Annotated in this window: 46 protein-coding genes and 1 pseudogene (1 of these 47 running past the window's edge); 28 read left to right on the top strand and 19 right to left on the bottom strand. The window is 73.7% G+C overall.

The window, feature by feature from the left end; all coding sequences use genetic code 11:
* The 3 genes and pseudogenes from ACWEJ6_RS26655 to ACWEJ6_RS26665 all read right to left on the bottom strand — a co-directional run.
* Positions 1-752 (bottom strand): annotated as a pseudogene (locus tag ACWEJ6_RS26655) (IS5 family transposase); the annotation flags it as partial.
* A gap of 27 nt (positions 753-779) precedes the next feature.
* Positions 780-1,775, bottom strand: a complete 996-nt coding sequence (locus tag ACWEJ6_RS26660) for a coiled-coil domain-containing protein (protein WP_452427040.1) — start codon at positions 1,773-1,775, stop codon at positions 780-782.
* Between the two features lie 111 nt (positions 1,776-1,886).
* The gene (locus ACWEJ6_RS26665; RefSeq protein ID WP_452427042.1) at positions 1,887-3,602 is read right to left on the bottom strand and encodes a protein kinase domain-containing protein; all 1,716 of its coding nucleotides are present in this window, start codon (positions 3,600-3,602) and stop codon (positions 1,887-1,889) included.
* 136 nt (positions 3,603-3,738) lie between these two features.
* On the opposite strand from ACWEJ6_RS26665, the gene ACWEJ6_RS26670 reads away from it, so the two are divergent.
* Positions 3,739-4,377 carry a GNAT family N-acetyltransferase gene (locus tag ACWEJ6_RS26670; RefSeq protein WP_452427044.1) on the top strand — a complete coding sequence of 213 codons (639 nt, stop codon included), beginning with the start codon at positions 3,739-3,741 and terminating at the stop codon, positions 4,375-4,377.
* Between the two features lie 383 nt (positions 4,378-4,760).
* Here the strand turns inward: ACWEJ6_RS26670 and ACWEJ6_RS26675 are convergent, their stop codons facing one another.
* From ACWEJ6_RS26675 to ACWEJ6_RS26690, 4 genes are all read right to left on the bottom strand, one after another.
* Positions 4,761-5,825, bottom strand: coding sequence for an NAD(P)-binding domain-containing protein (locus ACWEJ6_RS26675; protein WP_452427046.1), 1,065 nt, complete (start codon positions 5,823-5,825; stop codon positions 4,761-4,763).
* Between the two features lie 223 nt (positions 5,826-6,048).
* A complete protein-coding gene (locus ACWEJ6_RS26680) occupies positions 6,049-7,017 on the bottom strand; it encodes a phosphotransferase enzyme family protein (RefSeq protein WP_452427048.1) in 969 nt (322 codons plus the stop codon).
* Between the two features lie 70 nt (positions 7,018-7,087).
* Positions 7,088-7,864 carry a hypothetical protein gene (locus ACWEJ6_RS26685; RefSeq protein ID WP_452427050.1) on the bottom strand — a complete coding sequence of 259 codons (777 nt, stop codon included), beginning with the start codon at positions 7,862-7,864 and terminating at the stop codon, positions 7,088-7,090.
* A gap of 2 nt (positions 7,865-7,866) precedes the next feature.
* On the bottom strand, positions 7,867-8,634 hold the full coding sequence (locus tag ACWEJ6_RS26690) for a bestrophin-like domain (protein WP_358286355.1): 768 nt from the start codon (positions 8,632-8,634) through the stop codon (positions 7,867-7,869).
* 269 nt (positions 8,635-8,903) lie between these two features.
* On the opposite strand from ACWEJ6_RS26690, the gene ACWEJ6_RS26695 reads away from it, so the two are divergent.
* Positions 8,904-9,254 (top strand): hypothetical protein, encoded by a 351-nt coding sequence (locus ACWEJ6_RS26695; RefSeq protein WP_358286353.1) that lies wholly within the window; start codon positions 8,904-8,906, stop codon positions 9,252-9,254.
* 349 nt (positions 9,255-9,603) lie between these two features.
* On the opposite strand, the gene ACWEJ6_RS26700 is transcribed toward ACWEJ6_RS26695, so the two are convergent.
* Positions 9,604-10,155, bottom strand: coding sequence for an Lrp/AsnC family transcriptional regulator (locus tag ACWEJ6_RS26700; RefSeq protein ID WP_352351036.1), 552 nt, complete (start codon positions 10,153-10,155; stop codon positions 9,604-9,606).
* On the opposite strand from ACWEJ6_RS26700, the gene ACWEJ6_RS26705 reads away from it, so the two are divergent.
* The 10 genes from ACWEJ6_RS26705 to menC all read left to right on the top strand — a co-directional run bounded on the left by ACWEJ6_RS26705 (position 10,156) and on the right by menC (position 20,187).
* Positions 10,156-10,284, top strand: coding sequence for a hypothetical protein (locus tag ACWEJ6_RS26705; RefSeq protein ID WP_352351038.1), 129 nt, complete (start codon positions 10,156-10,158; stop codon positions 10,282-10,284).
* Positions 10,285-10,347: 63 nt separating this feature from the next.
* Positions 10,348-11,928, top strand: coding sequence for an ABC transporter substrate-binding protein (locus ACWEJ6_RS26710; RefSeq protein ID WP_452427054.1), 1,581 nt, complete (start codon positions 10,348-10,350; stop codon positions 11,926-11,928).
* Positions 11,929-11,940: 12 nt separating this feature from the next.
* On the top strand, positions 11,941-13,059 hold the full coding sequence (locus ACWEJ6_RS26715) for an ABC transporter permease (protein WP_397156409.1): 1,119 nt from the start codon (positions 11,941-11,943) through the stop codon (positions 13,057-13,059).
* Positions 13,056-13,916 (top strand): ABC transporter permease, encoded by an 861-nt coding sequence (locus tag ACWEJ6_RS26720; protein WP_352328927.1) that lies wholly within the window; start codon positions 13,056-13,058, stop codon positions 13,914-13,916. The genes ACWEJ6_RS26715 and ACWEJ6_RS26720 overlap by 4 nt, the downstream gene beginning before the upstream one ends.
* The gene (locus ACWEJ6_RS26725) at positions 13,913-14,737 is read left to right on the top strand and encodes an ABC transporter ATP-binding protein (RefSeq protein ID WP_452427057.1); all 825 of its coding nucleotides are present in this window, start codon (positions 13,913-13,915) and stop codon (positions 14,735-14,737) included. Before ACWEJ6_RS26720 ends, ACWEJ6_RS26725 begins: the two co-directional genes overlap by 4 nt.
* Complete coding sequence (locus ACWEJ6_RS26730; protein WP_397156405.1) at positions 14,737-15,639, top strand: ABC transporter ATP-binding protein; 903 nt, start codon at positions 14,737-14,739, stop codon at positions 15,637-15,639. The genes ACWEJ6_RS26725 and ACWEJ6_RS26730 overlap by 1 nt, the downstream gene beginning before the upstream one ends.
* A complete protein-coding gene (locus ACWEJ6_RS26735) occupies positions 15,636-16,706 on the top strand; it encodes a M24 family metallopeptidase (protein ID WP_452427059.1) in 1,071 nt (356 codons plus the stop codon). Before ACWEJ6_RS26730 ends, ACWEJ6_RS26735 begins: the two co-directional genes overlap by 4 nt.
* 46 nt (positions 16,707-16,752) lie before the next feature.
* The gene (locus ACWEJ6_RS26740) at positions 16,753-18,330 is read left to right on the top strand and encodes a Na+/H+ antiporter (RefSeq protein WP_452427061.1); all 1,578 of its coding nucleotides are present in this window, start codon (positions 16,753-16,755) and stop codon (positions 18,328-18,330) included.
* A gap of 70 nt (positions 18,331-18,400) precedes the next feature.
* Positions 18,401-18,955: an acyclic terpene utilization AtuA family protein gene (locus ACWEJ6_RS26745; RefSeq protein WP_357976614.1), complete on the top strand. Its 555-nt coding sequence runs from the start codon at positions 18,401-18,403 to the stop codon at positions 18,953-18,955.
* A gap of 131 nt (positions 18,956-19,086) precedes the next feature.
* Positions 19,087-20,187 (top strand): o-succinylbenzoate synthase, encoded by a 1,101-nt coding sequence (gene menC / locus ACWEJ6_RS26750; protein ID WP_452427063.1) that lies wholly within the window; start codon positions 19,087-19,089, stop codon positions 20,185-20,187.
* A gap of 62 nt (positions 20,188-20,249) precedes the next feature.
* Here menC and ACWEJ6_RS26755 read toward each other — a convergent pair whose 3' ends face one another.
* The 4 genes from ACWEJ6_RS26755 to ACWEJ6_RS26770 form a co-directional block, all read right to left on the bottom strand.
* Complete coding sequence (locus tag ACWEJ6_RS26755; protein WP_452427065.1) at positions 20,250-23,042, bottom strand: glycoside hydrolase family 2 TIM barrel-domain containing protein; 2,793 nt, start codon at positions 23,040-23,042, stop codon at positions 20,250-20,252.
* A gap of 109 nt (positions 23,043-23,151) precedes the next feature.
* Positions 23,152-24,414 (bottom strand): M20 metallopeptidase family protein, encoded by a 1,263-nt coding sequence (locus tag ACWEJ6_RS26760; protein ID WP_452427067.1) that lies wholly within the window; start codon positions 24,412-24,414, stop codon positions 23,152-23,154.
* Positions 24,411-25,595 carry an amidohydrolase family protein gene (locus ACWEJ6_RS26765; RefSeq protein WP_452427069.1) on the bottom strand — a complete coding sequence of 395 codons (1,185 nt, stop codon included), beginning with the start codon at positions 25,593-25,595 and terminating at the stop codon, positions 24,411-24,413. Before ACWEJ6_RS26765 ends, ACWEJ6_RS26760 begins: the two co-directional genes overlap by 4 nt.
* A 62-nt stretch (positions 25,596-25,657) precedes the next feature.
* Positions 25,658-26,746 carry an alpha/beta hydrolase gene (locus ACWEJ6_RS26770; RefSeq protein ID WP_452427071.1) on the bottom strand — a complete coding sequence of 363 codons (1,089 nt, stop codon included), beginning with the start codon at positions 26,744-26,746 and terminating at the stop codon, positions 25,658-25,660.
* 78 nt (positions 26,747-26,824) lie between these two features.
* On the opposite strand from ACWEJ6_RS26770, the gene ACWEJ6_RS26775 reads away from it, so the two are divergent.
* Positions 26,825-28,549: a phosphatidylglycerol lysyltransferase domain-containing protein gene (locus ACWEJ6_RS26775; protein WP_452427073.1), complete on the top strand. Its 1,725-nt coding sequence runs from the start codon at positions 26,825-26,827 to the stop codon at positions 28,547-28,549.
* A gap of 10 nt (positions 28,550-28,559) precedes the next feature.
* On the opposite strand, the gene ACWEJ6_RS26780 is transcribed toward ACWEJ6_RS26775, so the two are convergent.
* Positions 28,560-29,168: a hypothetical protein gene (locus ACWEJ6_RS26780; RefSeq protein WP_387669403.1), complete on the bottom strand. Its 609-nt coding sequence runs from the start codon at positions 29,166-29,168 to the stop codon at positions 28,560-28,562.
* Positions 29,169-29,384: 216 nt separating this feature from the next.
* On the opposite strand from ACWEJ6_RS26780, the gene ACWEJ6_RS26785 reads away from it, so the two are divergent.
* From ACWEJ6_RS26785 to ACWEJ6_RS26805, 5 genes are all read left to right on the top strand, one after another.
* Complete coding sequence (locus ACWEJ6_RS26785) at positions 29,385-29,984, top strand: hypothetical protein (protein ID WP_452427076.1); 600 nt, start codon at positions 29,385-29,387, stop codon at positions 29,982-29,984.
* Positions 29,985-30,119: 135 nt separating this feature from the next.
* Positions 30,120-31,214, top strand: a complete 1,095-nt coding sequence (locus tag ACWEJ6_RS26790; protein WP_452427078.1) for an ABC transporter substrate-binding protein — start codon at positions 30,120-30,122, stop codon at positions 31,212-31,214.
* Positions 31,207-32,319 (top strand): FecCD family ABC transporter permease, encoded by a 1,113-nt coding sequence (locus ACWEJ6_RS26795; protein ID WP_449923888.1) that lies wholly within the window; start codon positions 31,207-31,209, stop codon positions 32,317-32,319. The genes ACWEJ6_RS26790 and ACWEJ6_RS26795 overlap by 8 nt, the downstream gene beginning before the upstream one ends.
* A complete protein-coding gene (locus ACWEJ6_RS26800; RefSeq protein WP_357976647.1) occupies positions 32,309-33,094 on the top strand; it encodes an ABC transporter ATP-binding protein in 786 nt (261 codons plus the stop codon). Before ACWEJ6_RS26795 ends, ACWEJ6_RS26800 begins: the two co-directional genes overlap by 11 nt.
* A gap of 130 nt (positions 33,095-33,224) precedes the next feature.
* Complete coding sequence (locus tag ACWEJ6_RS26805; protein WP_452427081.1) at positions 33,225-34,910, top strand: HAL/PAL/TAL family ammonia-lyase; 1,686 nt, start codon at positions 33,225-33,227, stop codon at positions 34,908-34,910.
* Positions 34,911-34,956: 46 nt separating this feature from the next.
* Here ACWEJ6_RS26805 and ACWEJ6_RS26810 read toward each other — a convergent pair whose 3' ends face one another.
* On the bottom strand, positions 34,957-35,880 hold the full coding sequence (locus ACWEJ6_RS26810; protein ID WP_452427083.1) for a TNT domain-containing protein: 924 nt from the start codon (positions 35,878-35,880) through the stop codon (positions 34,957-34,959).
* Positions 35,881-36,178: 298 nt separating this feature from the next.
* Positions 36,179-37,381: a PucR family transcriptional regulator gene (locus ACWEJ6_RS26815; protein ID WP_452427085.1), complete on the bottom strand. Its 1,203-nt coding sequence runs from the start codon at positions 37,379-37,381 to the stop codon at positions 36,179-36,181.
* A 188-nt stretch (positions 37,382-37,569) separates the two neighbouring features.
* Between ACWEJ6_RS26815 and ACWEJ6_RS26820 the strand changes: the two genes are divergently transcribed.
* From ACWEJ6_RS26820 to ACWEJ6_RS26840, 5 genes are read left to right on the top strand one after another with little or no spacing between them, the layout of a single operon-like run.
* Positions 37,570-38,346, top strand: coding sequence for an ABC transporter ATP-binding protein (locus tag ACWEJ6_RS26820; RefSeq protein ID WP_452427087.1), 777 nt, complete (start codon positions 37,570-37,572; stop codon positions 38,344-38,346).
* 23 nt (positions 38,347-38,369) lie between these two features.
* Complete coding sequence (locus ACWEJ6_RS26825) at positions 38,370-39,140, top strand: ABC transporter ATP-binding protein (protein ID WP_452427089.1); 771 nt, start codon at positions 38,370-38,372, stop codon at positions 39,138-39,140.
* The gene (locus tag ACWEJ6_RS26830; RefSeq protein ID WP_358286314.1) at positions 39,137-40,027 is read left to right on the top strand and encodes a branched-chain amino acid ABC transporter permease; all 891 of its coding nucleotides are present in this window, start codon (positions 39,137-39,139) and stop codon (positions 40,025-40,027) included. Before ACWEJ6_RS26825 ends, ACWEJ6_RS26830 begins: the two co-directional genes overlap by 4 nt.
* Entirely contained in the window at positions 40,020-41,123 is a 1,104-nt protein-coding gene (locus tag ACWEJ6_RS26835; protein ID WP_452427092.1) for a branched-chain amino acid ABC transporter permease, read from the top strand. Before ACWEJ6_RS26830 ends, ACWEJ6_RS26835 begins: the two co-directional genes overlap by 8 nt.
* On the top strand, positions 41,113-42,390 hold the full coding sequence (locus tag ACWEJ6_RS26840; protein WP_387669418.1) for an ABC transporter substrate-binding protein: 1,278 nt from the start codon (positions 41,113-41,115) through the stop codon (positions 42,388-42,390). The genes ACWEJ6_RS26835 and ACWEJ6_RS26840 overlap by 11 nt, the downstream gene beginning before the upstream one ends.
* A gap of 49 nt (positions 42,391-42,439) precedes the next feature.
* Here ACWEJ6_RS26840 and ACWEJ6_RS26845 read toward each other — a convergent pair whose 3' ends face one another.
* From ACWEJ6_RS26845 to ACWEJ6_RS26855, 3 genes are all read right to left on the bottom strand, one after another.
* Positions 42,440-43,534, bottom strand: a complete 1,095-nt coding sequence (locus ACWEJ6_RS26845; RefSeq protein ID WP_452427094.1) for a glycosyltransferase family 4 protein — start codon at positions 43,532-43,534, stop codon at positions 42,440-42,442.
* A gap of 30 nt (positions 43,535-43,564) precedes the next feature.
* Entirely contained in the window at positions 43,565-45,742 is a 2,178-nt protein-coding gene (locus ACWEJ6_RS26850) for an amylo-alpha-1,6-glucosidase (RefSeq protein WP_452427096.1), read from the bottom strand.
* Between the two features lie 186 nt (positions 45,743-45,928).
* Positions 45,929-49,336: a phosphodiester glycosidase family protein gene (locus ACWEJ6_RS26855; RefSeq protein WP_452427098.1), complete on the bottom strand. Its 3,408-nt coding sequence runs from the start codon at positions 49,334-49,336 to the stop codon at positions 45,929-45,931.
* A gap of 105 nt (positions 49,337-49,441) precedes the next feature.
* Between ACWEJ6_RS26855 and ACWEJ6_RS26860 the strand changes: the two genes are divergently transcribed.
* Positions 49,442-50,635, top strand: coding sequence for a cytochrome P450 (locus tag ACWEJ6_RS26860; RefSeq protein ID WP_452427100.1), 1,194 nt, complete (start codon positions 49,442-49,444; stop codon positions 50,633-50,635).
* On the opposite strand, the gene ACWEJ6_RS26865 is transcribed toward ACWEJ6_RS26860, so the two are convergent.
* Entirely contained in the window at positions 50,595-52,844 is a 2,250-nt protein-coding gene (locus ACWEJ6_RS26865; RefSeq protein ID WP_452427102.1) for a hypothetical protein, read from the bottom strand. The two genes, ACWEJ6_RS26860 and ACWEJ6_RS26865, sit on opposite strands and share 41 nt — an antisense overlap.
* A 176-nt stretch (positions 52,845-53,020) precedes the next feature.
* Between ACWEJ6_RS26865 and ACWEJ6_RS26870 the strand changes: the two genes are divergently transcribed.
* From ACWEJ6_RS26870 to ACWEJ6_RS26885, 4 genes are all read left to right on the top strand, one after another.
* Positions 53,021-53,596, top strand: a complete 576-nt coding sequence (locus ACWEJ6_RS26870; protein ID WP_452427104.1) for a DUF2690 domain-containing protein — start codon at positions 53,021-53,023, stop codon at positions 53,594-53,596.
* Between the two features lie 69 nt (positions 53,597-53,665).
* A complete protein-coding gene (pulA, locus tag ACWEJ6_RS26875) occupies positions 53,666-56,236 on the top strand; it encodes a pullulanase-type alpha-1,6-glucosidase (protein WP_452427106.1) in 2,571 nt (856 codons plus the stop codon).
* A gap of 156 nt (positions 56,237-56,392) precedes the next feature.
* Complete coding sequence (locus tag ACWEJ6_RS26880; RefSeq protein WP_452427108.1) at positions 56,393-57,103, top strand: hypothetical protein; 711 nt, start codon at positions 56,393-56,395, stop codon at positions 57,101-57,103.
* A 200-nt stretch (positions 57,104-57,303) separates the two neighbouring features.
* A protein-coding gene (locus ACWEJ6_RS26885) for a VIT1/CCC1 transporter family protein (protein ID WP_358010508.1) crosses the window boundary here: on the top strand, positions 57,304-57,671 show its 5' portion. It continues 355 nt past the right edge of the window; 368 of the gene's 723 nt are visible here — the first part of the coding sequence; it begins with the start codon at positions 57,304-57,306; its stop codon lies off the right edge, out of view.

Consider the following 57,671-nt stretch of genomic DNA (forward strand, 5'->3'; position numbering starts at 1 on the left):
AGGCGGGAGGCCGGCCGCCGCGCGATCCACGTTTGCGGCGATGAGCCGCCTGATCCTTCTTTTCGGGGATGGTGCATCTGATGCCGCGCCGGCGCAGGGGAGCGATTGCCGCGGGAGGATTAGGCCTTGTCGGCGCGGACTCGATCGGGGCGAGTACGGGGACGACCACCGCCCGGACGCGGCACCCGGATCCCCTCCAGCACCGGCCTGAACTGCGGTGAGTCGCCCCGCTGACCAGCCGTGACCACCAACGACAGCGGCTTTTGCCCCTGCTCCACGGCCAGGTGCGTCTTGGTGGTCACACCGCCACGCGATCGGCCCAGCCCATGATCGTCCGGTTCCGTACGAGTCCCGCCGGGTGGTTCCTTCTGCGCATCGCCATCTTTTCGCGCACCGGCGGCATGCTGGTGCGCGCGGACGATGGTGGAATCCACTGACACATCCCAGGTGATCAGCCCTTCGGCATCGGCTCGTGCCTGTAACGCGACAAGGATCCGCGCCCAGACTCCCTCCCGCTGCCAACGGCGAAACAACCCGTACACCGTCTGCCACGGCCCATACCGCTCGGGCACATCCCGCCATGGCGCGCCAGTCCTGATTCGCCACCGGATCCCGTCGATGAGCTGCCGCTTCGCCCAGACCGGCGGACGGCCCGGCTTCCTGCCCACCGGCAACAGCGGCTCCAGCACCGCCCATTGCCCGGCGGTCAAATCACCCCGACCCACACAAAGATCATCTCGGAAGTGAACCACCCAGGTGATCCACTTCTGAAACAGGCCCTAGTAGACCGAGATGTGCGGATGGTCGAAGTGGTTGGCCGTCGTGCCGCCGCGGTTGGACATCGTCCGCCAGGTGCCCGTCCTGGCGTGCCAGATGCGCTGGCGGTAGATGATGTACATGATCCCCAGGCGCCGGGAGTTCTTGATGGCCCAGTCCGCGATCTCGTAGCCGCGCTTGACCTCGGCCGCCGACGGCATCGCGCCGCCGTGGCTGAGCATGAAGTCGCAGGCGCGGCCGAGCGGGTGCTCGCCGCCGTCCTGGATCGTCCGGTAGCAGCCGATCCCGAACGGCACCGTGAACCGTTCCTTGATCAGCGTCTTGACCAGGCGCATGCGGGGCGTGATGTTCTCGGAGCCGTCCGGGAGCTGCGGCACCCACGTGCCGTCCGGGCGGCGCACACCCGGGGCCGCGTAGAGCCTGTCGATCCGGTCCCTGATCTTCTCGATCAGCTTCTCGGCCTTCTTCTTGCGCCCCTCCAGGGCGGCCACCGCGGTGCCGAGCTCCTCGGCGCGGGCGGCGGCCTCCTGCTCGGCCTTGCGGCGCTCGTCCCTGACCTTGGCGTAGCCGCGCAGCCGGGCGTCCTGGACGTCGATGAGGTGGCGGCTCAGGGCCAGGCGGCTCAGCAGCGCGTCCGGGTTCTGGCTGCCGGTGAACAGGGCGATCTGGTTGGGTTCGCCGCCGATGTACTGGGCCACGGCCAGCGTCCTGAGCTGGAGGGACTCCCGGTCGTAGACCTCCTGGGCGGCGGCCAGCCGCTCGCGCGCGCTCTTCTCGGTCTTCTCGGCCTGCTGCTGGGCGCGGCGGCTGTTGTAGTACTCCTCGATGAGCCGGTCCGACTCCTTGCTCAGCGCGGCCAGCTCCTTCTTGAGCTGCTTCACCGAGGGTTTGGGGGCCGCGCGCCCGGCTGAGGCGTTGCCCGTCGTCAGCGTCAGCCCGACGAGTACGGCGACCACGGCCCGCGCCACGTGGCCCACGGCGGAGGAGGCGACCGCCACTGTCCTCCTTAGCCTGAGCCGCAGGGCAGGTTCCGGTCAGGAGCTAATCAGAGTCCGGGACGCCCTCTTTCCGACGCTGATAGTAGGGGATCAAGCATCATTCCCCGCAACTCATGACTTTTCCTGACTGCGTGATCTTCGTGCGCGTCTGACCGCGATGCGGCCTCCGAGCAGGGCCGATCCCGGCACCACGAGCATGCCGAGCAGGCTGGAGCCCAACCCGACGTCGAGGTCGGCGTCCAGCAACCCGCCCCCGCCCCCGCCGAGCAGCGAGCCGCCGAGCGACAACCCGACCGAGACGGACAGAAGCGGTTCGTGGCTCTTGGCGGGCGGCTTCGCGGAGGGCTCCGGGGCGGGGGCGCTCGTGGCGGGCGGCTTGGGAACCGGGCCACCGGTGGCGGACTGCCGGGTGGACGTCGGCGACGACCGCGTGGGCGGCCCCGAAGCCGGCTCCGAAGGCGCCCCGGACTTCGGCGGCTCGGACTTCGGCGGTCCCGACTCCGACGGCCCGCTGGTCGGCCTCGGCGGCCGGCTGTTCGGGGCCCTCGTGGCGGGCGGCGCGGACGACGCGGGCCCCGCGGTCGGCACGCCGGGCACAGTCGGCATGGCCGGCACAGTCGGCTGCCCGCTGGCCCCGGCGGTGGCCGTCACAGGCGGCGAGACCGTCCCTGACCCGCTCGGCACGGGCAGCTCCGGATCCGGTGAGACGGGCGGCGTCACGAACGAGCTCTCCGCGGACTCCGGCGGCATCGCGATGCCGCTGTCCGGCGAGGGCGAGCCGCTCCAGATCACGAACGTCGAGGCCACCGCCGCCGCCGTCGCCAGCACCAGTCCGCCGGTCACCCCCAGCTTGGCCGGCGGCCCCAGCGAACTGCGCACCACGCTGGTGCCCGTCGCGACGCCGTGCTCCGCACCGCTCCTCCCGATGATCCCTTCGCCGAGTCCCTCGCCCATCCCCCCGCCGGTCCCGGCCGACGGCAGCAGCGCGGCGAACGGCATCGCCAGCACGGCCAGGCCCGACCGCCCGCGCAGCTCCCATCCCGCGCCGTACGTCCCGCGCGCCACCTCCTCCAGCTCGGCCAGGAACGCCTCGGCCGAGGCGGGCCGGTGAGCGGGGTCCTTGGCCAGGCCGTGTTCGACGAGCCCGCGCAGGCGTCCGTCCACGTGCTCCAGCGGGGGCGGCATGTGCTGGTGCTGGAAGGCCAGGGCGGCCAGGTTCGCGGCGGTGAACGGGCGGCGGCCGGTGAGGCATTCGTAGAACACCAGGGCGGCGGCGTACACGTCGCAGGCCGGGCCGGCCGGAGCGTCCTCCCACTGCTCGGGGGACATGTAGGCGGGGGTGCCGGCCAGGGCGCCGGTCTCGCCGAACCGGGCCGCGACGCCGAAGTCGACCAGCTTGCTGTCGCCGTCCGGGGTGACGATGACGTTCTCGGGCTTGAAGTCGCGGTGGGCCACCCCGCGCCGGTGCGCCTCGGCGAGGCCGAGCAGGGCCCCCTTCAGCAGGGTGAGCGCGGCCTCCACGCCGGTGCCGCCCTCGGCGGCGATCAGGCGGCGCAGCGTGACGCCGTCGACCAGCTCCATCACGATCGCGGACGTGCCCCCGGCCTCGACGTAGTCCAGCAGGCGGGCGGTGTGGGGGCTGTCGATCTCGCCGATGACCCCGGCCTCGGCGCGGAACCGGGCGGCGAACTCGCCGTCCGCGCGCAGGGCCTCGGACAGGTGCTTGATCGCGACCGGTAAGCCGTCGGAGTCGCGGACGGCGAGCACGACGCGGCCGGTTCCTCCGTGACCGAGTTCCCGGATCTCCGTGTAACCGGGAACAGCCATGTCGGGCCCTCCTGACCGGATAAAGATCCTTATGTCAGGACGCTAGCCGAAGGTAACACGCCGTGTCGAGCCCCTTCGCAAGAGTAACCGACCCCCTGTCGCAATCGGTATTTTTCCTACTTCCTATAGTAGGTCCGTGGCTCTCACCGATCATCTGCGCGAATGGCTCGGGGCCTGGCCGCCCACGGGAAACCTCGACGTCACGGGCTCGCCGCTGCGTACGCTGCCCGCCTGGGACGGCCGCGTGCACCCGGCCGTCGGCGTCGGCACCCCGGAGGGGGCGATGTTGTCGGTGCCGCCCGAGCACGTCGCCCGGGTGCGCGCCGCGCGGACGCTCCGGGAGATCCCCGAGCTGATCGGATATGGGGATCGCGGCTGGTTCGACGCCGTCTTCCGGTGGACCACCGAACCCGCGCCCCTGCCCGACGCCGGCGAGTGGGTCCCGGCGACGGACGACGCCGTCCCCGGGTGGCTGCGCGTGTTCGGCGGCGAGGTGCTGGTGGCCGTGGACCCCGAGACCGGCCAGCACCTGGCCGGGGTGGGCATCAAACGGCACGACCGGTTCGGCCGGGAGCTGTCGGTGGTGACCGCGCCAGAGGCCCGCGGGCGCGGCCTGGCCAGACGGCTGGTGGCGCAGGCGGCGCGGCGGGTGCTGGACGAGGGGGCGGTGCCGACGTACATGCACGCGGTCAGCAACACCGCCTCGGCCGCCGTCGCCAAAGCGGCGGGCTTCCCCGACCTCGGCTGGACCGCCTTTGGCGTCGCCGAGAACTGACCCCCGTGCCAAGCCGCGCACGAAGTAAGGGCAAAGCCACCCAAGGCCAGGCGGCCCGAAGCACCGGACACGAGATCAAGCCCTGGCACGCGGCCAGGCGGCCAGGACCACCGGGCGCGGAGCCAGGCGGCCCGAAGCGTCGGACACGAAGTCGGGCCGCGGGAAGGGCCGATCGTGGGTCAGGCCGCGGGAAGGGCCGATCGTGGGTCGGGCCGCGGGAAGGGCCGATCGTGGGTCAGGCCGCGGGAAGGGCCGATCGTGGGTCGGGCCGCGGGAAGGGCCGGCCGTGGGAAGGGCCAGGCGGCCCGAGGCGCCAGACACGAGGTCAGGCTGCGGGTTGGGCCTGGCGCGCGGTCAGGCTGCGGGTTGGGCCTCGCGCGGGGTCAGGCGGCTGGGATGGCCGGGCGTGGGGTCAGGAGGGTGCGGATGTTGCGGGCGGCGGTGCGGCCCGCGCGGTTGGCGCCGACCGTGCTGGCCGAGGGCCCGTAACCGACGAGTTGCAGCCGCGGCTCCCGGACGACCCGCGTCCCGTCCACCTTGATGCCACCGCCCGGCTCCCGCAGGCGCAGCGGCGCGAGGTGATCGAGCGCCGACCGGAAGCCGGTGGCCCACACGACGACGTCCGCCGCGGTCCGCCGCCCGTCCGCCCACTCCACGCCGTACGGGGTGAGGCGGCGGAACATCGGCAGCCGCTCCAGCGCCCCCTTCGCCATCGCCTCCCGCACGACGACGCTGTAGCCGAGCCCGGTGACGCTGACCACGCTCTGCGGCGGCAACCCGTCCCGCACCCGCGCCTCCACCAGGGCGACGGCCTCGCGCCGGGCGTCCTCGCCGAAGTCGTCGTCCCTGAAGACGGGCGGACGCCGGGTGACCCAGACGGTGCCGGCGGCGACCCCGGCCACCTCCGACAACACGTGCATCGCCGAGGCCCCACCCCCGACCACGACCACCCGCCGACCGGCGAACGCCGCCGGCCCGCGATAGCCCGCGTAGTGCAGCTGCTCGCCCAGGAAGTCGCCGGCTCCCGGGTAGTACGGCCAGTACGGACGCGTCCAGGTGCCGGTCGCGTTGACCACGGCCTTGGCCGCCCACTCCCCCGCGTCCGCCGCCACGACCAGCCGCCCGTCCTCCCCCTCCCGGACGGCCGTCACCTTGACCGGCCGCAGGACCTCAAGCCCCACGCGCCGCTCGTAGTCGCCGTAGTACTCCGGGACGACCTCCGCCGCGGGCCGGTCACCGGCCGCCGCCACCCCGTCCGGCACGCCGGGCAGGTCGAAGATGCCGTGCACCTTGTCCATGGTCAGCGACGGCGACCGGTGCCGCCACGCGCCCCCGGGCCCCGCGGCCGCGTCGAGCACGATCGTCCCGATGCCGAACCGTCGCAGGAAGTACGCGCTGGACAGCCCCGCCTGCCCGGCCCCGATCACCAAAACCTCGGTCGTCTCCACGGTCGAGTGCAACCCCGCACACCCGCCCGCTCTTCCCACCGGCCGTCCCTGCGGCGACGCCCGGCCCGTCCCGCAACGGCGCCGAGCCATTCGTGCGGCGACACCTGCCCGGTCCCGCAGCGGCGCCGGCCCGTTCCTGCACACGCCCGGCCCGTTCCTGCGGTGGCCCCCGGTCGGTCCGGTGACGGCGCCCGAGCGGATTTGGCAGCGGCGCCCGGCCGGATCAGGCGGGGGGCGGCTCTGTCAGCGCCGTGGCGAACAGAGCGCGGTGGCGCAGGACGTGCTCGCGGTCGGCGCCGTACAACAGGTCGTCGCCGCGGGCGATGTGCGCGGCGAAGGCCCGGTCCCCCGCCGCCGCGCGGTCGCGCATGTGCCGTACGAGGTGCGCCAGCCGGTCGGCGACGGTGACGGGCAGCGCCGGACGGTCACCTTCGGCCAGGCCGTAGGCGTCGGCGAACAACCGCAGCCTGCGTGCCTGCTCCCCCACCGGATCGGCCCCGTCGTGGCGCGGATCGCTCAGCGGGACGAACCGGTAGGCGGCGTAGGCGACGTCCCACACGCGCGGCCCCGGATGGGCGGTGTCGAAGTCGATCAAAGCCACCGGCCGCCCGTCGCGGAACACGCAGTTGTACGGCGCGACGTCCCCATGGCAGATGACCTCGGCGGGTTCGCGCGTCGGGAGGTACCAGGCGGCCCCGGCGGCGGGCCGGAAACCCTCGGTGGCGTCGTGGTAGCGGCGCAGCAGCCGGGCGACGTCGCCGAGGGCCTGGTCGGAGCGGGCGTAGTCGGGCAACGGATGACCGGGCACCTCGCCGGGGACGAAGTCGAGCACCTCCCGGCCCTGGACGTCGATCCCGTGCCCGGCAGGCGCGCCCGTGAAGCCGCGGGCGGCCAGGTGGGCGAGCAGGGCGTGCACGGCCGGCGTCCACGGGCCGGTCGGGCGGCGCACCGTGGCGCCGACCCGCACCACCTCGTTGACACCGCCCCCGGTCAGTAGCTCCTCAGCACACCCGCCCCCGCTGAGCAGCCCTTCGTCAGGGCCGCCACCGGTCACCCGCTCCCAACCACCGCCGCCACCGGCGAGCACCCCCTCGTCAGGGCCGCCACCGGTCAGCAGTTCCCGGTCACCGCCGCCGGTCAGCGACTCGCCGTCACAACAACCGGTCAGCAGTTCCTCGTCATGCTCAGACACGCCCGCCATCCTCGCACCCCGGCGCGCAGCGGCCACCGCCGTCGAGCCGCCCGGACCCCGCCGGGAGGCGTCAGCGGGCCCTGAACGCGACCGCGGTCGTGGAGGCGATCGCCGTCACCAGGACCACCATGACCAGGACCGTGCCGAGCGGGTTCTTGCGCCGCGGCGGCGCCTGGAACTGCTTGACCCGCTTGTGCATCGCGACCGTCGGGGTGGGCTTGGGCGTCGGTGTGACCTCCTGCACGGGCACCCGCACCGGAGGCGCCACGCGCACCGGCCGGGGCTTGGGGTGGTGCACCGGCCTCGGCGTGTGCGGCGGAGTGGATGGCGGCGTGGGACGCGGTGTCGGCCGCGGCGACGAGCGAGGCGGCGGAGACGGCGGCGGAGACGGGCGGACGTGACAGTCACCCACCTCGACGCTGCCGCTCGGCCCGTACACGCACACCGAGCCGGGGCCGATCGACACGCGCGGCACAGGGGCGCCGGTCCGTGGCGCCCGCCCGCCGGGCCGCGTCGACACCGACACCCGCGGCTCCGGGTCGTCCCAGATCTGCGCACCCGGAACCGACACCCGCGGCTCCGGGTCGTCCCAGATCTGCGCACCCGGGACCGACGCCACCGGCCCCGGGCCGTCCCAGATCTGGGCGCCCGGCACCGACACCACCGGCCCCGTGCGGCCGTCGCGCCCCCGCCCGCCGTGGATCGTGATCCCCGGGCTCGGGAGCTGCGACGGACGCACGCGCACGGTGCCGGACGCCGGGGATTGCAGGTCGGCCGCCGCCGGGCCGGCCGCGCTCGCGGCGAGCAGAGCGGTGGCCAGCAGCAGCGGCGCACGCCTGACGCCCACGGTCACATTCCCCCGGCGATGCGGGAGAACTCCTGCAGGGCGCCCTGGAACGCCTGCGGCCCGACCGCCAGCGGCCCGGCGAAGGCGTGGGAGATGTCCCAGGTCAGATAGGTGCCGAAGCCGAGCATCGCGGCCATCGCGAGCAGCGGCAGGACCGCGAGGCCGCGTGGCCGCGCGCCGGCCAGGTAGGGGAAGACGACGACCAGCAGGCCGGTGAGCACGGTCAGGAGCAGCAGCCCCTGGGGCGGGGTGGCGGCGGCATCCATCGAGCGCTGGGAACGGGCGGCGGCGATCGCGGCGACGCGTTCGAGCACGGCGTCGCGGGCGTCCTTGTCGTCGTCGGTCTTGGCGTCGACGGCGCTCACGCGGCTGCGCATGGCGTCGAGCCGGGCGGCGCCGACCGGGTCCATCCGGCCCTCGGCCATCAGCGGCCACTCGTCTCTGACCACGAAGGTGACGTAGTCGCGCAGCGCGGTGCGGACCGTCTGCTGAGCGGTGCCGGGCAGGTCGGCCGCGGCCCAGTAGGCGTCGATCGCGGCCTGGCTCTCGGCCTGGGCGTTCTGGCGGGCGGCGTCGGCGGTGGTCCACGGCACGATGATCGCGATGGCGAACACCAGCAGGAACAGGGCCGACAACATCGACCCGGAGTGACCGGCCGAGACCCCGTCGGGCTCGGCGTCCTCGCTGCCCTTCTTCGTGAGCCGGAACACCAGCGCGGTGAGCGCCACCACGCCCACGGCCGCCACGATCGAGAGCGTGTACGCCAGCATGAAGATCTCCCAAATCTTCTCGAATACACAGTGTTACATGACTATCACACTATGCAACGCTGGTGTCAGCTACCGGCAAGTAAAGTCGCGGCAAGCGTGTCGGCCGCCGAGGGGGCGGCGCGAGCGGCACCGGGCAGGCACCGAAGACGTCGAGAACCTGCTCGCGCAGGGGTCCGGGACGGCGCCGCCGCTGGACGGATCGTTGATCATGACCGGGTGTTCTGACCAAACGTCCAGCCGGTCGGTGATGATCCAGAAAAATGGTGACTATGGACGGCGTGAATCTCAACGGCCGTAAATTCGTGATGGTGAGCTCGACGGCGAGCGCGGTGGACCCCGACAGCCCGACGGAGTTCCTGTACTGGGAGGCCGACGGCGTGGTGTGGGGCAGCTACACGGGCGACACCGTGACCCACGGCCGCTTCGTCGGGACGCGCGACGGCGCAGACGTCTCCATCTCCTACGCCCATGCGCTCAAGGCGGGCGGCAAGGCGGGCGGACAGAGCAGCAGCCGCGTCGAGCAGGGCGAGGACGGGCTGCTGCGTCTGGTCGAGGAGTTCCGGTTCGACGGCGACGACACGCTGCACGTCAGCGTGTGCGCCGAGGTCCCGGCCTCCTGACCGACCCTCCGACGGGAAACCGGAAGGCCGGTGGGCCGGTGGGCCGGTGGGCCGATCGGCCGGGAGCGGGCAACGCACCGGCCGCCCGGCCCCCCGGCCCCCGGCGGCCCGGCCACCCGGCCGCTCTCGGCCCAGGGGGCGACGCCGAGCCCTCCTCACGGCGGGCGGCGCCCGACCGTCCTTGCCCAGAGCGGTGGCTAGCATCCTTGCGCAGAGCAGTGGCTAGCATCCTTGCGCAGAGCAGTGGCTAGCGTCCTTGCGCAGAGCAGTGGCTAGCGTCCTTGCGCAGAGCGGTGGCTAGCCGTCCTTGCGCAGAGCGGTGGCTAGCCGTCCTTGCGCAGAGCGGTGGCTAGCCGTCCTTGCGGAGGGCGGCGCGTCCCTCGGCCGCGCCGACGAAGCGCATCATGCCGAGCGGCACGTCCCCTTGCGTCTCCTGGGGTGTCCGCCGCGCGGGGCGGGAGGCGTCCCGGTCGGACGGCAGCACGTACGGCCGCCTGAGCACTTCGTCCAGGATGAACACAGTTTCGGTGGCCTTGACCGCCGGGATGTTGGCCAGGCGGTCGGTCACCATGGCGTGCACGGCGGCCACGTCGGAGACCCGTACCTGGATCATGGCGTCGTGCTGGCCGGTGGTGATCGCGCAGTACTCGACCTCGGGCATCCGGGCCAGTTCGGCCCTGAACTGCTTCCACATCTGCTGGCGCACGGTCACGAAGATCAGCGCGGTGATGCCGAGCCCGGCGCGCACGTGGTCGATCTCCGCGGTGAAGCGCTTGATCGCGCCGTCGGCGCGCAGCGCCTCGAAGCGCGTGTAGGCGTTCGCGCGGGAGATGCCCACCCGTTCGGCCAGCGCGGCGACCGAGATCCTGCCGTTCTCGCGCAGGACCTCAAGGATCTTCATATGGACGTCGTCCAGTTCGAGACCGATGCCGATCCGTCCAGGCTGACCGCCGCCGCTGGCACCATTTCTGGAAATATCACTCATCATTACACCTCGACCATTTATATCCGTCTCGCGGACCGCACATGACCTGGACGTTCTGCCGGACAATCCTCGACATCCTTCTCCCGAACGTCCAATTTGGAGGACCCCATGGCGACCCGCTCGCAGACGGCGGCAGTGCTGCTCGCCGGTGCGCTCGCCCTCGCCGCCTGCGGAAGCGGCGGCACCTCGCAGACCCCGGCGGCCTCCGGTGGCGGTGGGAAGACGCTCGTCATCGACACGTCGTTCGACCTCAAGACGGCCGACCCCGGCCGCACCTACGAGCCGACCGGGCTCATCGTCGGCAAGGCCGTCTACGAGACGCTGCTGACCTTCGACGGTTCCGACGTGACCAAGCCGGTCCCGGCGCTGGCCGAGTCCTACGAGCTGAGCGAGGACGGCAAGACGCTGACGCTCAAGCTCAAGAAGGGCCCCACCTTCGCCGACGGCTCGCCGATCACCGCCGACGACGTGGTGTTCTCGCTCAACCGCGTGCGCGACATGAAGGGCACCCCGTCGTTCCTGCTGGACGGCGTCGAGGTGGCCAAGACCGACGACTCGACGATCACGCTGACGTCGAAGGCGCCGAACCCGGCGCTGCCCTACATCCTGCCGAACCCGGCGCTGGGCATCCTCAACAGCAAGGTCGCCAAGGAGCACGGCGCGACGGCCGACGCCCAGGACAAGGCCGAGCAGTACCTGAACGCCTCCTCGGCGGGGTCAGGGCCGTACACGATCGAGTCGTTCAACGTGAGCAGCCAGGTCACGCTCAAGGCGAACCCGAAGTACTACGGCACCAAGCCGGCCTACGACAAGGTCGTCATCCGCAACGTCGAGGCCGCCACGCAGAAGCTCAACGTGCAGCGCGGCGACAGCCAGGTGGCGCTGAACCTGTCCGGTGACCAGGTCACCAACATGCCCTCCACCCTGCAGGTGAAGAAGACCGCCTCGGCGAACGTCATCTTCCTGCTGGCCAACCAGGACTCGGGCGTCAGCAAGACCACGCCGAACGCCAAGTTCGTCGAGGCCGTGCGCAAGGGCGTCGACTACGCGGGCCTGCTGGAGCTGGCCGGCGAGGGCTCGACGCAGGCGCCGGGCGTGATCCCGTCGCAGCTGCTCGGCGCGCTGCCGCCGGAGCAGGCTCCCAAGCGGGACGTCGAGGGCGCCAAGGCGGCCCTGGCGGCCAGCGGCGTGTCGAACCCGACCGTCAAGCTGGAGTTCCCGAGCGAGCTGACCGTCAACGGCCTGTCGTTCCAGCCGCTGGCCGAGCGCATCCAGGCCAACCTCAAGGAGGTCGGCATCACGGTGGACCTCCAGCCCGCGCCGGTGACGACCGCGCTGGACAACTACCGCAACGGCAAGGAGGAGATGGGCCTGTGGTACTGGGGCCCGGACTACCCGGACCCGAGCGACTACCTGGCCTTCGCCCCCGGCAAGACGGTGGGCCTGCGGGCCGGCTGGAAGGAAGGCGCGGCCAAGGAGATCGAGGCGGCCGCTGACAAGGCCGCGACCGCGATCGGCGACGAGGCCCGCAAGACGGCCTACGCCGACCTGCAGACCAAGCTCAACACCTCCGGCCCGTTCGTGCCGCTGATCCAGCCGAGCCAGAACATCGTGTCGGCCGCGTCCGTGATGGGCCTGGAGTACCACCCGGTCTGGACCGTGGACGTCGCCGACCTCGGCGCGAAGTAAGGAGACCGTCAGGTGTCCGACAACCCGGGCGCGGCGGGCTCGCCGCCGCGCCCCGGCGCCGGCTCCCCGGTCGAGGCGGCCGCCGCGGGCACGCGGCGGCGGCGGGGCGTGCACCCGCTGGCGCGCTTCCTCATCCGGCGCATCCTCATCGCCGTGCTGCTGGCCTGGGGCATCACGCTCGTCACGTTCCTGCTGACGAACCTGGTGCCCGGCGACCCGGTGGCCGCCAACCTGGGCCAGCGGGCGCTGGGCGACCCGGCCATCGTGGCGCAGTGGCGGTCCGAGCACGGCCTGGACAAGCCGCTGTGGCAGCAGTACGGGATCTACCTGCAGGGTCTGGTCCAGGGTGACCTGGGCATGAGCCAGCAGAGCCACCGCCCGGTCAGCCAGGACCTGGCCGAGTTCGTCCCGGCGACGCTGGAGCTGGCGGGCGCGGCGATCCTGATCTCGCTGGTGCTGGGCGTGGCCTTCGGCGTGGTCGCCGCGCTGCGCAGGGACCGGCTGTCCGACCACGTGCTGCGGCTGGTCAGCCTGATCGGCATCTCGGTGCCGACGTTCTGGCTGGCGCTGGTGGCGTTCTACGTGTTCTTCTTCCGGTTGCAGATCACGCCGGGCAGCGGTCGCGTGGACGCGGCGCTCGGCTCGGCGCCGGCGGTGACCGGGCTGCAGACGGTCGACGCGCTGCTGGCGGGCCGGTGGGACATCTTCACCTCCGCCGTCGGCCATCTGATCACGCCCGCGCTGGTGCTGGCGCTGTACACGATCGGCCTGCTGACCCGCTTCACCCGTTCCGCGGTGCTGGAGGTGCTGGGCCAGGACTACGTCCGGGCGGCCCGCGCCAAGGGGCTGCCGGGCCGGGTGATCCTGTTCAGGTACGTGCTGCGTTCGGCCCTGGTCCCGATCATCACCGTGGCCGGTCTGGCCTTCGGCAGCCTGCTGTCCGGCACCGTCCTGGTCGAGGCGATCTTCGCCTGGCCCGGCGTCGGCCAGTACGCCTACAAGAGCGCCACCAGCCTCGACCTGCCCGCCGTGATGGGCGTCGGCCTGGTCGTGGGCGTGGTCTACCTGGTCATCAACCTGATCGTGGACGTGCTGTACGGCGTCATCGATCCCCGAGTGAGGCTGCAATGAGAGGCAAGGGTCTGCTGGGCAGGCTGCCCGAGGCGTGGCGGCAGCCGCTGGCCGTCGCGGGCGCCGTCCTGGCCGTGGCCTGGCTGGTGATCGCGCTGGCCGCGCCGTGGCTGGCGCCGCACGACCCGCTGGCCCAGGACCTGCCGCGGCTGGCGCCCCCGGGTCCGGGCCACTGGTTCGGCACCGACCAGCTCGGACGCGACATCCTGAGCCGCGTCATGTACGGCGCGCGGGTGTCGATCCCGCTGACGTTGCTGCTGGTCGTGCTGTCGGTGCTGGTCGGCGGCCTGCTGGGGGCGTGCGCCGGGTACTTCGGCAAGTGGGTCGGCGAGACGATCATGCGGATCGCGGACCTCGTGTTCGCGTTCCCGACCGTGATCCTGGCCATGGTGGTGGCCGCGGCGCTGGGCGCGAGCCTGGGCAACGCCGTGCTGGCCGTGCTGGTGGTGGCCTGGCCCGCCTACGCCCGCGTCACCCGCGGGCTGGTGCTGGGCGTGCGCGAGCGGGAGTTCGTGCTGAGCGGGCGGCTGCTGGGCTTCTCGGTGTGGCGCTCGCTGCGGGTGGACGTGCTGCCGAACGTGACCGGCCCGATCCTGGTGCTGGCCACGCTCGACATCGGCACGGCGCTGCTGCTGCTGTCCGGCCTGTCGTTCCTGGGCCTGGGCGCCAAGCCGCCGTCCCCCGAGTGGGGCGCGATGGTGGCCTCCGGCGTGGAGGTCTTCGACAGCTGGTGGGTGGCGACGTTCCCGGGCCTGGCGATCCTGACCGTGGTGCTGGCGTTCAACTTCCTCGGCGACACGCTGCGGGACGCGCTAGACCCGCGGACGGCCCGCGCGATCAAGGAGCGTGCGTTGTGACGCTGGACATCACCGGCCTGAAGGTGTCGATCCACGGCAAGGAGATCCTGCGCGGCGTCGACCTGAAGCTGGCCGCCGGGCGCGTGCACGGCCTGGCCGGCGAGAGCGGGTCGGGCAAGACGATGACGGGCCTGGCCGTGCTGGGGCTGCTGCCGCACGGCGCGCGCGTCTCGGGCCGGATCGGGCTCGGCGAGCGGGACCTGCTCACGCTGCCGCCCAAGGAGCTCAACCAGGTGCGCGGCGGCGAGGTCGCCATGGTCTTCCAGGACCCGGCGACCAGCCTGCACCCGATGCTCACGATCGGCCGGCAGCTCACCGAGCACATGCGCCACCACCTGGGCCTGGGCAAGGCCGAGGCGAAGGCGCGGGCGGTCGAGCTGCTGGGCAAGGTACGCATCCCGGGCGCCGAGGAGGCGTACGGGCGCTTCCCGCACCAGTTCTCCGGCGGCATGCGCCAGCGCATCGCGATCGCCGTCGCGCTGGCCTGCTCGCCCAAGGTGCTGATCGCCGACGAGCCGACCACGGCGCTGGACGTGACCGTGCAGGCGGGCGTGCTGCGGCTGCTGCGCGGGCTCTGCGACGAGCTGGGCCTGGCCGTGCTGCTGGTCACGCACGACCTGGGCGTCATGTCGGCGGTCGCGGACGAGGTGAGCGTGATGAAGGACGGCCTGGTCGTGGAGACCGGGCCGCGCGGACGGGTGCTGCGCGACCCCGAGCACCCCTACACCCGCGCGCTGCTGGACTCGCTGCCTGATTCTGCGCCTGATTCTTCTGCGCCTGATTCTTCTGTGCCTGATTCTGCTTCGGACGTGGAGGGCTGATGCTGGACATCGAGGACCTGGTCGTCGAGCACCGCTCCCCCGGGCGTCCGGTGGTGCGGGCGGTGGCGGGGGCCAGCCTGACGGTACGGGCGGGCGAGGTCGTGGGCCTGGTCGGCGAGTCGGGGTGCGGCAAGTCCACCCTGGCGCGGGCGGTCTGCGGGCTGAACCCGGTCACCCACGGGTCGATCGCGTTCGAGGGGCAGCAGGTCACGCCGCTCGGCCTGCGCCGCAGGAAGCTCACGGGCATCCAGATGGTGTTCCAGGACCCGTACGCGTCGCTGAACCCGCGGCGCCGGGTAGGCGACCAGATCGCCGACGGCCTGCGCACCGCGGACGACACCCGTACCGACCCGGCCGACCTGCTGGAGCGGGTGGGCCTGCCGCGCGAGTTCGCCGGACGGCACCCCCACGAGTTCTCCGGCGGCCAGCGGCAGCGCATCGCGATCGCCAGGGCGCTGGCGGCCCGGCCGCGGCTGCTCATCGGCGACGAGCCGATCTCCGCGCTGGACGCCTCCGCCCAGGCCCAGGTGGCCCGGCTGATGCGCGACCTCGCGGTGGACTCCGGGGCCGGGCTGCTGTTCATCAGCCACGACCTGTCGGTGGTGCGGCTGATCGCCGACCGAATCGCCGTCATGTACCTCGGCAAGATCGTCGAGGTGGGCGAGACGGCCGAGGTGTGGGACGACCCGAAACATCCGTACACCAGGGCGTTGCTGGGGGCCATCCCCAAGCCGGACGGCATGGGCGTGCTGCCCGCCGAGCTGGCCGGGGACGTGCCCGATCCGGCGAACCCGCCGGGCGGGTGCCGGTTCAACCCGCGTTGCCCGCTGGTGATGGAGGTGTGCCGCGAGAAGGAGCCGGACTTCGGGCCGGTCGCCTGCTGGCTGCACGAGCCGGCGTGAGCCGGCGGCACGCCGCGCGGGTGGCGGCCGTGCGGCGGGCGATGGCCCAGGAGGGCATCGACGTGCTGGTGTTGCGGCCCTCGCCCGACTTCCGGTTCCTGAGCGCCTCCCCCGAAGGCCCTCTCCCCGAAGGCGCCTTCCCTGAGGGCGTCCTGCCGGAGGCCGTCCTGCCGGAGGGCGCCGCGCCGGACGGCGGCGCCGCGCCGGGCGTGTTCCTCGTCGTGACGGCCGACGCGATCGTCGAGACCCGCGACCCGGCTGGCCTGGTGCCCGCCTCCGCGCGCCGGGTCGGGGTGGACCCGGAGATGCGGGCGAGCGAGCTGTTCCGGCTGGCGATCGCCGCCGAGCTGGTGCCCGCCTCCGCGGTGCTGGCGCCGTTGCGGCTGCGCAAGGACCCGGCCGAGCTGACCGCGCTCGGCCGGGCGGTCGCGGCGGCGGAGGCGGTGCTGGCGCAGGCGGCCGAGCTGGCCTGGTTCGGCGCGACCGAGCGGGCGATGGCGCGCCGGCTGCGGCTGCTGGCCGTGGAGTCGGGCTGCGAGGAGGTGATCTCGCTGCGCGTGTCGGCGGGCGAGCACACCGCGCGGCCCGAGCACGTGCCCGGCGGGCGCGTGATCAACCCGGGTGACGCGCTGCTGGTGTCGGTGTGCGGCCGCTGGGACGGCTACTGCGCCGAGGCGGGCCGGGTGTTCGCCGTGGCCGAGCCGCCGGAGGACTACGAGGCGATGTACTCGGTGGTGCTGGCCGCCCATCGCGCGGCGCTGGCGGCGCTGCGGCCGTCCGTGCCGTTCGCGGAGCTGGCCAGGACGGTGCACGAGGTCATCGACGCCAGCGGGTACGGCCGCTTCGCCGCCCCGCACGTGGGCCGCGGCGTGGGCCTCGGCCACGACGAGGGACCGCGGGCCGGCGAGGACGCGGTGTTCGCCCCCGGGATGACGGTCTGCCTGGAACCGGCCATCTACGTGCCCGACCTGTTCGGCGCCCGGGTGGCCGACGTGGTGGCCTGCACGGCCGCCGAGCCGGTGCCGCTGGGCACGCGGCCGCACACCCTGCACGTCCTCGACCGCTGAGGCGGCCTGCGCTTACGCTGGGTGACGACGATCACCGGGGGGCGTCGTGGACCAGTTCGTGCTGCTCATGCTGGTGCTGCTGGGCGCGCTGGTCACGGTTCCGCTGGGTGAGCGGCTGGGGCTGCCCGCGCCGGTGCTGATGACGCTGCTGGGCATCCTGCTGGCGGTGCTGCCGTTCGTGCCGAACGTGGACATCCCGCCGGCCATCGTGCTGCCGCTGCTGCTGCCGCCGTTGTTGTACGCGGCGGCGCGGCGCACGTCCTGGCGGCAGTTCGCGGCGAACTGGCAGCCGATCTTCCTGCTCGCCGTGGCGCTGGTGTTCGTGACGACGGCGGCCGTGGCGGCCACGGCGCACGCGCTCGTCCCCGGCCTGCCGCTGGCGGCGGCGGTGGCGCTGGGCGCGCTGGTCGCGCCGCCCGACCCGGTGGCGGCCACGGCGGTGGCCGGGCGGCTGGGCCTGCCGCGGCGCATGGTGTCGCTGCTGGAGGGCGAGGGCCTGTTCAACGACGTGACCGCGATCGTGCTCTACCACGTGGCGGTCGCGGCGGTCGTCACCGGCGTGTTCTCCTGGCCGGGAGCGCTGGGCGAGTTCGTGTTGTCGGCCGTGGTGGCCGTGGCGGCGGGGTTCGCGCTGGGCTGGGCGGCCGGGAAGCTGATGGCGCTGCTGGGCGACGCGACGCTGCAGGTGGGCCTGTCGCTGGTGGTGCCGTTCGTGAGCTACGCGGTGGCCGACGAACTGCGCGGGTCCGGCGTGCTGGCCGTGCTGACCACCGCCTTCTACCTCAGCGACCGCATGTGGGACGCCGACGACGTGTTCGGCAGGTTCGCCTCCTCCACGTTCTGGCAGGTGGTGGACACGCTGGTGACCGGGATCGCGTTCGGGCTGATCGGGCTGGAGCTGCACGCGGTGTTCGGCACGGTCCACGGGCGGTTCGGTGAGGTGCTGTGGTGGAGCGCCGCCGTGGTGGGCGTCGTCGTGGTGGTGCGGCTGCTGTGGCTGCTGCCGGCCGCGTGGCTGGCCAAGAAGGGGCGGCGCGAGGACACCGAGGTGCCGATGAGCTGGCGCGAGACCGTCGTCATGTGGTGGGCGGGCATGCGCGGCGTGGCGTCCGTGGCGCTGGCGCTGGCCATCCCGCTGCGGATCCACGACGGGCGGCCGTTCCCGCAGCGGCCGGTGATCGTGTTCATCGCGTTCGCGGTCATCCTGGTGACGCTGGTGGTGCAGGGGCTGACGCTGCCGTGGCTGGTGACGCGGCTCGGCGTCAAGGCCGACACGGCGGCCGAGCGCGACCTGGAGAAGCGCCTGGCGATCCGGGCCGCCCACGCGGCCAAGCGGCGGCTGCGGGAGATCGACGAGGCCGAGGACCTGCCCGAGGAGGTGGTCGAGCTGCTCGGCCGGCGCATGATGGACCTCGGGCTGCGGATCAGCCCCGAGGCCGCCGACGACGAGCGGCGCGAGGCGTTCGAGCAGCGGGCGCGGCGGGCCCGGCTGGTGCGGCGGGTGCAGGAGGAGATGATTTCGGCCGCCCGGCAGGCCGTGCTGGACGCCCGCCGCGACCCGCGCGCCGACCCCCAGGTGGTCTCCCGGGTGCTGCGCGCCCTCGACGCCCGGAGCATGCGCTGACCAGCCCGGATCCGCCGCCCGGAGGGTTGACGGTGTGTGATCGGGGGCCGCAGAGGGTAGTCATTTCCTTATGCTGCGGATCGGCACGCTGGGCGCCGCCCCGTCGGTCGGCGTCGTGGCCTGTGGCTGGCACGACAGCGGTCCTGGCCCCTTCACCACCGGCATCAAGCTGATCTACACGCTCGGCGGCCCGCTGCCCGAGCTGCCCGGCCTGCGGATCGGGTCCGGGGCGCTCAGGGGCGCCGAACAGATCGCCGCCGCGCTGCTCCAGGGGCTCGACGTAGTGATCACCGAGCCCGCCTGCCCAGCCGCGCCCGTGGTGGCGGCCGGCATGTGGCACTACGGCTGGACCAGGCGCGACGTGTCCGCCCTGGCCGGGGCGACGGTCGCCGGTCTGGCGCTGGCCACGCAGCCGGGCGCGTGCGTGGCGGAGATCGGGCGCGACGGCACCAGCTCCATCGACGGGCAGATGCCGGCCGAGTCGGTACGGGCCCGCCTGGCGGCGGCGTTCTCCGGCGGCCGGTACCGCACGCCGGAGGTGACGGTGCCGCTGGAGGCGGTGCGGCTCAGCGAGGACACGCCGTGCCGGATCCGGATCGCGCGCACCCCCGGCATCGTCGTCTGAGGCCGTCCCTGGGCTGTGGGGCTCGGCGACGAAGAACCGCCGGCCTTTGGTGGCCCGGCACGAACCCTGGTGTCGCCGCATGTCGTACGGTCGCCAGGGAGCACCTGCGCGCCGACCGAGTTGGAGAGAGTGTGAAGATCACAGGAGTAGAGCTGCGCCGGATCGCGATGCCGTTGGTGGCGCCGTTCCGCACGTCGTTCGGCACCGAGACCGCCCGGGACGTCCTGCTGGTCAGGGTGGTGACCCCCGACGCCGAGGGGTGGGGCGAGTGCGTGGCCATGTCCGAGCCGCTCTACTCCAGCGAGTACGTCGACGGCGCCGCCGAGGTGATCCGCCGGTTCCTGCTGCCCTCCCTGCCGACGACCCTGGACGCGTACGGCGTCGGCCGCGCGCTGGAACCGATCAAGGGCCACCGCATGGCCAAGGCCGCGCTGGAGACCGCCGTGCTGGACGCGCAGCTGCGGGCCTCCGGCGAGTCGTTCGGCCATTTCCTGGGCGCGGCCCGCGACCGGGTGCCGTGCGGGGTGTCGGTGGGCATCATGGACTCGATCCCGCAGCTCCTCGACGCCGTGGCGGGCTTCGTCGAGGAGGGGTACGTCCGCATCAAGCTGAAGATCGAGCCCGGCTGGGACGTCGAGCCGGTGCGCGCGGTGCGCGAGCGCTTCGGCGACGACCTGCTGCTCCAGGTGGACGCGAACGCGGCGTACTCGCTGGCCGACGCCCGCCGGCTGGCCCGGCTCGACGCGTTCGACCTGCTGCTGATCGAGCAGCCGCTGGCCAACGACGACCTCGTCCAGCACGCCCGGCTGGCCCGCCAGTTGCGCACCCCGATCTGCCTGGACGAGTCCATCGAGTCGGCCGAGCACGCGGCGGCCGCCATCGCGCTCGGCTCGTGCTCGATCATCAACATCAAGCCGGGCCGCATCGGCGGCTACCTGGAGGCGCGGCGCATCCACGACCTGTGCCGGGCCAACGGCATCGCGGTGTGGTGCGGCGGCATGCTGGAGACCGGTCTCGGCCGGGCCGCCAACGTGGCGCTCGCGGCGCTGCCCGGGTTCACGCTGCCGGGCGACACCTCGGGGTCGCGCCGCTACTTCGCGACCGACGTGACCGAGCCGTTCGAGCTGGTGGACGGCCATCTGGAGGTGCCGACGGGGCCGGGGCTCGGCGTCGAGCCGATCCCGTCCGTCCTGGAGGAGGTCACGACGGCCACGGAGTGGATCCCGCTGTAGGGCGCCCGTCCTGGAGGGCGGCCCGGCCGGGGTCGCGGGACCCCGGCCGGTGCCCTGCGGGGTCAGGACCGGGTGAAGCGCAGGCGCAGGGTGGCCGGGGCGGCGCGCAGGTCGTAGCGGGGGAGGGTGCCGGGGCCGCAGGTGGCGGTGCCGATGCCCTGGTGGGCGAGGTCCAGGTGGAGGTGGACGTGGTCGCCGGGCGCCAGGTCGGGGCGGTGCCGGGCGGCCGCCAGCTCGGCGGTGCTCCACCGGCGGGCGGTCAGGCCGAACACCGGGTCGCCGTGGACCCTGAACCCGCCCGGCCCGGTCCCGCCGAACTCGGCCCACCGCACGTCGGCCCGGTGCCCGTTCTCCTGGGGGTGGACGTACGGCGTCTGGAGGTCGTCGATCGTGGCGTGCCAGCGGCCGACGCGGGCGGCCATCCCGGTGTCCGGGTACGCCTCCCCCGGCCCCCTGCCGAACCAGGTGACGTGGCCGAGCTCGCCGGGCAGCAGCAGGTGCACGCCCAGCCGCGGGATCGGCGCGGGCCACTCGCCCTCCGGCTCGACGTCCACGGACAGGTTCAGTGAGCCGGACGTGGCGGTCCACGCCCAGGTGACGAGCATGCCGAGGTCGGTGGCGGCGGGGGCGACCCTGGTGCGGACGGTGATGCCGTCGTCCGTCTCGATCCCGGCCACGCGGTGGGTGAGGCGATGCAGCCCGAGCTGCCGCCACTTCCGGTCCAGCCCGCCGTAGCGGTCGTTGTCGGTGGGGGCGCGGTAGAGGTCGAGCCGCGGACCTTCGACGTCCAGGCCGAACAGGCGCAGCAGGAGGCCGGTGCGCGGGTCGAACTCGCCGCCGCCCAGCCTCAGCCGCCCGCCGGACGTCTGCGGCCGGACTCCCGCACCGGCGTCGGCGGGAAGGGCGGGGCTCGGCAGGCGGGTCTGGGACCAGGCGAGCTCGTGGCCCGCGGCGGCCCACGGCTGGTCGCCGGTCAGGGTGGCGCGGACGGTGAGCCAGCGCTCCCCCGCGCCGTCCGGCGGCGGGGGCAGGGCGGGCAGCTTCACCTCGCCGCCGGACGGCGGCACCGCCAGCGGGAACCGCGCGACTTCGAGCCCGTCGTCCTCGACGACGGCCTCGAAGGCGAGGTGGGCCAGGTCGCGGAAGTCGTGCCGGTTGACCACCCGCACGACGCCGTCGCCGAACTGGAACCGCACCGGCTCGAAGACCTTCTTCAGGTCCAGCAGGCCGGGTGAGGGCGTGCGGTCGGGGAACACCAGGCCGTCGATGACGAAATTTCCGTCATGGACGGATTCGCCGTAGTCGCCGCCGTAGGCGTACTCGTGGCGGGGATCGGTCAGGCCGTGGTCGATCCACTCCCACACGAACCCGCCGGCCAGCCTCGGGAACCGTTCGAACAGCTCCTGGTACTCGGCCAGGCCGCCGGGCCCGTTGCCCATGGCGTGGGCGTACTCGCACTGCAGGAACGGCATCGCGCGCCGCCGCGCGTCCAGGGCGGGGTCGTCGAGCGGGTCCTCCTCGCCGCGGCCGATGGCCTCGACCTCGGCGTGGGTGGCGTACATGCGCGAGTAGACGTCGGTGTGGGCGCACGACCGGTCACCCTCGTAGTGCAGGGGCCTGGACGGGTCGCGCTCGCGCGTCCAGCCGGCCATGACGGCGAGGTTGCGGCCGACGCCCGCCTCGTTGCCGAGCGACCACATGATGACGCTGGGGTGGTTCTTGTCCCGTTCGACCATGCGGCGCATGCGGTCGAGCAGGGCGTCGGCCCAGCGCGGGTCGTCGGTGGGGTTGCGCCGCCAGCCGACCTGGCCGAAGCCGTGCGTCTCCAGGTCGCATTCGTCGACGACCCACAGGCCCAGCTCGTCGCACAGGTCCAGGAAGGCGGGGTGCGGCGGGTAGTGGCTGGTCCTGACGGCGTTGACGTTGTGCCGCTTCATGAGCAGCACGTCCTCGCGCATGGTCTCGTACGGGACCGCGCGGCCGTGGTCCGGATGGAACTCGTGCCGGTTGACGCCCTTGAGCAGCAGCGGGCGGCCGTTGGCCAGGAGCACGCCGTCCTCGACGGAGACGGTGCGGAAGCCGACGCGCAGCCGTACGGTCTCGTGCGGGGTGGTGAGGACGGCCTCGTACAGGCGGGGCGTCTCGGCGGTCCACGGCTCGGCCTCGACGGTGATCTCGACGCCGGGCGCCAGGTCGCGCACGCCGAGCTCGGGGATGCTCAGCAGGCCCTCGGCGGCCTCGAAGGACAGCCGGCCGTCGTGGGCGGCGTGCACGAACACGTCGGCGGCCGACCGGGTGAGGGTGACGTCCCGGAAGATGCCGGGCAGCCACCACATGTCCTGGTCCTCCAGGTAGCTGGCGGCCGACCACTGGTGCACGCGCACGGCCAGCACGTTGCGTCCCGGACGCAGCCACGGCCCGGCGTCGAACTCGACGGGCAGCCTGCTGCCGGTGGAGAAGCCCAGCTCGTGGCCGTTCAGCCAGACCCTGGCGAAGGAGTCGACGCCGTCGAAGCGCAGCCTGCCGCCGCGCCAGCCGTCCGGCAGGTCGAAGGCGCGCCGGTAGTCGCCGGTCGGGTTCTCGTCCGGGACGTGCGGCGGGTCCACGGGGAAGGGGTAGGAGACGTTGGTGTAGGCGGGGGCGCCGTGGCCGTGCAGGGGCCAGTGGGCCGGCACCGGCAGCTCGTCCCAGGCGGAGTCGTCGAAGCCGGGCCGGGCGAAGTCGTCGGGCACGTCGGCCACGGGTGAGAGGCGGAAGCGCCACAGGCCGCCGAGGTCGAGGGCGGGGGCGTCGGAGCGGAGTGCCGCGCGGGGTTCGAGACGGCCCGAACCGGGGGCGAAGGTTTCGAGATCCATCCCTTCCGACAGTAGGGGTTGATGGTGGTTCCGTCAGCGGTGCCCCGTCTGGGGTGCTTGGACTTCCCTGCCGTGGTTGTTGGAGGAATGGCGCCGGCAGGGCCCGGTCTCAGGCGTTCCTGGAGAACAGGATCCCGTTCGCGCCGGCCGGGCCGGGCAGCGCGGAGGCGGCCGCGAGGTAGCCGGCCAGCAGGCTCTCTGCCACCGCGCCCACGGCCGCGTCGCCGGGCAGGAACTCGGGGGTGTGCAGGCCGGCGGCGGTGTCCACGCCGACGAACATCATGAGCGACGGCGCCACCGAGGCGTAGTGGGAGAAGTCGTCGGCCCCGCACGAGCGCAGCCCGCCGTCCACGGTCCAGCCGTGGCCGCGCAGCAGCCCGCCGGCGCGCACGGCCAGCCCGGTGTCGTTGACCAGCACCGGCTCGCCCGGCAGGATCGTCACCTCGGCCACGCAGCCGCACGCCCTGGCGACGTCCTCGACCACCTGGGTGAAACGTTCGTGCAGCTCCTGGCGCCAGTTCTCGGACATCGCCCGGAGCGTCCCCCTGGCCACGGCCTCGCCCGGGACGGCGTTGGGCGCGGTCCCGGCGTTGACCGTGCCGAAGGTGACCACGGTGGGCGTCATCGGGTCGGCGACCCGGCTGACGACCTGCTGGGCGGTGACGATGACCTGCGCCATGGCCACCACCGGGTCCCTGGTGAGGTGGGGGTAGGCGGCGTGGCCCTCCGCTCCCCTGACGACTACCCTGAACTCGTCGGAGGAGGCGTTGACCGCCCCCGGCACGGAGGCGACCGTGCCCTCCGCCAGCAGGGGCTGCACGTGCGCGCCGATCATGGCGCCGACCTTGTGGCGGTGCAGCGCGCCCGACCCCACGACGTCGGAGGCGCCGGAGGGGAAGCCCTCCTCGCGCGGTTGCAGCACGACCAGCAGGGGCGGGTCGGCGCCGAGCCGGTCGAGGGTCCTGGCCAGGGCGACCACGGCCGCCATGTGCACGTCGTGGCCGCAGGCGTGCATCGCGCCCTCGGGGGCGGCCCACTCGACGCCGGTGCGCTCGGCCAGCGGCAGGGCGTCGAGCTCGCCGCGTACGCCGACCGCCGGGCCGGGACCGCCGATGCGCAGGACCGCGCCCGTGCCGGCGACGTGCTCGACCTCCCCGGCGGGCAGCGCGTCGAGCAGCCGGTCCCGCGTCGGGCCCTCCTGTCCGGACAGGCACGGCTCCGCGTGCAGCTGGCGGCGCAACGCCTGGGCCGCGGGCAGCTCCCGCAGCAGGCCCTCCCGCAGCGCCGCGTAGGCGGCGCTCTCCACGCCGCCGGTCCCGATGACGGCTCCGTCGACGGGCCTGTTGATCGTACGGCCCCCGAAGTCGTTCACCCCGTGCTCTCCTCCCGTGTTCCCAGTCCGTAGACGCGTCGCGCGTTGTCCGCCCCGACCATCGCCGCCACCCGCATCGCCTGCCCGGCCGACCACTCGCCGTCCAGCACGAGCCGGCCGAGCACCCGCGCCATCGCCCGCCGCCACAACACCGCGCCGAGGTGGTGCAGCTCGGCCGGTCCCCATCCGTCGGACGAGAACATGATCTTGGCGAACGGCGCCAGCTCCAGGCTCTCGGCCACCAGCGCCACGCTGCGGGCCCCGGTGTAGGTCACGCCGAGCCCCACGTCGAAGTAGACGTTGGGATAGGCCTGCGCGAGGAACCCCGCGTGCCGCTGGAAGGGGTAGCAGTGCAGCAGCACCAGCGGCACCCCGGTCGGCTCCGCGCGCTCGACGAGGCCGCGCAGCAGCAGCGGATCGGCCCGGCGCAGGTCGAGGTCGGGATCGCCGAGGCCGGTGTGGAACTGGATCGGCAACCCTCGCTCGATCCCGGCCCAGATCACGTGCCGCAGCAGCACCGGCTCCGTCAGCTTACCGCCGCCGGACCCGAGCCAGCGCCCGGCCGCCTCGGTGACCTCGGCCCGGCTCGGCGGCTCGGGGTCGAGGTCGAGGCCGTGGCGGTAGGCGGCGACGCTCTTGAGCCCGCGCGCGCCGCCGGTGCGCTCCCACAGCTCCCGCGCGAACGCGTCGGCGAACGAGGACGCGTCGCAGCCGCCGGCCGCGACCTGCTCGGCCACCGTCTCCAGCCGCACCACCTCGTCGGCGGGCGCGCCGGTGAGCTCGGCCATGCCGGACGGGCCCACGAGCTCCTCGCCCCGGTAGCCGGTCTCGACCAGGTAGTGGGCCACGTTCGTGGCGCCCAGCAGCAGCCGGTTCACCTCGCCGGCGCCCAGCCGGGCCCTCCTGGCCAGGTACTCCTCCGGCGTGCAGTGCGGTTCCAGGCCGAGGACGGGCGCGCAGTGGCGCAGGATGGCGTACCCCGTCTGGGAGTCGAACTGCGTCATCCACTCCGGCACCGGCCGGTCGGACTCGGTGATCAGCTCCTCGAACGCGGTGCGCGACAGGTCGCGCGGCACCACGCCGTGGACGTGGTGGTCGACCAGCGGCAGCTCCTCGATGGCCCGGACGAACCCGGCCGGGGCGAGGTCGAGGTCTGCGGCGGTGGCGTACACGTCGGTCACGGAGAGATCTACTCCCCCGTGGGCGCGCGGACGAACCATCCCGCCCCGATCCGGCGCCTCGATCAGGGGGCCGCGGCGGGCACCGCGAGCTGCTGGACCAGCCACGGCAGCGCCTGCGGCAGCTCCCGGTTCCAGGTGTTGAAGTTGTGGCCGCCGCTGGGCAGGATCAGCGACGAGGCCCGCATGGGCGCTTTGACGGCGTTCAGGAAGCGCTCGGTCGGCAGGTAGTCGGCCTCGCCCTTCCTGCTGCTGGTGACGAGCACGGCCACGGGCGGCGCGGGCAGCCGGGCCAGGCGCCACATCAGGTCGTTGCGGTCGGCGAGCGCCTTGTCGCCGTGGAACAGGTCGCCGGTGGTGCCGTCCAGGATCGTCTTGTAGTAGCCCGACAGGGAGACGGCGGCGGAGAACGCGTCAGGGCGGCTCATCGCCAGCTTCAGCGCGCAGTAGCCGCCGGTCGAGCCGCCGAGCACGCCCCAGGAGTCGCGGCCGGCCGCCGCCCGGTAGTGCGCGGTCACGGCCTGCCGGACGTCGGTGGCGAAGTACGTCAGCGCCTGCGGGCCGCCCGGCACGTCCACGCACTCGGTGTCGCGCGGCAGCACCACGCTCGGCCGCATCATGACCAGGACGGCCGGCTCGACCTGGTGCAGGGCGATGGCATGGGCCAGCCGTCCGGGCAGGTCGAGGCGGGTCATGAGGTTGCGCGGGTCGCCGGGGTAGCCGGTCAGGGCGAGGATCGCGGGGAACCTGCGCCGCGGGTCCTTGAAGTAGGCCGAGGGCAGGAACACGTACGCCTCCTCGCTGAGGCGCGTGGTCGCGCCCGGCAGGACGACCTCCTCGATCCGCCCGCCCGGCACCGCCCGGCTGTCCAGCACCCGCAGCCCGGCTGCGGCCCCGGCGACGGTGATCTGGGCGGCGCCGGTGTCGGCGCCGAGCAGGTCGGCCCAGGAGGCGTAGAAGCCGAAGTAGTAGTTGACCAGCAGCGCGAGCGCCGCCACGGTGAGCGCCTGGCAGCCCGCCAGCAGGCCGGCCCGGCCCAGCACCGGCGGCAGGCCCCGCCCGGCCAGCCGCGGCCACACCCAGACGGTGGCCGCGAGCCCGGCCACCGCGAGCACCGCGGTGGTCACCAGCAGCGCGATCGAGGTCAGTCCCATGAACAGCAGGAATATCCCGGCCGGCGTAAGCGCGTGGTTAACGGCGAGATTAACCGGCAGGAGCTTCAATCGGTATTTGTGAAGCGTCCTTGGATCCCCGCGCTGGCGGGTTACGCGTCGCTGGTCATCGGCCTGCTGGACATCGCCAAGGCCGTGGCGCCGCGGCTGGAGCACACGCGGATGGGCCAGTGGTCGGATCTGCTGCCCGGGACGGTGACGACCGTGGCGCGGGCGACGTCGCTGGTGGTCGGCATCATGCTGGTGATGATCGCGCACGCGCTGCGCCGGGGGAAGGTGCGGGCCTGGCGGGCGGTGGTGGTGCTGCTGCCGGTGAGCGCCGTCATGGGCGTGCTGCACCTGCGGCCGGTGACCGCCGCGATCAGCGTCGTGCTGCTGGCCGTGCTGGTGGCCGGCCGGCGGGAGTTCACGGCGCTGCCCGACCCGCGCTCGCGCTGGCGGGCGTTGTGGAACCTGCTCGTGCTCGGCGTGATCGACCTGGCGCTCGGGTACCTGATCGTGAGCGTCCGGCCGGGCGCGCTGGTGGGCCGTCCGGGCGTGGCCGAGCGGCTGGAGCACGTGGCGCTGGGGCTGGCGGGCATCGAGGGGCCGGTCACGTTCACCGTGGAACGCGTCTCCGACCTGGTCTACTTCTCCCTGGTCGCGCTGGGCGCGCTGACCGCCGTGACGACGCTCTACCTGGCGCTGCGTCCGGAACGGCCGGCCGCCGAGCTGACCGCCGACGACGAACGCCGTCTGCGCGCGCTGCTGGACGTCCACGGCGAGCGCGACTCGCTCGGCTACTTCGCGCTGCGCCGGGACAAGAGCGTGATCTTCTCGCCGTCGGGCAAGGCGGCCGTGGCCTACCGGGTCGTCTCCGGTGTGATGCTGGCCAGCGGCGACCCGATCGGCGACCGCGAGGCGTGGCCGGCCGCGATCGCCGCTTTCATGGCCGAGGCGCGGCGGCACGCCTGGGTGCCCGCCGTCATCGGCTGCGACGAGACGGGCGGCGAGGTCTGGACGAAGGTGGCGGGGCTGTCCGCGCTGGAGATCGGCGACGAGGCGATCGTCGAGGTCGACGGCTTCACGCTGGAGGGCCGCGCGATGCGCAACGTGCGGCAGATGGTCAACCGCACCCGCCGCGCCGGGTACGTCTGCCGGGTGCGCCGCGCCCGTGACGTGCCCGAGGAGGAGAAGGAGCGCATCCGCCGGGCCGCCGGGCTGTGGCGCGGCACCCAGACCGAGCGCGGCTACTCGATGGCGCTCGGCCGGTTCGGCGACCCCGCCGACGCCGAGTGCCTGGTGGCCACCGCCTGCCGGGACGGCGACCTCAAGGCCGTGCTGCACTTCGTGCCGTGGGGCGCCCGGGGCGTCTCGCTGGACCTGATGCGCCGCGACCGCGACGCCGACCCGGGCCTGAACGAGCTGCTGATCGCCGAGACGCTGCAGGCCGCGCCGTCGCTGGGGATCACGCAGGTGTCGCTCAACTTCGCGATGTTCCGCTCGACGCTGGCCCGCGGCGACCGGCTCGGCGCGGGGCCGGTGCTGCGGGCCTGGCGGTCGGTGCTGGTCTTCCTGTCGCACTGGTTCCAGATCGAGTCGCTGTACCGGTTCAACGCCAAGTTCCGGCCGATCTGGGAGCCGCGCTTCGTCGTCTACCCGAACGCCCGCGACCTGCCCAGGATCGGCGTCGCGGCGCTCCAGGCGGAGGCGTTCATCCCGTCGGGCCTGCCGCTGCGCGCCCGCCTGCGCCTTCCCCGGCCCTTCACCCACGACCGCGCCGCCGCCGCTCCCCAGACCCCGTGAAGCGCGCGGTTCACGGAGAGGCGGCGGTGCCGGTGGCGGGCCACATGGTGTTGAGACGGCCGGCGGTGGCCTGGTAGGCGCGCTCGGCCTCCGGCGTCAGGACGACGTCGGCGCCCGGCCCGGCGGCGGCCAGCCGTTCGCGCAGGACGATGGAGTCGGCGGTGTCGGCCAGGTCGAGCAGCCCGGTGAACCGGGCGGCGGACGACACCAGCTCGGTGGCGGGCAGGCCGGTGCACACGGCGTCGAGGGCCTGGCGGACCACGCCCCTGCCGACCGCGCCGAGGCCGAGCGCCACCGCGGCGGCCGACAGGGTGGCCACGTCGAGCGGGTCGACGTCGACCAGGCGCAGCGGCACGTGCTCGACCTGGCCGCCGGGGGCGTACAGGCGACCGGCGAGGCGGGCGGCGGCGGCGCGCCTGCCCTGCGTGGGGCCGATCGCGCGCCAGAGCCGGCGCAGCGCGGTCAAGGCGATCCCACCGGCCAGCGGGCCGGGCAGCGGCGAGCCCACGGACTCGGCGGCGCGCAGCACCAGCAGCAGCCTCTCCAGCTCGCCCACCGCGCGGGCCAGGTCTTCGCCCAGGTCGGGGACGAGGACCGCGCGCGGGCCGAGGCCGGTCATGTGCGGCTCCTCACGGAGCCCTCGTCGTCGAGCGGTCGTCGGGCGGCGGAGCAGTCAACCGGAGGGTCACAACCGGAGCGTACGCCGCCCCGGCCACGCCGCACACCCCACCGCTGAGCACCCCGCCCCCAGCCCGGCGCCCACCCCGTGCACCCGTGCGGAGCGGGCGAGCCGGGCGTGTGGGAGGATCTGGCCTCGATGGGTCCATGGTCGTTGGTGCGGTGGCTGCGTGCGGCGAGCTTCGCCGGCACGTGCGCCGCGCTGGCCGCGCTCGCCCACCTGGCGGGCGGCGGCTGCTTCGACCCCGGGGCGCTGCTGGCGGGGTTCCTGCTGGTCCTCGCGCCGGCCCTGGCGCTGACCGGGCGTGAGCGCACGCTGCCCGCCATCGTGCCCGCCACGGGCGCCTCGCAGGTCGTCCTGCACCTGCTGCTCTCCCTGAGCTGCGACCATCCCGCACCCGTCGCCGCCCCCGCGAGCGTGGTCCACGCGCACGACACGGGCGCCCCGGGGTTCGGGATGCTGCTCGTGCACGCGGCGAGCGTGCTGCTGACGTCGGTCTGGCTGCGCTGGGTGGAGTCGGGGCTGTGCGCCCTGGTCCGCGAGCTGGCCGGTTGGGTGCTGCGCCCGCTGCTGGTGCTGTTCCTCGTCGTGGCCGGGTGGGCCGCGCCGGCGCGCACGCCGGTGGGCGGGCGCGACGACGTCACGGCGCGCGTGCGGCTGTTCCTGCGGCACGTGCTGGTGCTGCGGGGGCCGCCCGCGGATGGACCGGAGCCGCGATGGCCGGTCCGTCCGACGGTCGTGGGCCTGCCCGCCTAGGCGCGCCCGCGGTCCTTCGCGCGCCCGTCCGCCGCGGTTCCTCCGACGACAATCCCGGCTCGCCGCCGTGCCCGCCCCCGCCGTGGGGCCGGTCCGGCGTGCGCGCCTCCGGACTCGACTCAGAGGACATCACCCATGAGACCTTCCCGTACCCGCCGGGCCTCGGCGGTCGCGCTCGTGCTGCTGGCCGCCGCCTGCGGCACGCCCGCGGCGACCGGCGGCGAGGCGGCCACAGAAGCGGCCACAGAGGCGGCCAGCGCGGCCGCGTCCGCCGGCCGGACCGTCTACCCCCTCACCTTCGACAACTGCGGCACGCGGGTCACCTTCCGCCGCCCGCCGCAGCGCGTCCTGATCCTGAACGGCACCAGCGTCGGCGAGGTGGAGAGCTTCCTGCTGCTCGGGCTGGAGCGCAGCATCCTGGCCAACGCCCAGAGCTACGGCGTGTCCGACGACCCGTCCATGACGGCCCGCATCAAGGCGCTGCCGACCGGCGGGCTGACCATGAACAAGAACTTCGACGTGCCCGCCGAGCAGGTGCTCAAGCTCAAGCCGGACCTGGTGGTCTCCACCTGGTCGGGCGGGTTCGACCCCGCCCGCGGCTTCGCCACCCGCGAGCAACTCGCAGCGGCCGGCATCACCTCGCTGGTCAACCCGGTCAACTGCGCGATGGGCAAGCCGGAGGCCACCGAGCAGGAGAAGCGCGCCTACCGCAACCAGTCGATCAACTCCTCGCTGGAGTTCCTCAGCCTGCTCGGGCGGGTGTTCGACGTGCAGCGCGAGGCGTTCGACCTGATCGGGCGGCTGCGGGCGCGGGTGGAGTCGGTACGGGCCCGCGTCGCGGCGCTGCCGCCCAGGAAGGTGCTGATCGCCTATCCCGGCATGGCCATGATGAACGCCAACGGCCTGCCCGCCGTGATGACCGGCGGCATCTACGACGACGTCATCAGGGCGGCCGGCGGGGTCAACGCCTTCGCCGGCCAGACCGCCGACATGACGCGCACCCTCAACCGCGAGCAGCTCGCCACCGCCCAGGTGGACGTGCTGGTCGTCGGGCTGTTCACGCCCGAGGAGAAGGGCGAGGAGGCGGCGGCGAAGCTGTTCGCCGCCTACCCCCACTGGGCCGCGGCCAGGTCCAGGAGCTACACGGTCGTCTCCGACGGCGTCTATCTCGGGCCGCTGAACGCCTGGGCCGTCGAGAAGATCTCCAAGGTGGTGCATCCCGGTGGCTGACACGCTGACCGCGCCGCCGCGCCGCGCCGTCCCCGTGCCGCCGCGGCGGCCGCACGCGGTGTCCGGGCGGGCGACCGGGTTCCTGCTGGCCGGGCTCGGTGCCGCGCTGGTCGTGGCCCTGGTGATCGGGATCTCCGCCGGGTCGGTGAACCTGCCGCCGGATCAGGTGTGGGGGGTGGTGTGGGCGTACCTGACCGGGCGGGGCGAGCAGGCCGATCCGCTGCTCGCGCAGGTCGTGTGGGAGATCCGCACGCCCCGGGCGCTGCTGGCCGCGCTGGCCGGGGCCGCGTTGTCGGTCGCCGGGGTCGCGTTGCAGGCGCTGGTCCGCAACCCGCTCGCCGACCCGTACGTGCTGGGTGTGTCGTCGGCGGCGTCGCTGGGGGCCGTGCTGGTGCCCGCGCTCGGGGGCGGCGCGCTGGCCGGGCTGACCGGCGCGCTCGGCGTCACGGGGGCCGCCTTCGCCGCCGCGCTGCTGTCGGCGCTGGTGGTGTACGTCCTGTCCCAGCGTTCCGGCAGGCTGCTGGACTCGTGGCTGGTGCTGACCGGCGTGGCCGTCGGCTACCTGTGCTCGGCGGCCACCACGTTCGTGCAGCTCCAGCTCAACCCGACCGAGCTGCAGGGCATGATGTTCTGGCTGATGGGCAGCGTCGCCGGGGCGTCGTGGGCCGATCTGGGCGTGCCCGCGCTGCTCGTCGTGTGCTGCGTGGCCTGGCTGTCCTCGCAGGCGCGGGCGCTCAACGCGCTGCTGGCCGGCGAGGAGTCCGCGGTCGCGATCGGCGTGCCGGTCGCGGCGCTGCGGATCGGGCTGCTGGCGGCCGGGTCGCTGCTGACGGCGACGGTGGTCAGCGTGGTCGGCGGCATCGGGTTCATCGGGCTGATGGTCCCGCACATGGTCCGGTTCGTGGTCGGTGCCGACCACCGCCGGGTGCTGCCGGTCTCGCTGCTGGCCGGCGCGGTGTTCCTGGTGCTGGTCGACCTGGCGGCGCGGATCGCCGACCGGCCGAACGAGCTGCCGGTGGGCATCTTCACCACAGGGCTCGGCGTGCCGTTCTTCCTGTGGCTGCTGCGCAGGCGGCGGGCGGGAGGCGGCGGCGATGCGGCTTGACCTCGCGGGCGTCAGCGCGAGCATCGACGCGCGGCCCATCGTCACCGACGTCACGCTGAGCGCCGGGCCCGGCGAGTTCGTGGCGCTGGTCGGGCCGAACGGCAGCGGCAAGTCCACGCTGCTGCGCACGGTCTACCGGTCGCTGCGCCCGTCGGGCGGCGTCGTCCGGCTGGACGGCGACGACCTGTGGCGGATGCGGCCCCGGCACGCCGCCCGGCGGCGGGCGGTCCTGCCGCAGCACAACCCGGCCGGAGAGGGGTTCTCCGTGGCCGAGGTCGTCGCGGCCGGACGGCACAGTCACAAGCGGGCGCTGGACCGGGAGAGCGCGGGCGACCGGGCGGTGGTCGCCACGGCCCTGGAACGGGTCGGCATGGACTGGGCGGCCGACCGGCTGATGACCACGCTGTCCGGCGGCGAGCGGCAGCGCGTGCTGCTGGCCCGCGCGCTGGCCCAGGAGGCGCCGCTGCTGATCCTGGACGAGCCGGGCAACCACCTGGACGTCGGGTCCCAGCTGCTGCTGCTGGACCTGATCCGCTCGCTCGGCCTGACGCTGCTGGCCGCCCTGCACGACCTGGACCAGGCCGCCGCCTACGCCGACCGGATCGTCGTGCTGCGCGAGGGCCGGGTCGCCGGGCAGGGGCCGCCCCTGGAGGTGCTGACCCCGGCCTTCATCGAGGAGGTCTTCGGCGTCCTGGCCCATGTGGGGCCGCATCCGATCACCGGGCGGCCGCACGTCGCGGTGGCGTCCAGGGCGGGAGGTAAGCGCCTGCCCTAGGGCCGGTCAGCACTCGTCCCCCGGTGCGGAGCCGTGCCCGGCGCCGTCCGTCCGGCCGGTTATAAACGGAGCGGAGTGGATCTTCGTGGTGAAGGGGCCGGGGACCGTGTCGATCAGCAAAGTAGGACGAATGGCCGCCGGTGTCGGCCTGCTCGCGGCGGTGTGCGTGCCGGAGCGGGCCGTCGCCGTCCCGGCCCCTCCCCCGGTGGCGCCCCCGGTCGCGGCGCCGGGGCCCACGCGGGCGCCGGTGCTGGACCTGGTGCTGGACGGCGGCCGGTTCGCGCTGCGGGACGCCTTCGCGATCCTGGCCGGCCGTCCCGTGCTCGCGCGGGTGTCGGACGCCGCGCGGGCCCGCATGGCGCAGTCGCGGGCGGGGGCGCTGGCGGCCCTGAGCGGCCAGCGGGTGTACGGCTGGAACCAGGCGCTCGGCCCGCTGAAGGACCGCCCGCTCTCGCCGGAGGAGGCCGAGCAGTTCCAGCGCAACGTGCTGCGCTCGCACGCGGCGGGCGTCGGCCCGGCGTTCCCCGACGACGTGGTCAGGCTGGCCCTGGTCCTCAAGGCCAACCAGATGGCCAGGGGGAAGATGGGCGTCCGGCCCGAGGTGCCGCAGCGGCTGCTGTCCCTGGTGAACGCCGGGGTCGTGCCGGTGATGCCGCAGATCGGCTCGCTCGGCACCGGCGACCTGCAGCCGCAGGCGGCGGCCGGGCTGGCCGCGCTGGGCGAGGACGCGCCGGTGCACTACCGGGGCGAGACCGGACCGGCCTCGCGGATGTTGCCGCGGGCCGGGCTGCCCGCGAGCTTCACCTTCGAGGCCGGGGAGGCGCTGCCGATCGTCAGCGGCAGCACGGTGCTGGCCGCCACGCTGATGCACGCCGTGCACCGGGCCACGGTGCTCGCCGACCAGGCGGAGGGGGCCTTCGCCCTGTTCATGGAGGCCACCAGGGCCGAGCGCGGCTCGCTGGACGCGCGCACGCACCGCGAGCGGCACATCCCGGAGGAGGACGCGGTCGCGGCCCGGCTGCGGACCATGGTCGCGGGTTCGGGCTGGATGACCGAGGAGGGCCGCAGGCGGCTCGACCCGGCCAACTACACCCCGCGCGTGCAGGACGCGGTCTCGGTGCGCGCGGCCCCGCACATCATGGCCGGGCTGCGGCAGGTGCTCGCCGCCACCCGCCGGGCGCTGGCGCGCGAGGCCAACTCCTCGGCCTCCAACCCGCTGGTCTTCCGGCGCGAGCGCGGCCCCGGCTACGAGTTCGTGATGGGCGGCAACTGGGACGGCTCGATCATGGGCCACCTCGCCGACAGCCTGAACGCCGAGATCACCGACCTCGGCGTCCTGTCGCAGGAGTTGTCCGGACGCCTGCTGTCGCCCCGCTGGAGCTACGGCCTGCCGGCGAACCTGGCCGGCGGGAGCGTCGGCCTGAACTCCGGGATGGTGCAGGCGCAGTCGGTGGCCGCGGCGGTGGTCCCGGAGATGCAGGTCAGGGCCCATCCGGCGGGCACCTTGTCGCGTCCGGTCAAGGACGGCCAGGAGGACCACAACACGATGGCCATGGTTTCGGCCCGCGACCTGCACGCGAACCTCGACCGCCTGGAGATCGTGCTGGCGGTGCAGTACCTGATGGCGGCGCAGGGCATCGACCTGATCGCGGCGAAGATGGCCGGCCTGCCGCTCGGGACGGCGACCCGCGCCCTGCACGACGAGCTCAGGCGCTACGTCGCGCCGCTGGGCGACGACCGATACCTGACCCCCGACCTGGAACGGACGATCTCGCTGGTGCGCGCGGGCGGCCTGACGCCGTACCCCGCCCGGTGACGTCCCGGAACGGGTGAGGGGTGCGCAGGCCGCCGCGGTCGCGCGCCTAGGGCCGCCCGGACCTGGATGGCCGCATCATCGGGGCGGGCTTGCCGGCCGTGACGTACGTGCCGCCGTTGATCACGTCGCGGGCGGCGGTGTCGCGGGCCCCGGCGTCGGAGGCCCTGGTGTCGGAGGCCCTGGTGTCGCGGGTCGCCGTGTCGCCGCCGGTCCTGACGGTCACCAGGACCGGTTCGATCTCCTCCAGGTATCCGTTCGCCAGCAGCCAGCTCACCGGAACCTCTTCGCTGGTCTGCGGAGCCTCCGGGATGTACCTGCTGAGCACGTGGTACTGCGTGCCGCCGCCCGACTGCTCGAACGCGGGCGCCGCCGGGCCCACCTCGACGCGGAACGACTTGAGCACCCGGAACGCGTGATAATTGCACAGGTGCTGCGGATCCTGCGGATTGGTGTTCAGGTTGCGCGGCGGCAGCGCGCGCAGGACGAATTGGTCGCCCAGCGGCGACAGGAACGCTCCCCCGTAACCGCCGAAACGGTCCAGCCGCATGCCGATCTGCAGAAACGTCGTCTTGAGCAGCAGTCTTCCGTTGGGGTAATTGCCGGAGCGGCCGAAACCGGAGTCGGGCGGGAAACGGTAATTGTTGGCGGCGTAGTCCCAGTAGCGGGAGAGGAAGTGCTGCGGGGTGAGACCGCCCAGCGGCACGTAGTCACGCAGAAGGGTGCCGAGGTAGCCGGTGCGGGGCAGGATCGTCGGCCCGAGGTCCGGGTCGCCGGTCACGTACGGCGGGCCGCAGACCAGCCCGCCGGCCTCCTTGGCGGGTTCGGCCGTGCCGGCAGGCGGCGGCGCCTGCCGGACGAGCGGGACGGTCTGCCGGGATGTGCTGTCGGCGCGCGCGGGCACGCCCCCCATGGGGTCGGCCGCCAGGCACATCGCGGCGACCAGGACGACGATTCGTCGGTTGATTCGCATGACTTTCCCGTGGATCGTGCAGAAGAAGCGAATGAAGAGAGATCACAAGCGATTCGGCGGCATGGACGCGACGTCCGGATATTCATCGGCGATGCCCGCTCGTATGCAGCCGGGTGTCGAATGCGGTGATCGACAGCTACATTCCCGCCGGTCGCCCATATCGCATCTCCGGCATGACAAGAGAACAGCAAAGAGTGCGGCCACGAAAACGGCCATTCTCGCTAAGGGATGAAATATCCGAGAATGCGACGCTTTGCGCGTCTCGCCGTACAGGGCCGATCAACCCGTCGCCGGGGGCTCATCTGGCGGGCGGGGGCAGCAGGCGGACCGCGTCCAGGGCCAGCGCGAGGTCCACGATGTCCCGCGGGCGGGTGAGCGAGCGGCCGGTGAGCTGCTCGATCCGGCGGACCCGGTTGATGATCGTGTTGCGGTGGCAGAACAGCCGGCCGGCGGCCCTGGCGGCCGAGCCGTCGCAGGCCAGCCAGGTCTCCAGGGTGGTCAGCAGCGTGTCGCGGTCGGCCGGGTCGAGGGCGAGCAGCCGGCCGAGCGCGCCTTCGACGAGGTGGCCGGTGACGCCGGGCCGGCTGATCATCAGCACGGCCGGCACGCGCTCGTCCAGGCGGGCGATCTCGGGGCCGCCGTCGGCGCAGGTGCGCATGGCGAGGGAGGCCAGCTCGTGCGCGGTGCCCAGCTCGTCCAGGCCGGTGACGACGGGGCTGACGCCGGCCACGCCGCTGACGATGAGGCTCAGCTCCTGGCACAGGTCGTCCAGGGTGGCCCGGCCGAGCGCGACGACGGCGACCTCGTGGCCGGTGCGCATGCGCCACAGCAGCCGCAGCGCGCCCAGAGCCGCGGGCAGCCGGACGTCGTCGTGGTGGCGTCCGCCGGGGAAGCGCACGGTGACGACGGCGTAGCGGGCGCGTTCGGGCAGGCCGAGCGAGTCGGCGGCGGCGCGCACCACCCCCGTGTCGGCGGTGCCGTCGAGCAGGGCGTCCAGCAGCGCGTTGACGCGTTCCTTGCTGCGGCCGAGGATCTCCTGCTCGCGCCGGGCGTAGACGTCGCAGGCCACCAGCGACTGCCGGTCGATCGCGTGCCAGACGTGGCTGGCGGCGCGGACCAGGACGTCGAGGCGGTCGGGGCGCTCGCGTTCCATGTGGTCCACGATCGCCGACCAGGTCACCTGGCCGGCCAGGCGGTACATGCGCAGCAGCGACTCCAGCGGAAGGCCCTGCTCGGCCCTGCGCTGGGCCATCGACCGGGTGAAGACCAGGTCGCGCCGCTCGGACGGCTCCTGCAGGATCGCGGTCAGGCCCAGGCGCACGCCTTCGAGGGTGCTCTTCCAGTGCTCGTCGTAGGGCACGCAGGCGCTGTAGACGTCGTCGCCGCCGCGCGTCCTGGCGACCAGCTCGCCGGTCAGTTCGGGCAGGCGTTCGAGCAGTGCCCTGGCTGCGGTGCGTAACGTCTGGCGGACGTCCTCGTCCACGACCGTAGGGGGACGCATTCCCCGAGGCTGCCACCGGCCGCCGTTCCAGAACAAGGCTCTGTAGCGTTTTGTGACCTCGCGTTGTGCGGCTGCACAACGGGCCCCCGGCCGCGGTGGGCAGCGAGCCCGACTTCGCCGCCGCATCTGGACGGCGGCCCCGCCCGCCGGTTTGGGTGGGCCGCCATGGGGTCCTGTGAGGAAGACGAATGGCCGAGCTGAGCGTGGACGGTCTCGTGGTGGACTACGGTCCCGTCCGGGCGCTGGACGGCGTGTCACTGAGCGTGCCGTCCGGGGCGGTGGTGGCCGTGCTGGGCGCGAACGGCGCCGGGAAGACGACGTTGCTGCGGGCGGTCTCGGGAACGCTCCGGTTCCACCGCGGCCGGATCGCGGCGGGCGGCGTCAGCGTGGCCGGGGCGCGGGTGGACGGGCAGCCGGCCGCGGCCGTGGTGCGGCGCGGCGTCACGCACGTGCCCGAGGGCCGCCGCGTGTTCGCCCGCATGACGGTGGAGGAGAACCTGCGGGCCGGCGGCCTGGGCACGCCGCGCGCGGCCGCCGTCCGGGCCGGGCGGCGGGTGCGCGAGCTGTTCCCGGTCCTGGCCGAGCGCGCGCACCAGCGCGCCGGGCTGCTGTCGGGCGGCGAGCAGCAGATGCTGGCCATCGGCCGGGCGCTGATGGCCGAGCCGTCGGTGCTGCTGCTGGACGAGCCGACACTCGGCCTGGCCCCGCGGGCGGCCGCCACGATCGCCGCCACGATCAGGGCGATCAACGCCGCCGGCACCTCGATCCTGCTCGTCGAGCAGAACGTCGCCACGGCCCTGTCGCTGGCCTCCCACGCGTACGTGCTGGAGGTCGGCGCGGTCGCGCTGGCCGGGCCCGCGGCCGAGCTGGCCGCCGGTGACGAGGTGCGCCGCCGCTACCTCGGCGTGGACGACGGGGCCCCGGCCCCGCAGGCCAGGGCCGGATTGTCGAGGTGGTCCGCGTGACCCCGACATACCAACCGGATGGTATGCCCGCTCTGGAGGTGCGCGACGTGACCGTCCGCTTCGCCGGCCTGACGGCGCTGGACGGCGTCGGCTTCACGGTCGCGCCCGGCACCGTGCACGCGCTCATCGGCCCCAACGGCGCGGGCAAGTCCACCTGCTTCAACGTGCTGTCCGGCGTCTGCCGGGCCGCCTCGGGCAGCGTCCGGTTCGGCGCGAGCGAGCTGACCGCGCTGCGCCCGCACCGGATCGCCGCGCTCGGCGTCGCCCGCACGTTCCAGAACATCGCGCTCTCCCCGCACCAGGCGGTGCGGGACAACCTGCTGCTGGGCCGCCACCGGCTCACCCGGGCCGGGTTCGTCTCCGCCGGGCTCGGCCTGCCGGGCGCGCGCCGCGAGCAGCGCGCGCACGCCGCCAGGGTCGCCGAGATCGCGGCCTTCGCCGGGCTCGCCGCGGTGCTGGACACGCCGGTCGGGCTGCTCCCGTACGGCGTGCAGAAGCGGGTCGAGCTGGCCAGGGCCCTGGCCATGGAGCCACGCCTGCTCCTGCTGGACGAGCCGGTCGCCGGGATGAACGGCGGCGAGCGGCTGGAGATGGCCGGGCTGATCAGGTCGGTACGGGAGAGCCTGGGCCTCTCCGTCCTGCTGGTCGAGCACGACATGGGCATGGTCATGCGGCTGGCCGACCGGGTGACCGTCCTGGACTTCGGCCGCCGCATCGCCGACGGGCCGCCCGCCGAGGTGCAGAACGACCCGGCGGTCATCGGCGCGTATCTGGGCGTGGAGGAGACGGAGTGATCACTTTTGTGGAGCTGCTCGTCAACGGGGTCTCGCTGGGGGCCGTCTACGCGCTGATCGCGCTGGGCTTCGTCGTCATCTTCAAGGCGACCGAGGTGGTGAACTTCGCGCACGCCTCGCTGCTGCTGGCCGGCGGGTACGTGGTGGCGCGGCTGCATCCGCACCTCGGCTTCTGGCCCGCCCTGCTGGCCGGGGTCGCGGCGGCGGCGGTCATCGGGGCTCTGGTGGAGTTCCTGGTCATCCGCCGCTCGAAGGCCGGTTCGCACAGCGTGCTGGCCATCGTCACCATCGGCGTGGACATCGTGCTGACCACCGAGCTCACCCGGCGGATCGGCACGGAGGTGCTGGCCATGGGCGACCCGTGGGGCTCGCGGGTGCTGCGCCTCGGGCCGGTCACGGTCGCCGAGACCCGGGTCGTCGCGCTGGTCGTGGCCGGGGTGCTGATCGCGGCGTTCCTGCTGGCGTTCAAGTACACCGGGTGGGGGGTGGCGATGCGGGCCACCGCCGAGGACCCCGAGACGGCCGCGCTCATGGGCGTGCGGCTCGGCCGGGTCTCGGTCAGCGCGTGGGCCGTGGCCGGGGCGCTGGCCGCGGTGGCCGCGCTGTTCCTGTGCGTCTTCCCCACGCCCGGCCTGGACCGCGGCTCCTCGCTGGCCGCGCTGAAGGCCTTCCCCGCCGCGATACTCGGCGGCCTGGACTCCACCACGGGCGCGCTGGCCGGCGGCCTGATCGTCGGCGTCACCGAGGCCCTGACCACCGGCTACCAGAACGACCTGGCCTTCCTCGGCCGCGGGATCGGCGACGTGGCGCCGTTCCTCGTCATGGTCGTCGTGCTGCTGCTGCGGCCCGCCGGGCTGTTCGGGACGCGGGAGCGGGCCCGTGTCTAGAACCGTCGGGTCGCTGGTGGCCCTGGCCGTCTTCGTCGCCGTGCCGTTCTACCTGGAGGGGTTCTGGCTGCAGGCGGGCCTGTTCGCGATGGCGGCCGCGATCGGCGCGATCGGCGTCAACCTGCTGACCGGGGCGACCGGGCAGCTGTCCATGGGCCACGCCTTCTTCCTGGCCGTCGGCGCCTACGCCTACGTCTACCTGGCCGCCGAGCCCACCGCGTCGCTGGGCGGCCTGGGCCTGCCGACGCCGGTGGCCGCGGTGCTGGCGGTGGCGCTGGCCGGGGTCGCGGGCGGGCTGTTCAGCCCGATCGCGGGCCGGCTCAAGGGCGCCTACCTGGGCATCGCCACGCTGGCGCTGATCTTCGGCGGACAGCATCTGCTGTTCAACGCCGGGCCGGTCACCGGCGGGTTCAACGGGCGTGCCGTGCCGGCGATGGAGCTCTTCGGGTTCGCCTTCGCCGACGGGCCGGAGCTGGTCGTCATGGACGTGCCGTTCGGCGCGCTGGAGCGGCTGTGGTTCCTGGGCGGCCTGGCGCTGCTGGCAGCGGCGCTGTTCGCCCGCGGCGTGCTGCGCGGGCGGCCCGGCAGGGCGCTGAACACGATCCGCGACCACGAGACCGCGGCCGGGGTGTTGGGCGTGCCCGTCACCCGCTACCGGGCCGGCGTCTTCGTGTTGTCGTCCATGTACGGCGGCCTGGCCGGCGTGCTGCTGGCCCTGGTCTTCCAGCGGACCGTGCCCGACTACTTCGGCATGCTGCTCTCCCTCGACTACCTCGCGATGATCGTCATCGGCGGCCTGGGCTCGGTGGGCGGCGCGGTGCTCGGCGCCGTCTTCGTCTCCCTGCTGCCGCAGCTGCTGACCCGTTACGGCGACGCCATCCCCCTGGTGTCGCCGTCCGGCTCCGGCGGCGGCCTGTCCCCCGCCGAGGCCGCCCGCATCCTGTACGGCGCCGCCGTCGTCGCCGTCGTCCTCTTCCTCCCGGGCGGCCTGCTCGGCCTGCCGCGCGTCCTGCGCCGCCGGTCACCGGGGCGCCGCCCGTCCGCTTCACCGTCACCGGATCCGTCCCCGAAGACCAGGAGCTCACATGTCCCGTAACCGCACGGCCGTCCTGGCCGCGCTGCTGGCGCTGGGGCTGGCGGCCACCGCCTGCGCCAGCGGCAAGGCCACCGGCGGCGGCCAGGCGACCGCCACCGCCGCCGGCGGCGACGGCGTCAGAACCGGGCCCGGCGTCACGGCCGACACGATCACGCTCAGCCTGCTCACCGACCTGACCGGCCCCTACGCCTCGCTGGGCAAGAGCCTCACCCAGGCGCAGCAGCTCTACTTCGAGCAGGTCAACCAGAGCGGCGGCGTCTGCGGCAGGAAGATCGAGACCATCGTCCGCGACCACGGTTACGACGCGCAGAAGGCGATGGCCGCCTACGCCGAGGTCGCGCCGAAGACGGCCGCGATCCCGCAGTTCATCGGCTCGCCGATGGTCACCGCGCTCAAAGACCGGATCACCGCGGACAAGATCCTCACCCTGCCCATGGCGTGGGCCACCGGCCTGCTCGGCAGCGAGGCCATCCAGGTCACCGGCACCACCTACGACGTGGACATGATCAACGCCGTCGACTTCCTGGTGAAGGAGAAGGGCGTCAAGACCGGCGACCGGATCGGCCACCTGTACTTCGAGGGCGACTACGGCGAGAGCGCCCTCGCCGGGTCCAAGTACGCCGCCGGCGAGCTGGGGCTCACGCTGGTCGAGCAGAAGATCAAGGCGACCGACCAGGACATGACCGCGCAGGTGGCGGCGTTCAAGAAGGCGGGCGTGCGGGCCGTGCTGGTGTCGGTCGGCCCGCGCCAGGCGGCCTCGCTGGTCGGCGTGGCCCTGGCCGCCGGGATGGACGTGCCGTTCGTCGGCAGCAACTCGGCCTACAGCCCGCAGCTCCTGGCCACCCCGGCCGCGCCGGCGCTGCTGAAGGACTTCTTCTACGTGACCGCGGGCGCCCCGATCAGCGCGCCGCTGCCCGCCTACGCCAAGCTCATCGCCGACTATCAGGCCAAGTACGCCGGCCAGCCCCTGGACAGCGGCGTGGCGGCCGGCTGGACCGCGGCGATCATCGTCGGCGACGCGCTGCGCAAGGCGTGCCAGGCCAAGGACCTCAGCCGGGCGGGCATCGTCGCGGCCCACCGGTCGCAGAAGTCGTGGGAGGCCGGGCTGGGCGGCACGCCGATGGACTTCAGCGTCTTCGACCGGCCCGCCTCGCGCGCCTCCTACGTGGTCAAGCCCGACAAGCAGGCGGTGGGCGGCGCCGTCATCCTCAAGGAGGCGGCGGTGTCGGAGCTGGCCGGGAAGTACACCGTGCCGGCGGCCGGCTGACCGGCGACCGCGCCACCGGCGCCCACCACCGGCGCGCACCACCGACGGGTCACCGCCCGGTGGGCTCGCCGGTGAGCGCCGCCGGGCGGGGGGCGGCCAGCATGCGGCGGTAGACCGCCTCGTAGGCCGCGGCCATCGCGCTCACGCCGAAGTGCCGCTCGACGTGGGCGCGGCAGGCCCGCGGGTCGAGCCGCCCGGCCGCCTCGATCGCCGCGGGCAGCTCGGCAGGCTCCCGCAGGACGAACCCCGTCACGCCGTCCACCACGATCTCCGGCACCGCGCCCCGGCCGATGGCGACGACGGGCGTGCCGCAGGCCATGGCCTCGATCACCACCATGCCGAACGGCTCTTCCCACTGGATGGGGAAGACCATGCAGCGGGCGGCGGCCAGCAGCTCGCGCTTGCGCCCGGCGTCGGCCTCGCCCAGGTAGGTGACGCCGGGGCCGAGCCGCGGCCGTACGTGCTCGTCGAAGTAGACGTGCTCGCACGGCTCGGTGAGCTTGCCGGCCAGCACGATGCGGCGGCCCGCGGCGCGGGCGGCGTCGATGGCCAGGTGCGGGCCCTTGCTGTGGCTGAAGCGGCCCAGCCACAGCACCCAGTCCTCCTTGTGCTCCCGGAAGGGGAAGGAGGCGGTGTCGAGCGCGTTGTGCACGGTGGCGATCCAGTTGAGGTCGGGGGCGTCGGCGCGCTGGGCGTCGGAGACGGCGATCAGGTTGACGTGCTCGCCGAGCGCCCGGTACACCTCGCCCAGCTCGCCGCCGGCATCGCCGTGGCAGGTGACCACGGTCGGGGTCGCCCGGCCGAGGGCGGTGAGCGGCCCGGCCAGCGAATGGTCGTGCACGATGTCGGCGGGCAGCCCTTCCAGCGCCCGCCAGGCCTGGGCGGCGTGCAGCACCTCGGGCAGCCCCTCGCCGATCCGCTCCGAGGGCGCCTCGGGGTAGGTGACCAGGAACTTGGCCGGAAGACCGGTGCTGCCCGCGCCGATCAGCGTCACCTCGTGGCCGCGGGCGGACAGGCCCGTGATCAGGTCGGCGAGCATCTGCTCGATCCCGCCGTAGGCCCGCGGCGGGACCTCCTCCCAGGGCGGAGCGACCATCACGATGCGCAGCGCGCCTTCCCAGTCGTCCTCGGAATCCGTCGTCATCCCAGCACCTCCCCCGTGTCGGTCCGGTCGTCACAACGCCGGCAGGCCGTGCGCCCTGCGGGCGGGGCCGGAGCGGCAGGCGCCGCTGATCGGGCAGCGCGGTTCGGTGACCAGCTCGACGCCGTCGGGCAGGCCGGACACCAGCGGCGTGCCGTCCTCGCCCCTGACGCGGATGCCGACCCTGGAGTCGCCCACCGGCATGCCCTTGATCGTCACCTCCCCGAACCCCTCGGGCAGCGCCGGGACCAGCCACATCTTCCCGTACGGCACCCACGGGTCCAGCCGCAGCAGCGTGCGCAGGAGCTGGATGGGCGCGGCGGCGGCCCACGCCTGCGGCGAGCACGACGTCGGGTACGGCACCGGCCGCCCGTACTCCTCCTTGCCGAACCCGCAGAACAGCTCCGGCAGCCGCCCCCCGAAGGCGTGCGCGGCCTCCAGCAGCCCGACGGCGATGCGCTGGGCCTCCTCGACGTGGCCGTAGCGCATCAGCCCGGCGGCGATGATCGCGCTGTCGTGCGGCCACACCGAGCCGTTGTGGTAGCTCATCGGGTTGTAGGCCCCCATGGACGAGGCCAGCGTGCGCACCCCGAACCCGGTGAACATCTCCGGCGAGAGCAGGTGGCGGGCCACCTGCCGGGCCTTGTCCTCGTCGGCGATGCCGGCCCACAGGCAGTGGCCCATGTTGGAGCCGAGGCCGTCGATGGGCCGGCCGCGCCCGTCCAGGCCCATGGCGTAGTAGCCGGGGCCGGGCAGCCAGAACCGTTCGTTGAACGCCTCCCTGATCTCGCGCGCCCGCTGCACGTAGCGCCGCTCGGCGGCCTCGTCGCCCTGCTGGCAGGCGAAGTGGGCGCGGGCGAGGTAGGCGGCGTAGACGTAGCCCTGCACCTCGGCCAGGGCGATCGGCGGGCGGGCGATGGTGCCGTCGGCGAAGTTGACGCCGTCGAAGGAGTCCTTCCAGCCCTGGTTGACCAGGCCGCGGTCGGTCTTGCGCTGGTACCAGACGAAGCCGTCGCGGCCGGCGTACTCCTCGATCCAGGTCAGGGCGGCGTCGGCGTGCGGCAGCAGCTCCTCGACCGCCTCGCGGTGCACGCCCCAGCGGCGCAGCTCGCCGAGCAGCATGACGAACAGCGGGGTGGCGTCCACCGAGCCGTAGTAGGCCCGCCCGCCGTACGGCGAGGAGCCGTCCTGGACGCCGAAGCGCAGCTCGTGCATGATCTTGCCGGGCTCCTCCTCCGACAGGGCGTCGACCTTGGTGCCCTGGAGCCGGGCCAGCCGGCGCAAGGTGCCGAGGGCGAGCGTCTGGTCCAGCGGCAGCGCCATCCAGGAGGTCAGCAGCGAGTCGCGGCCGAACAGCGTCATGAACCAGGGCGCGCCGGCGGCGATCGCGGGCGGCTCGTCGGGATGGTCGCGGTCGAACAGGCGCAGGCTGCCCAGGTCCTCGCGGGAGCGGGCCAGGGCCTCGACGAGAGCGGCGTTCGTGCTCTCCAGGACGGGGGTGCTGGCGGTCCACTCGGCCAGGCGGCGGGCCGGCTCGGCGTGGTGGGGGGGATGGGCGACCGGGAACCGGGCCGCGGACTCCTCGCCCTCGTGGACCGGCGTCACCAGCACGGTGACGTGCCATTCGCCGCGGGCGGGCACGACGACGTCGAAGGTGAGCAGGCCCGGCGCGGTGACGACCGGCGTGCCGGGCGGTTCGACGGCGATCCTGGCGCCGCGGGCGCGGCTGGGCGAGTAGACCTCGATGCCGCGCTCGCCGGGGTTCATCTCGACGTCCTCGGCGGGCCAGCTGCGTTCGGACTTCACCTCGAACAGGTCGGCCAGGTCGGCGCCGGCCTGCACGCACACGACGCAGCCCGCGGCCTCCTCGGACATGTTGCGCAGCGTGAGGTCCTCGCGCAGCCCGCCGCCGACGTAGCGGTCGCGCACCACGAGCAGCGTGCTCTCCGCCCATCCGGGACGCGGCCGGGCCTTGCCGAGGAAGGTGGCGTGGTAGGGCTCGCCCATGATGACCTGCAGCGGCTCGACGGGATGGTCGTCCACGCGCAGCATCCAGCGGGACAGCAGGCGGGTGTCGGCGTGGTAGACGCCCTGCGCGCCGCCGGGGACGATGTCGCCGCCGCACTGGCACACGCAGAACGAGCCGCCCTCCACGAGCGTGACCGTGTCGCCCAGCGCGCCGGGTTGTCCCTCGAAGGTCCATGCGTTCACCGACGAACCCCCAGTCCTTCCCCCGGTCCCGCGCCTCGCGGGGGCAGGTCCCCGCACGTCAGGAGTGCTATCCGGGGGAAGAAGGGGAAATCCCATGACTGCCTAGATTCTTAACCCTTCATCCCGATATTTCGGTATCTGGGAGGGTTTCGGCCGGGGAGGGGGGTTCCTCCCCGGCCGGGGGCCTCAGGCGGCGGCCTTGGCGGTGAGCGCCACGGTCGCCTGGCGGGTGACCCCGCTGACGGTGACCGCGACCGTCACCTGGCCCGCCCGCAGGGCCGTGATCGTGCCCGTGCCCGGGTCGAGCACCGCCACGTGCCACGGCTTGGCCGTCTGGCGGGTGCCGACGTGCAGGTTGGGCGAGCCGGACCAGGTGACCGAGACCGGGTAGGCGGCCGGGACGGCCCGGTCGTCCTGCCGGATCGCCGCCGTGACCGGCGCGGGCGCGCCGACGGCGACGGTCGCGGGCGCGGTCAGCGTCAGCTCGTCCACGTGCGGCCGCACCTGCGTGCCGATCCAGTCGGGCGCGTCGGTGAACCAGTTGCGCCGTACGTGCTCGGCCTCGGCGGGCGTCACGGGGTCCACGCCCCACAGCGACCAGCCGGTGAAGCCGCCGTCCTCGGGGGCGGTGGCCGGGTTCTTGCCGGAGTTGCCGTTGATGAAGTACGGCACCGCGTCCACGCGCGAGGCGTTGAACGTGCCCACGTGCCCGCCGATGAAGGCCGCGCCCTTGCCGGTGTCACGCTGGAAGCCGGCCAGCCAGCCCTCGACCAGCGCGGCCTCCTTCCGGTCGCCGAGCTGGCTGCCCTTGCCCGGCGTGGGGTCGCGCGGCGGCACGTGGAACAGCACGGCGACGGATCCGACGGAGGCGTCCTTCGCCGCCTTGTCGAGCTCGGAGCGGAGCATCGCGACCTGGTCGTAGCCGCCGCCGCGCAGGTTCAGGCGGGAGGTGTCCAGGGTGACGAAGCGGGTGCCCTTGTGGTCGAAGGTGCCGTACGTGTCGCCGAAGACGGCCTTGAAGTTGTCGATCTTGCCGCCCATGACCTCATGGTTGCCGGGGATGTAGTGATATTTCAGCTCTCCTCCCAGCTCCTCGTCGAGGATCTTCTTCGCCAGCGCGAAGTCCTCCGGCGACGCCTCGTCCACCAGGTCGCCGTTGATCAGCAGGAAGTCGGGCTTGGCGGCCTTGATCTCCTTGAGCGTGCGGCGGGCGTTCCTGACGATGTCGCTGTCGGGGTTCCTGGCCACGAACTGGGCGTCCGACATGACCGCGAACCGCCAGGGCGCCTTGGCCACGTCCGCCTTGACCACGGGGTCGGCGACCTTGGGCACGGCGGGCGCGGTGATCGACGGCGGCACCTTGGCCACCAGGCCGTCGATCAGGATGTCGTTGGTGTACTTGGCGTCGGCCCTGGTCTCGGCCACGTAGAAGCGCCGGAGCTTGAGCGGGTAGTTGACCCCGGCGGGCACCGGGAACTCGACGTACTGCCAGCCGGTCCACGTCAGGTACGGCCCGCGCAGGATCTGCGACTGGCCGAGCGCGTCGTAGAACTCCAGGCTGGGCCACTCCCCCTTGCCGGTGGAGTTGATCCACAGCCCGAACGCCTGCGGCTGCCCGTCCACCACGATCTGCTGCGGCGGGCTGGCGTAAGCGGCCCGGGTGGCGGTCGAGGTGGTGAAGTCGTAGGACAGCTTGAGCCCGCCGCCGCTCTGGCCCGGCGCGGCCGACAGCGAGCCGGTGGCGCGGGCGGCGGCGAAGGTCCACTTGGCCGCGTCCTCGAAGTCGGCGACCGGCTTGGACTCGAAGCCGACCGTCACCGGCACGGCCGTGGTGATCTTGCCGACCTTGGCGGTGATCAGCCCGGAGCCGGTGGCCTGCCGGGCCTTGACGGTGAAGTAGCCGTGCTCGGCCGGGGTGACCTCGAACAGGTTCCGGTCGTAGTCGAGCGTGAGGTCGTCCGGCTCGATGGGCGCGGAGTTGCCGTTGTGGTCGTAGCCGACGACGCCGAAGGCGGCGCTGCCGTCGGCGCCCGAGATGCCGAGCCGGTCGGCCGTGGCGCCGAGCCGCTGCAGCGGCTGGAGCACGGTCAGGCCGATCGTGCCCTTGGCGCCGCCGCGCGCGGCGGTGACCGTGGTCTGGCCGGGCACCAGGGCGTGGAACCTGCCGTTCCTGATCACGCCGTGCACGGCCGGGTTGGCCCGCCAGGACGGCGTGCCGGCCGCGGGGCCGTACGTCTCGTCGTAGCCGGCGGCGGTCAGCCGCCTGGTGAGGCCGGGGAAGACGCGGTCGGGGCGGCCGCCCGCGACCGGGCCGACGCCGGGCGCCTTGGCCGGGTCGCTCGCGGTCTCCAGCCAGAAGCCCTTGAGCTTGCCGCTGCCCTCGGGCGCGTACAGCGCCAGGCCGTTGGGCACGTGGCGCTCGCCGCCGTCGGAGGGGCTGTTCTCCACCTGCACCTCGGCCGAGCCGGGCTCGCGCGCCAGCAGGGTGGAGGAGCCGCCGCCGTCGAGGTTGAGCGCGTTGGCCGCGCCCAGGTCCACCATCATGGCGGCCAGCTCGTTGAGCGTGACGCCGCGGCTGTCGGCCTGGCGGCCGTCCACGGTCAGCAGGTACATCTTCCTGCCGTCGGCGGAGAAGCCCACGGCGGTGCGCGGGTGCGCGGCCGCGTCACTGCTGTTCTGCACGACGCCGTCCTTGACCAGGACGTAGTTGCCGCCGACGGCCGCCTTGACGGCGGCGCCGTCCGACGCCTTCGGCTGGTACTTCACGTCCACGCGGTCGCCGGCCTTCAGGGCCGACAGGGCGGCGGCGCCGGCGTCCCGGCCGAGCAGGATCGTGGTGCCGGCCGGGATGGGCCCGGTGCCGGCGGCGTTGCGCACCTCGGTGACCACGCCGTCCACCAGCACGACCTCGGCGACCGTGGCGGCGCCCTCAACGGCGCGGGCCCGGCTGTAGGAGCCCCACAGCGGCGTGAACAGGCCGACGCCGCCGTTCTGGACCATCTGGTTGAACTGGGTGAGCGCGATCGGCGCGCCGCCGGAGGGCGTGGCGGTGCCCTCGAAGTACATCTTGAGCACCCGCCCGACGCCGTCGCCGGTGACGGCGACCGCGTTGTCGTGCCCGGCGGCCGGCGACTGGACCAGCGTGCCGTCCTGCACGCCGATGCCCTGGGCGGCGCCGGAGTTGTTGATGTCGAAGAAGTCGCCGTTGACCGCCGCCACCGCGCGGGAGCGCCCGGCGGGGCCGGACAGCGGCTCGGTCTTGGTCACCTCGCCGGAGAAGACGTAGTCGGCCCTGGGCCCGCCCTTGCCGCCGCCGAGGTCGGCGGTCAGCGCGTCGGCGCGCAGCCAGCCCAGCGCGTCGTAGGTGTCGAACGAGGTCAGCGAGAGGCCCGGCGCGACCGGCCGGGTCCTCTTGGCCGTCTCCAGCCGGGGCTGCCCGGCGGTGGCCTGGCTGATCAGCGTGGAGGGCGGCGGGTAGGAGGACGCCTTCAGCGCGTCCTCGGCGGGCGGGGCGGGGTCGGCCTGCGCGGGCGCGCTCAGGGCCACCGGCCCTAACACGAGCGCGGCGGCGGCCAGGAAACGGAGGGTCTGCACGACCGAACTCAATCGTTCGTGGATATAAGTTTCAAGACTTCGGAGTGAACTAAAAGAAAATTTCAGATCTTGTGGCGCCCCTGACCACGCCCGACGATGGGACGCGTGGATCGACAGGCGCTCTACCGCGACCCGTACCCGCTCTACGCCCGCGCCCGCGCCGCCCCCGGGCTCACCTTCGTCGAGGAGCTGGACGCCTGGCTGGTGGCCCGGCACGACGACGTGCGCGAGGTGCTGTCCAGGCCGGACGACTTCTCCTCCCAGGGCGCCCTGCGGCCCGACGTGATCCCGAGCCCGCGGGCCTTCGCCGAGCTGGCCGGGGTGCCGGGCGGCGCGCCGGTGGTGCTGAGCACCGACGGCGAGGCGCACCGGCGCTACCGCAGGCCGCTCACCCGCGGCCTGTCGCCCGCCCGGGTGGCCGCCGCCCTGCCGTTCGTCACCGCCACGGCCGCCGACCTGGTCACCGCGTTCGTCAAGGCGGGCGGGGGCGAGTGGATGTCCCGCTACGCCAGGCCGCTGCCCGCCGCCGTGATCGGCCACCTGCTGGGCCTTCCCCCGGCCGACGTGCCCACCGCGATCAGGGGCGGCTTCCGGGCCGAGGACCTGCTGTTCACCCCGATGCCCGAGGACGAGCAGATCGCCGCCGCCCGCGACGTGGCCGCGCTGCGGCGGCTGCTGGCCGCCCACGCCGCCCGTTCAGGCGAATCCGGCGACCTGACCGGGGAGGTGGTGCGCGGCCTGGCGCCCGGCCCCGGCGAGCCGACGCCCGCCCAGCGCGACGAGATCGCCTCCAACGTCGAGAACGTCATGCTCGCCGGGCACCTCACCACGACCGCGCTGCTCGGCTCGGTCGTGCACCGCCTGCTGCGCGACCGCCGCCAGTGGGAGCTGCTGTGCGCGAGCCCGGCCGAGCTGATCCCGCCCGCGATCGAGGAGGCCGCCCGGTACGAGGCGCCCGTCCAGGGCTTCCGCCGCCGCGTCACCAGGCCGCTCACCCTGGCCGGCACGCCTTTGGACGAGGGCTCGACGGTCTTCGTCTCCTTCGCCTCGGCCGGCCGCGACGAGGCGGTGCACGAGCGGCCCGACGTCTTCGACATCACCCGGCCGCGCGCCCGTCATCTGGCGTTCGGGCACGGCGTGCACGGCTGCCCCGGCGCGTTCCTGGCCCGCGAGCAGCTCCGGGTGACGCTGGAGCTGCTGGTGGCCGAGCTGCCCGGCCTCCGGCTGGCCCGCGCGGACGTCGTGATGGCCGCCACGCTCATCCACCGCGCGCCCGAGGAGCTCCATCTGACCTGGTGAGCCGGGCCAGGGTCTCCTCGTAGGCCGGGTCGAGCCAGTAGTCGGAGTGCCAGCGCGCCTCGGGCAGCGGCTCGCCCGGCCCCGGCTGGAGCGGGTCCCAGCAGAACCGGTCGACGGTCTGCTCCCCCTCGCCCGCCGGACGCGGCCCGAACGGGTCGACCCGGCGGAAGACCGGCCCCCCGATGGGATCGCTCAGCCGGTACAGGTTCGTCCAGCGGACGGCGTCGCGCATCGCCGACAGGCCGGGGGTGCCGAAGTAGGCGGGGAAGAAGGCGGCGTACAGGCGGCGCAGCGGCGAGCCGTGGGTGAGCAGCCGGACCCGGGGCCGCAGCTCGGGCCGTACCTGGAGGACGAGCGCGGCGGTGAGCACGCTGCCCTGGCTGTGGCCGGACAGCACCACCTCGTCGTCGGCGGTCCTGGTCAGGGTCTTGACCCGGGCGAGCAGCTCGGGGATCACCCGCTCGGTGTAGCAGGGCGGCGCCAGCGGGTGGATGGCCCTGGGCCAGAAGGTCGAGACGTCCCACAGGATGCCGACCGTGCGGCGCAGCCGCGTGTCGCTGTACGTGCGGCGGCCCAGCAGGACCAGGCCCACGACGATCGCCGTCATGGCCCAGCTCCCGATCGAGGCCAGCAGCCCGGCCAGCCCGCCCACCGGGGCGAACAGGTGGAACCGGTAGATCACGGTCACCGCGCCGGAACCGGCCACGCCGATGCCGGTGAGCACGGCCAGCACGAGCCCGGCGCGGTCGGTGAGCGCGGCCAGCGCCCACTTGCCGGCCACGTCACGGTCGTAGGCGCCGTAGTAGGGGGTCAGCTTCGGGGTCAGCGCGGCGGCGGCCGACCCGCGGGCCAGCCACAGCTCGGCCGCCACGGCGACGAACCCGATCACCAGCAGCGGCACGAGCGCGGCCGTCCACCAGACCGGGTCGTCGAGGTAGAGCCTGCGGTCGACCGGCCCCGGCTCGGCGACCGAGGCGGGCACGCCGAAGAACGTGGCGGTCCAGAACAGCAGGCCGAGGGCGAGCACGTTGGCGCTGCCGGCCGCCACCATCAGCGTGAACCAGGCCGCCATGCCGCACATCGCCCGCCGCTCGATCGGGTCGCCGGCCTCGGCCGGCCGGTCCATGCGCGCCAGGACGAACGTCGCCACCAGGATGAACAGCCCGAGCCCGACAGTCAGCGCGAACTGGAACGCTCCAACGCCGATGCCGGGCAGCTGCCGCCCCGGCAGCGCGGGCGACATCCCGGCCAGGGCGGCGGCGATCGTGGCCACGAAGGCCAGCGGCCCGGCCACCCGCAGCGCCCGGCACGCGCCGGTGAGCCAGGGCGGGACCGCCTCGCCGGGGGCCAGCCGCCTGGCGATGCCGGGCAGCGCCGCCAGCACGGCGGCGGCCACCTGGACGGCGGCGTTGGCGGCCGTCAGCGCCAGCCCCCGCGGGTCGCCCACGAACGGCGCCGACACCGCCAGGCCGATCGACCCCAGCGCGAAGGCGACGTGCACGGCCCGCAACCGCCACACGGGGGCGCCGCCGTGCCACAACCGCGGCCGGGCCAGCAACGGCCCGGGACGCGAGCCGCCGTCGTGCGGGATGCCGGTCTGCTCGTCGCGCTCCCAGGTGCGCCGCGCCAGCCACCACAGCAGCACGACCACCGCGAACGGCGCCAGCGCGGCGACCGCCAGCCGCCGCGACGGGTCGGCGCCCCACAACTCGCTCATCCAGTGGACCCAGGCGGGCGCGCTCTCGCGGGCGCAGGCCCGGCCGGCCGCGGTGCACTGCCAGCCGACGAGGTCGACGCTCGCCCGGGTGACCGCGCCCACGAGGGTGCCGGTGAGCAGCAGCGCGAACAGCCGCTGCGCCGCCTCGGCCACGTGCCGCAGGCGGGCGCCGGCCGGAGGTCTGGGGAGCATGAAGTAGGACAGGTTGGCCAGGGAGAAGGGCAGCAGGAGCAGCCAGAGGGCGATGGTCCTGCCGCCCGAGGTGAGGCCGCCCCAGGCGTAGGCCTCGCGGTGGCGGACGCCGGGCACGTCGTCCTGCTCGCCGTCGGGCCGGCCGCCGGGCCACCAGCGGCGGTAGAAGCCGGTGGTGGCGTCGCCGGCGATCTGGCGGGGGTGGGGATGGTTGAGGATGCTCGCCGGCGGGGTGCCGGAGACGCCGTGCACACGTAGTTCGGTCATGCCTCCGCAGGTGGGGTCCAGGAATCCGTCCATGAGCCCAGGATCACGCAAAGTCACCGATTACGCAAAGTAATGACACGGTCACGAAAGCGGAGTCGTGCTATCGGGACCTCTCCTGGCGGCTAGAGCCTTGTTGGGAAAGCCGCATTTCCGCACATCGGGGGCTTGCCGGGCGTACATCTGTAGCGAGGGCACCGAAGCGAGGCATCATGACGACGACGCTGCCGCAGCAGCATTCACCGGGACCGGACGATCAGATCCGCTCCGCGCGGATCAACGGCTGGTTCGCGGTGCTCGCGGCGGTGCTGGCGGCGGTGGTGACCTTCGTCGGTACGGTCGCCTACCAGGAGGCCGCCAAGGAACGCCAGGGCTGCGCCGCGACCCCGAGCCGCGAGAACTGCGACAAGAAGGACGCGAGCGTCACCGGCTGCGACAAGGACGCGGTCACCGTGCCGGGCGGCACCGCCGTGCGGACGGTCGCCGCCGGGAGGATGATCCTGGAGCTGCGCTGGAGCCGCACCTGCCAGACCCTGTGGGCGCGGGCGCAGCCGCAGAACGACGTCTTCTATCTCCAGCCCTGGACAGAGCCCGACAGAAAGGACGCGACCCGCTTCTTCGCGGCAGGCGAGCGCACCCGGGGATGGCTGGAGTCGCCGATGGCCTTCAGCCCGGGAGGGAACGTCGCCGCCAAGGCGTGCTCCTTCGGCGGCCACGGCCGGGCGGACGCCGAATACGCCTGCACGGCCATGCTGATGCCCGACGGCACCGACGTCACCGAGAGCTAGGGCCTGCGCCCGGCCCCTCCGGCGCGGCGTCCTCGCATGGGCCGCCGCCGGGCGGGCACCATGATCTACGTGACCGCGATCGGCGACGGCGAGGCGCGGGCCCACTGGATCGACAGGGAGACGGTCGTCTGGACGGTGGATCCGTCGCTGACGCACGCGCTGGCCTGTGCCCCGGCCGGCGGCATCGCCTGCCACGACGGCCGACTGACCGGCCATGCCGTGACCGTCCCGCTCACGCCGGGCGCGCTGGACGAGGTTCGGATGCGGGCGTGGCCGCACCTGGCCGGCGGCACCGCGCTCAAGCTGCGCCCCGAGGACGCCGGGCTGGTGAAGGAGGCGCTGCGCGGCCAGGTGGTGGCCGTGGCCCGCGACGGCTCGGGCGCGGTGGCCGCGGCGACCGGCGTGCAGATCCCGGGCGTGCTCGACGACGTCTACGCCGGGGCCGTGCGCGCCGGGCTCGGGCCGTCCGGACGGCTGCTGCCCCGGCTGGCCCTCTGGGCCCCCACCGCACGGCGGGTGGAGCTGGCGCTCGGCGGCCGCCTGCACACGATGCGGCTGGACGAGGAGACCGGCGTGTGGTCGATCCGCGGCCTGCCCACCTGGTACGGCAAGGACTACACCTACCGCGTCACCGTCTACTCCCCCGCCGCGGGAGGCGTCGTCACGAACGAGGTCACCGACCCCTACAGCCTGGCCGCCGCGCCCGACGGGGTGCGCAGCAGGCTGGTGAGCCTGGACGACCCCGCGCTAAAGCCGCCCGGCTGGGACCGGCTGGCCAAGCCCGCCCCGGTCCCGCTGGACCGCGCGGTCATCTACGAGCTGCACGTACGCGACTTCTCCGCCTCCGACGCCACCGTGCCCGAGGAGCTGCGCGGCACGTACGCGGCCTTCCGCCACGACGGCGACGGCATGCGCGAGCTGCGCGCGCTGGCCGCGGACGGGCTCACCCACGTGCACCTGCTGCCGGTGTTCGACGTGGCCACGATCCCCGAGCGCCGGTCGGACCGCACCGAGCCCGGCTGCGACCTCGCCGCCCTGCCGCCCGACTCCGAACGGCAGCAGGAGATCGTGGCGCTCACCGCGGACCGCGACTCCTTCAACTGGGGCTACGACCCGCTGCACTACACCGTCCCGGAAGGCTCGTACGCGACCGACCCGGACGAGCGGATCAGGGAGTTCCGCGCCATGGTCGCCGCGCTGAACGAGGCCGGGCTGCGTGTGGTCATGGACGTGGTCTACAACCACACCCACTCGGCGGACGTGCTGGACCCGATCGTGCCCGGCTACTACCACCGCCTGATGGAGGACGGCTCCCTGGCGACCTCCACCTGCTGCGCCAACACCGCGCCCGAGCACGCCATGATGGGCCGGCTGGTGGTCGACTCGGTGCGCACCTGGGCCAGGCAGTACAAGGTGGACGGCTTCCGCTTCGACCTCATGGGCCACCACCCGAAGGCCAACATCCTGGCCGTGCGCGCCGCCCTCGACGCGCTCACCCCCGAGCGCGACGGCGTGGACGGCCGCTCGATCATCCTGTACGGCGAGGGCTGGAGCTTCGGCGAGGTGGCCGGCGACGCCAGGTTCGAGCAGGCCACGCAGGCCAACATGGCCGGCACCGGCATCGGCACGTTCGACGACCGGCTGCGGGACGCGGTGCGCGGCGGCGGCCCGTTCGACGCCGACCCGCGCGTGCAGGGGTACGGCTCCGGCCTGGCCGGCGCGCCCAACGGCGCGCCCGCCAACGGCTCGGAGGAGCAGCAGCGCGAGCGCCTGCGCCACTGCACCGAGCTGGTCATGCTGGGCCTGACCGGCGGCCTGCGCGACTACGTGCTGCCCTCGGGCCGCGCGGGCTCGGAGGTCGAGCACAACGGCGCCGCCGCCGGCTACGCCGCCCGGCCGGACGACGTCGTGTCGTACGTGGACGCGCACGACAACGAGACGCTGTTCGACGCGCTGGCCTACAAGCTGCCCGCGGGCACGCCGATGGCCGACCGGGTGCGCATGCAGGTGCTGTCGCTGGCCACGGTGCTGCTGGGGCAGGGGGCGGCGTTCGTGCACGCGGGCAGCGAGCGGCTGCGCTCGAAGTCGCTCGACCGCAACTCCTACGACTCCGGCGACTGGTTCAACCGGCTGCTGTGGGACTGCTCGGCGGGCAACGGGTTCGGCGCGGGCCTGCCGCCGCGGGCGGACAACGAGGCCGCCTGGCCGTACGCCCGGCCGCTGCTGGCCGACCCGGCGCTGCGTCCCGGCTGCGCGGCGATCGGGGCGGCGCGGGCGGCGTTCGGGGAGCTGCTGCGGATCAGGGCCTCGACCCCGGCGTTCGCGCTGGGCACGGCGGAGGAGGTGCGGCGGCGGCTGTCGTTCCCGGCCGGCGGCGAGGGCGTGATCGTGATGCGGGTGGACACCGCGGGGCTGGACCCGCGCTGGGACGCGGTGGTCGTGGTGCTCAACCCCACTCCGTCTCCCTGCACGCGGGCGCCGGGGGTGCCGCCGGGCCGCCGGGTGGCGCTGCACCCGGTGCAGGCGGCGTCGGCGGACGAGGTGGTCAGGCGGTCGTCCTACGACCCGGCGGCCGGCACGCTGACGGTTCCGGCCCGTACGGCCGCTGTTTTCGTCATAAATGCCGAAAATTCCTCATAAATTAAATTCTTTGGTGCCATAACCATGAATAGCGGTTGAGGAATGATCGCATCGCCTGAGGGAACCATTCCTGTGGAAGATGCCCGATCACTGGCTTTGACGCGCCCGACAGCGCAAACTGGCTGGACGGCGATCGCGTGGAGCATGGAGCACCCCGTGGACAATCACCTTGATCACATGCCGGTCCTGTCCCGCGGCAGGCATCGCAACCCGAAGCGCGGCGCCTGTTTCATGGAACTGGCGTCCTACCTGGCCGGCGAGCGGTGGAGCGACCACCCGGCCTGCACCCATCCGCTGCTGGCCGCGCTCGCCCGCCTGGTCAACGACAACACCGGCGACGAGAGCCGCGCCCAGTTGGTCGGGCTCGTGCCGTCCATCATCGGGCTGGCCGGCGACGACCTGCGGATCGACGCGCACATCGCGCTGCGCTGCGCGACCACGGCCCTGCCCGTCGCCGCCGCCGAGCGCCAGCTCGCGCTCGCGGTGTCGGTGCTGGCGGCCGAGGAGATGCTGGCCAGGCTCGACGGCGCGCCGTCCGGCCGGCTGAGCGAGCTGAGCCGCAGGGCGATGGAGCAGGTGCCGCACGCGGCCGAGCAGGCCAGGCGCTTCAGCCGGGCCGCCAAGATCACCGAGAAGGGTTTCCGCCGGTACGCGGCGCCCAACGCGGTGCAGCTCGCCGTGGTCGGCATCGTCCAGGCGTGCATCAAGGACCCCGACGCGCTGCTGCGCAGGCTGCTGGAGGACGCGATCGCCGACTGCGACGCGATCGTCAACGGCCCGAGGGCCGCCCGGTCGGGTGCCGCTCAGCCGGGTTCCGCTCAGCCTGGTCCCGCTCAGCCGGCTCCCGCCAGCCCGGCGCACGCCTGACCCCGTCCGCGTCCCTCCGGCTCCCGCACGCCGCGGGCTCCGGGGGGACGTTCGCGTTTTCGCCCCCGGGCACGTGGTCGCGCGTGCACGGGCGGTGACGCAGCGGGAAAACCGCAGATCAGGCTAGCCTCTCCTTCGTTGCGGATCATGCCGGAAGGGCCTAGATTCCGTGACGAACTGCCAATAAGGGGAGGATTGTCATGACGATTGAGCTTGCCCGGCCCTACTCTCCTGAGAAGCACCACAGCCACCGTGACGTCACCGGCGGCTGGTTGCGCCCGGCGGTGTTCGGGGCGATGGACGGCCTGGTCTCCAACGTGGCGCTCATCGCCGGCGTCGTGGGCGCCGCGGGCGCGGGGCGCGGCGCGGTGCTCGCCGGGTTCGCCGGCCTGGTCGCGGGGGCCTGCTCGATGGCGGCCGGCGAGTACACGTCGGTGCGCTCCCAGACCGAGCTGATGCGGGCCGAGATCGCCGTGGAGCGGCGCGAGCTGGCCCGCAACCCCGACGGCGAGCGGGCCGAGCTGGCCGCCCTCTACCGGTCGCGCGGCCTGGACGCCGACCTCGCCCG

The sequence above is a fragment of the Nonomuraea sp. NPDC004702 genome (assembly GCF_053601695.1).

Bases quoted from the DNA above. Each gene is read 5' to 3' on its own strand.
- ACWEJ6_RS26665 (WP_452427042.1), bottom strand. From the start codon at position 3,602: ATGGCTGTTCCCGGTTACACGGAGATCCGGGAACTCGGTCACGGAGGA.
- ACWEJ6_RS26690 (WP_358286355.1), bottom strand. From the start codon at position 8,634: ATGCTGGCGTACACGCTCTCGATCGTGGCGGCCGTGGGCGTGGTGGCG.
- ACWEJ6_RS26695 (WP_358286353.1), top strand. From the start codon at position 8,904: ATGGACGGCGTGAATCTCAACGGCCGTAAATTCGTGATGGTGAGCTCG.
- ACWEJ6_RS26700 (WP_352351036.1), bottom strand. From the start codon at position 10,155: ATGAAGATCCTTGAGGTCCTGCGCGAGAACGGCAGGATCTCGGTCGCC.
- ACWEJ6_RS26705 (WP_352351038.1), top strand. From the start codon at position 10,156: ATGGACGTCGTCCAGTTCGAGACCGATGCCGATCCGTCCAGGCTGACC.
- ACWEJ6_RS26710 (WP_452427054.1), top strand. From the start codon at position 10,348: ATGGCGACCCGCTCGCAGACGGCGGCAGTGCTGCTCGCCGGTGCGCTC.
- ACWEJ6_RS26720 (WP_352328927.1), top strand. From the start codon at position 13,056: ATGAGAGGCAAGGGTCTGCTGGGCAGGCTGCCCGAGGCGTGGCGGCAG.
- ACWEJ6_RS26730 (WP_397156405.1), top strand. From the start codon at position 14,737: ATGCTGGACATCGAGGACCTGGTCGTCGAGCACCGCTCCCCCGGGCGT.
- ACWEJ6_RS26745 (WP_357976614.1), top strand. From the start codon at position 18,401: ATGCTGCGGATCGGCACGCTGGGCGCCGCCCCGTCGGTCGGCGTCGTG.
- ACWEJ6_RS26755 (WP_452427065.1), bottom strand. From the start codon at position 23,042: ATGGATCTCGAAACCTTCGCCCCCGGTTCGGGCCGTCTCGAACCCCGC.
- ACWEJ6_RS26770 (WP_452427071.1), bottom strand. From the start codon at position 26,746: ATGGGACTGACCTCGATCGCGCTGCTGGTGACCACCGCGGTGCTCGCG.
- ACWEJ6_RS26780 (WP_387669403.1), bottom strand. From the start codon at position 29,168: ATGACCGGCCTCGGCCCGCGCGCGGTCCTCGTCCCCGACCTGGGCGAA.
- ACWEJ6_RS26790 (WP_452427078.1), top strand. From the start codon at position 30,120: ATGAGACCTTCCCGTACCCGCCGGGCCTCGGCGGTCGCGCTCGTGCTG.
- ACWEJ6_RS26800 (WP_357976647.1), top strand. From the start codon at position 32,309: ATGCGGCTTGACCTCGCGGGCGTCAGCGCGAGCATCGACGCGCGGCCC.
- ACWEJ6_RS26805 (WP_452427081.1), top strand. From the start codon at position 33,225: ATGGCCGCCGGTGTCGGCCTGCTCGCGGCGGTGTGCGTGCCGGAGCGG.
- ACWEJ6_RS26810 (WP_452427083.1), bottom strand. From the start codon at position 35,880: ATGCGAATCAACCGACGAATCGTCGTCCTGGTCGCCGCGATGTGCCTG.
- ACWEJ6_RS26815 (WP_452427085.1), bottom strand. From the start codon at position 37,381: ATGCGTCCCCCTACGGTCGTGGACGAGGACGTCCGCCAGACGTTACGC.
- ACWEJ6_RS26820 (WP_452427087.1), top strand. From the start codon at position 37,570: ATGGCCGAGCTGAGCGTGGACGGTCTCGTGGTGGACTACGGTCCCGTC.
- ACWEJ6_RS26825 (WP_452427089.1), top strand. From the start codon at position 38,370: ATGCCCGCTCTGGAGGTGCGCGACGTGACCGTCCGCTTCGCCGGCCTG.
- ACWEJ6_RS26840 (WP_387669418.1), top strand. From the start codon at position 41,113: ATGTCCCGTAACCGCACGGCCGTCCTGGCCGCGCTGCTGGCGCTGGGG.
- ACWEJ6_RS26845 (WP_452427094.1), bottom strand. From the start codon at position 43,534: ATGACGACGGATTCCGAGGACGACTGGGAAGGCGCGCTGCGCATCGTG.
- ACWEJ6_RS26865 (WP_452427102.1), bottom strand. From the start codon at position 52,844: ATGGACGGATTCCTGGACCCCACCTGCGGAGGCATGACCGAACTACGT.
- ACWEJ6_RS26870 (WP_452427104.1), top strand. From the start codon at position 53,021: ATGACGACGACGCTGCCGCAGCAGCATTCACCGGGACCGGACGATCAG.